General features: G+C 42.9%; 47 protein-coding genes and 1 pseudogene (2 of these 48 cut by a window edge). 27 read left to right on the top strand and 21 right to left on the bottom strand.

What is annotated here, in order from left to right; translation table 11 throughout:
• The 15 genes from LZG71_RS25680 to LZG71_RS25620 all read left to right on the top strand — a co-directional run.
• On the top strand, positions 1-539 hold the final stretch of the coding sequence (locus tag LZG71_RS25680) for an RHS repeat-associated core domain-containing protein (RefSeq protein WP_233825351.1). 616 nt of this gene lie to the left of the window's left edge; the window shows 539 of its 1155 coding nt (coding positions 617-1155); its start codon lies beyond the left edge, outside the window; the stop codon is at positions 537-539.
• A complete protein-coding gene (locus tag LZG71_RS25675) occupies positions 536-1219 on the top strand; it encodes a hypothetical protein (protein WP_233825349.1) in 684 nt (227 codons plus the stop codon). The genes LZG71_RS25680 and LZG71_RS25675 overlap by 4 nt, the downstream gene beginning before the upstream one ends.
• 261 nt (positions 1220-1480) lie before the next feature.
• Positions 1481-1615: a hypothetical protein gene (locus tag LZG71_RS30515; protein WP_255713213.1), complete on the top strand. Its 135-nt coding sequence runs from the start codon at positions 1481-1483 to the stop codon at positions 1613-1615.
• 571 nt (positions 1616-2186) lie between these two features.
• Complete coding sequence (locus LZG71_RS25670) at positions 2187-3320, top strand: sigma-54 dependent transcriptional regulator (RefSeq protein WP_233825347.1); 1134 nt, start codon at positions 2187-2189, stop codon at positions 3318-3320.
• A gap of 182 nt (positions 3321-3502) precedes the next feature.
• Entirely contained in the window at positions 3503-3781 is a 279-nt protein-coding gene (locus LZG71_RS25665; RefSeq protein WP_233825345.1) for a hypothetical protein, read from the top strand.
• Between the two features lie 110 nt (positions 3782-3891).
• On the top strand, positions 3892-3969 hold the full coding sequence (locus LZG71_RS30740) for a potassium-transporting ATPase subunit F (protein ID WP_221394980.1): 78 nt from the start codon (positions 3892-3894) through the stop codon (positions 3967-3969).
• 48 nt (positions 3970-4017) lie between these two features.
• On the top strand, positions 4018-5706 hold the full coding sequence (gene kdpA / locus LZG71_RS25660) for a potassium-transporting ATPase subunit KdpA (protein WP_233825343.1): 1689 nt from the start codon (positions 4018-4020) through the stop codon (positions 5704-5706).
• Positions 5707-5779: 73 nt separating this feature from the next.
• Positions 5780-7822 carry a potassium-transporting ATPase subunit KdpB gene (kdpB, locus tag LZG71_RS25655; protein ID WP_233825341.1) on the top strand — a complete coding sequence of 681 codons (2043 nt, stop codon included), beginning with the start codon at positions 5780-5782 and terminating at the stop codon, positions 7820-7822.
• 61 nt (positions 7823-7883) lie between these two features.
• Positions 7884-8444, top strand: coding sequence for a K(+)-transporting ATPase subunit C (locus tag LZG71_RS25650; RefSeq protein ID WP_233825339.1), 561 nt, complete (start codon positions 7884-7886; stop codon positions 8442-8444).
• A gap of 118 nt (positions 8445-8562) precedes the next feature.
• Entirely contained in the window at positions 8563-9645 is a 1083-nt protein-coding gene (locus LZG71_RS25645) for a porin (RefSeq protein ID WP_233825337.1), read from the top strand.
• Complete coding sequence (locus LZG71_RS25640) at positions 9646-10776, top strand: sensor protein KdpD (RefSeq protein WP_233825335.1); 1131 nt, start codon at positions 9646-9648, stop codon at positions 10774-10776.
• Positions 10776-12506 carry an ATP-binding protein gene (locus LZG71_RS25635; RefSeq protein ID WP_233825333.1) on the top strand — a complete coding sequence of 577 codons (1731 nt, stop codon included), beginning with the start codon at positions 10776-10778 and terminating at the stop codon, positions 12504-12506. The genes LZG71_RS25640 and LZG71_RS25635 overlap by 1 nt, the downstream gene beginning before the upstream one ends.
• A 188-nt stretch (positions 12507-12694) precedes the next feature.
• Positions 12695-13651 (top strand): hypothetical protein, encoded by a 957-nt coding sequence (locus tag LZG71_RS25630; RefSeq protein WP_233825331.1) that lies wholly within the window; start codon positions 12695-12697, stop codon positions 13649-13651.
• A 12-nt stretch (positions 13652-13663) separates the two neighbouring features.
• Positions 13664-14026, top strand: coding sequence for a hypothetical protein (locus LZG71_RS25625; protein WP_233825330.1), 363 nt, complete (start codon positions 13664-13666; stop codon positions 14024-14026).
• Between the two features lie 473 nt (positions 14027-14499).
• Positions 14500-15132: a LysE family translocator gene (locus LZG71_RS25620; RefSeq protein WP_233825329.1), complete on the top strand. Its 633-nt coding sequence runs from the start codon at positions 14500-14502 to the stop codon at positions 15130-15132.
• Positions 15133-15584: 452 nt separating this feature from the next.
• Here the strand turns inward: LZG71_RS25620 and LZG71_RS25615 are convergent, their stop codons facing one another.
• The 3 genes from LZG71_RS25615 to LZG71_RS25605 form a co-directional block, all read right to left on the bottom strand.
• A complete protein-coding gene (locus LZG71_RS25615) occupies positions 15585-16145 on the bottom strand; it encodes an AraC family transcriptional regulator (protein WP_233825328.1) in 561 nt (186 codons plus the stop codon).
• A 250-nt stretch (positions 16146-16395) separates the two neighbouring features.
• Positions 16396-16707, bottom strand: a complete 312-nt coding sequence (locus tag LZG71_RS25610) for a BON domain-containing protein (protein WP_233825327.1) — start codon at positions 16705-16707, stop codon at positions 16396-16398.
• 278 nt (positions 16708-16985) lie between these two features.
• Complete coding sequence (locus LZG71_RS25605) at positions 16986-17546, bottom strand: AraC family transcriptional regulator (RefSeq protein ID WP_233825325.1); 561 nt, start codon at positions 17544-17546, stop codon at positions 16986-16988.
• Positions 17547-17952: 406 nt separating this feature from the next.
• Here LZG71_RS25605 and LZG71_RS25600 point away from each other — a divergent pair, with 406 nt between their 5' ends.
• Positions 17953-18531: a porin family protein gene (locus LZG71_RS25600; RefSeq protein WP_233825323.1), complete on the top strand. Its 579-nt coding sequence runs from the start codon at positions 17953-17955 to the stop codon at positions 18529-18531.
• 86 nt (positions 18532-18617) lie between these two features.
• Here LZG71_RS25600 and LZG71_RS25595 read toward each other — a convergent pair whose 3' ends face one another.
• From LZG71_RS25595 to LZG71_RS25585, 3 genes are all read right to left on the bottom strand, one after another.
• A complete protein-coding gene (locus LZG71_RS25595; RefSeq protein WP_233825321.1) occupies positions 18618-19355 on the bottom strand; it encodes a YoaK family protein in 738 nt (245 codons plus the stop codon).
• Between the two features lie 23 nt (positions 19356-19378).
• Positions 19379-19537: a hypothetical protein gene (locus LZG71_RS25590; protein WP_233825319.1), complete on the bottom strand. Its 159-nt coding sequence runs from the start codon at positions 19535-19537 to the stop codon at positions 19379-19381.
• A gap of 177 nt (positions 19538-19714) precedes the next feature.
• A complete protein-coding gene (locus LZG71_RS25585; RefSeq protein ID WP_233825317.1) occupies positions 19715-19897 on the bottom strand; it encodes a histidine kinase dimerization/phospho-acceptor domain-containing protein in 183 nt (60 codons plus the stop codon).
• 228 nt (positions 19898-20125) lie between these two features.
• On the opposite strand from LZG71_RS25585, the gene LZG71_RS25580 reads away from it, so the two are divergent.
• From LZG71_RS25580 to LZG71_RS25565, 4 genes are all read left to right on the top strand, one after another.
• The gene (locus LZG71_RS25580; RefSeq protein WP_233825315.1) at positions 20126-20596 is read left to right on the top strand and encodes a hypothetical protein; all 471 of its coding nucleotides are present in this window, start codon (positions 20126-20128) and stop codon (positions 20594-20596) included.
• 383 nt (positions 20597-20979) lie between these two features.
• Positions 20980-22083 (top strand): DUF6544 family protein, encoded by a 1104-nt coding sequence (locus tag LZG71_RS25575; RefSeq protein ID WP_233825313.1) that lies wholly within the window; start codon positions 20980-20982, stop codon positions 22081-22083.
• Between the two features lie 108 nt (positions 22084-22191).
• Positions 22192-22866 carry a BON domain-containing protein gene (locus LZG71_RS25570; RefSeq protein WP_233825311.1) on the top strand — a complete coding sequence of 225 codons (675 nt, stop codon included), beginning with the start codon at positions 22192-22194 and terminating at the stop codon, positions 22864-22866.
• A gap of 60 nt (positions 22867-22926) precedes the next feature.
• Positions 22927-23439 carry a hypothetical protein gene (locus tag LZG71_RS25565; RefSeq protein ID WP_233825309.1) on the top strand — a complete coding sequence of 171 codons (513 nt, stop codon included), beginning with the start codon at positions 22927-22929 and terminating at the stop codon, positions 23437-23439.
• A gap of 11 nt (positions 23440-23450) precedes the next feature.
• Here LZG71_RS25565 and LZG71_RS25560 read toward each other — a convergent pair whose 3' ends face one another.
• From LZG71_RS25560 to LZG71_RS25540, 5 genes are all read right to left on the bottom strand, one after another.
• Entirely contained in the window at positions 23451-25976 is a 2526-nt protein-coding gene (locus tag LZG71_RS25560) for a cation-translocating P-type ATPase (protein WP_233825307.1), read from the bottom strand.
• 203 nt (positions 25977-26179) lie between these two features.
• The gene (locus tag LZG71_RS25555) at positions 26180-27013 is read right to left on the bottom strand and encodes a universal stress protein (protein WP_233825305.1); all 834 of its coding nucleotides are present in this window, start codon (positions 27011-27013) and stop codon (positions 26180-26182) included.
• Between the two features lie 97 nt (positions 27014-27110).
• Positions 27111-28145 (bottom strand): alcohol dehydrogenase AdhP, encoded by a 1035-nt coding sequence (adhP, locus tag LZG71_RS25550; RefSeq protein ID WP_233825303.1) that lies wholly within the window; start codon positions 28143-28145, stop codon positions 27111-27113.
• 32 nt (positions 28146-28177) lie between these two features.
• Positions 28178-28531 (bottom strand): cupin domain-containing protein, encoded by a 354-nt coding sequence (locus LZG71_RS25545; protein ID WP_233825301.1) that lies wholly within the window; start codon positions 28529-28531, stop codon positions 28178-28180.
• A 150-nt stretch (positions 28532-28681) separates the two neighbouring features.
• The gene (locus LZG71_RS25540; RefSeq protein WP_233825299.1) at positions 28682-31342 is read right to left on the bottom strand and encodes a cation-transporting P-type ATPase; all 2661 of its coding nucleotides are present in this window, start codon (positions 31340-31342) and stop codon (positions 28682-28684) included.
• A gap of 209 nt (positions 31343-31551) precedes the next feature.
• Between LZG71_RS25540 and LZG71_RS25535 the strand changes: the two genes are divergently transcribed.
• The 3 genes and pseudogenes from LZG71_RS25535 to LZG71_RS25525 all read left to right on the top strand — a co-directional run bounded on the left by LZG71_RS25535 (position 31552) and on the right by LZG71_RS25525 (position 33754).
• Positions 31552-32565, top strand: coding sequence for an AI-2E family transporter (locus LZG71_RS25535; RefSeq protein ID WP_233825297.1), 1014 nt, complete (start codon positions 31552-31554; stop codon positions 32563-32565).
• A 176-nt stretch (positions 32566-32741) separates the two neighbouring features.
• A pseudogene (locus tag LZG71_RS25530) lies at positions 32742-32870 on the top strand (helix-turn-helix domain-containing protein); the annotation flags it as partial.
• Between the two features lie 104 nt (positions 32871-32974).
• Positions 32975-33754, top strand: coding sequence for an NIPSNAP family protein (locus LZG71_RS25525; protein WP_233825295.1), 780 nt, complete (start codon positions 32975-32977; stop codon positions 33752-33754).
• Positions 33755-33869: 115 nt separating this feature from the next.
• Here the strand turns inward: LZG71_RS25525 and LZG71_RS25520 are convergent, their stop codons facing one another.
• The 3 genes from LZG71_RS25520 to LZG71_RS25510 form a co-directional block, all read right to left on the bottom strand.
• Positions 33870-35525 (bottom strand): hypothetical protein, encoded by a 1656-nt coding sequence (locus LZG71_RS25520; RefSeq protein WP_233825293.1) that lies wholly within the window; start codon positions 35523-35525, stop codon positions 33870-33872.
• A gap of 98 nt (positions 35526-35623) precedes the next feature.
• Complete coding sequence (locus tag LZG71_RS25515; RefSeq protein WP_233825291.1) at positions 35624-37117, bottom strand: RagB/SusD family nutrient uptake outer membrane protein; 1494 nt, start codon at positions 37115-37117, stop codon at positions 35624-35626.
• 10 nt (positions 37118-37127) lie between these two features.
• The gene (locus LZG71_RS25510; protein WP_233825289.1) at positions 37128-40169 is read right to left on the bottom strand and encodes a TonB-dependent receptor; all 3042 of its coding nucleotides are present in this window, start codon (positions 40167-40169) and stop codon (positions 37128-37130) included.
• Between the two features lie 154 nt (positions 40170-40323).
• Here LZG71_RS25510 and LZG71_RS25505 point away from each other — a divergent pair, with 154 nt between their 5' ends.
• A complete protein-coding gene (locus LZG71_RS25505; RefSeq protein ID WP_233825287.1) occupies positions 40324-41352 on the top strand; it encodes a GntR family transcriptional regulator in 1029 nt (342 codons plus the stop codon).
• A gap of 5 nt (positions 41353-41357) precedes the next feature.
• On the opposite strand, the gene LZG71_RS25500 is transcribed toward LZG71_RS25505, so the two are convergent.
• The gene (locus tag LZG71_RS25500; RefSeq protein ID WP_233825284.1) at positions 41358-42077 is read right to left on the bottom strand and encodes an NrtR DNA-binding winged helix domain-containing protein; all 720 of its coding nucleotides are present in this window, start codon (positions 42075-42077) and stop codon (positions 41358-41360) included.
• 371 nt (positions 42078-42448) lie between these two features.
• Here LZG71_RS25500 and LZG71_RS25495 point away from each other — a divergent pair, with 371 nt between their 5' ends.
• Both LZG71_RS25495 and LZG71_RS25490 read left to right on the top strand, forming a co-directional pair.
• Positions 42449-44743 (top strand): TonB-dependent receptor, encoded by a 2295-nt coding sequence (locus tag LZG71_RS25495; RefSeq protein ID WP_233825282.1) that lies wholly within the window; start codon positions 42449-42451, stop codon positions 44741-44743.
• A 316-nt stretch (positions 44744-45059) separates the two neighbouring features.
• Entirely contained in the window at positions 45060-46055 is a 996-nt protein-coding gene (locus tag LZG71_RS25490) for a GRP family sugar transporter (RefSeq protein WP_233825280.1), read from the top strand.
• Between the two features lie 446 nt (positions 46056-46501).
• Here LZG71_RS25490 and LZG71_RS25485 read toward each other — a convergent pair whose 3' ends face one another.
• The 6 genes from LZG71_RS25485 to LZG71_RS25460 form a co-directional block, all read right to left on the bottom strand.
• A complete protein-coding gene (locus LZG71_RS25485; protein ID WP_233825278.1) occupies positions 46502-46885 on the bottom strand; it encodes a LytTR family DNA-binding domain-containing protein in 384 nt (127 codons plus the stop codon).
• Positions 46886-47148: 263 nt separating this feature from the next.
• Positions 47149-47865: a DUF3823 domain-containing protein gene (locus LZG71_RS25480; RefSeq protein ID WP_233825276.1), complete on the bottom strand. Its 717-nt coding sequence runs from the start codon at positions 47863-47865 to the stop codon at positions 47149-47151.
• Between the two features lie 11 nt (positions 47866-47876).
• Positions 47877-49724, bottom strand: a complete 1848-nt coding sequence (locus LZG71_RS25475; protein ID WP_233825274.1) for a RagB/SusD family nutrient uptake outer membrane protein — start codon at positions 49722-49724, stop codon at positions 47877-47879.
• A 20-nt stretch (positions 49725-49744) separates the two neighbouring features.
• Positions 49745-53137, bottom strand: coding sequence for a SusC/RagA family TonB-linked outer membrane protein (locus LZG71_RS25470; RefSeq protein ID WP_233825272.1), 3393 nt, complete (start codon positions 53135-53137; stop codon positions 49745-49747).
• A gap of 265 nt (positions 53138-53402) precedes the next feature.
• Entirely contained in the window at positions 53403-54524 is a 1122-nt protein-coding gene (locus tag LZG71_RS25465; RefSeq protein WP_233825271.1) for a FecR family protein, read from the bottom strand.
• A gap of 111 nt (positions 54525-54635) precedes the next feature.
• On the bottom strand, positions 54636-55235 hold the full coding sequence (locus LZG71_RS25460) for an RNA polymerase sigma factor (RefSeq protein WP_233825270.1): 600 nt from the start codon (positions 55233-55235) through the stop codon (positions 54636-54638).
• A gap of 1022 nt (positions 55236-56257) precedes the next feature.
• Between LZG71_RS25460 and LZG71_RS25455 the strand changes: the two genes are divergently transcribed.
• Positions 56258-57671, top strand: partial view of a GH92 family glycosyl hydrolase gene (locus LZG71_RS25455; protein ID WP_233825269.1) — the 5' portion only. It continues 1304 nt past the right edge of the window; 1414 of the gene's 2718 nt are visible here — the first part of the coding sequence; the start codon lies at positions 56258-56260; the stop codon falls past the right edge of the window.

Genomic DNA, 57671 nt, shown 5'->3' with positions numbered 1-57671 from the left:
CTTCGGATGCCATCCTTTCAGGCGGAACACAAGCACCATATAACGATGATTATCTTTACAAGTTAAAGAACGAAAATTGGAAAGGCATGGGTCCAGGTGGAAAGATGACAACACGGCTACCCAAGGACATTACCATGGATGCGGATGGTTTTATAAGTTCTCCAACAATTAAGGATGCAATCGCAATTACAAGGCACAGCCCATGGAAAAATGGTATGTCTTCGAAGATTTTTTTTGGTAAGGCAGCATTTTCATCTGGAGAACAGTTGACTGTATCAATGGCACATGAGTTTGGGCATATCGTACATGCAAATTTGGGTTTAATGGATTGGGCGAAAGAATTAACAGGGAACCCAAGTAAATTATTAAATAATGAAGGTCATATTGCTATTCAAAAAATGACAGGTCAATTGATATTGAAAAATGGTTGGAGTCCAAAAATAATATCATCGCAGGTTTGGAATTTTAACAATGCGCAGGCGTATGATCAGCTTTACAAGCCTCTTCAATTTTTAATTAAAAAAATTGTCTTGCCATGAGAATTTCGTTGTTTTTATTTGTAATGTTTATCGCAGCACTTAGCTGTAATAAATATGATAATTTGAAAGATATATCTGTATCTCCAAGAATTTTCAAAGAGAAGGATACTTTGTTTTTAGAATGGAATTTTGTGAATAATACAAAAAATAATTTAATTATTCCTACTTTATTGACTTTTAGACGTCTGAATGGAGAAGATGATAAGAAGTATCTATTCAAGGAAGACTATGATATTATAGGGCTACCGAAAGAAAGTATTCGAACCATTAAGGTACCATATAAATATTTAAGGCAAATACCAAATATTAGTATGGATATGGATATCCATAAAAAAATACAGTATCTAGGTAAAGACACCTTGTCTGATTATTCATTAGATAGAACGTTTGATTATATTGAAAATCTAAGGCTATGCCCAGAATTTATTGTCATAAATGCTAAATCCGAAAAAAAGATTCTTTTTATGTTCCAGTCTGGAATTTATGGACAATATTCTCTGGGATTTGAAAGCAAATACGAAACTGATGCTACTTCAACAATCAGGGCGGGAGATTCTATATGGAAAAAAGGAATTCCAAGATTAAAAGATATAGTCTCAGGCCGGATCAATGGCTATAAATTTGAATACGGTGAATTTACTGTTGATTCAATAAATGTGAAGTTGGAAGGAAATTACTGATATATTTGCAGGGAAAGGAAACACTTTTCTAGTGTTAAGTTAACTATAATATGACGTATAATAGTTGTATCTTTGCAAAAAAATACTGTTTATGGTACGATATCATATTAAACTGGAGAATACGGAGCCGTTGACCACCTTAATTCGGGAATTAAGATCATGTCATTTCGGATTAAATTGACCAGTATAAATGACTGACTGATAGTTGAGTAATTCATGAAATAAAAGAATGGGTTGGTGGTCAATCTGCCACGGAATCTAGTGGTCAAGTCATCAGAATTCTCCAACCACGGCAATGCACCGGCAAATCAGAGTTATCAGTATATAGTTGCGCCCGATCGCTCCCTTGCCGATTTTCAGAATTACGCAGGTGATCATGGATTTGTAGTGAAGTAACGTCGTTGTTTTTCGTGGCTCCGCACTTAGTCTAATTTGCTAGCATGATTCAGCAGGTGATGCAACATCATTTGACGGGCGCAAACCGTTAGATACTGGATAATATTCTTTGACATCCTAACTTGCATCGAAACAGCTAAATACATATTTTTATGTACGGATTTGCAGTTCGTCAGAAAGCGGTGAGTAAATCGGGAGTAGCGTTTAGGTTGATTTGTAATTGGTTGTTTATCAGTGTGATATAAGACAAGTTCTGCACTCGTCGGGTGCACTCTGTGGAATATCAAAAACAATCAAAACCCTGCAAATCAACGATTTACAGGGTTTTTGTTTTTTTGAATAGTGCCAAAATATGCAATATTTGACATAATTCTGGTGAGTAATTCGAGAGTCAGCATCTCACAAACTAATGACTCACCAGAATCCTTGTAAGTTGCTGTATAACAGCTAGTTTCTCTCATTTACATCTTGATTTTTTCGTACTGCAAGCCTACTTTTATTCACATAAATAAGTACGCTATGCTTAGTAAAACATTTAATTTGCTCTTTTATTTAAAGAAGCCAAAGAATTATGTCGAACCCGCTGGCAGAAATCATCCTTCTGACAGCATACGGGAATATTGCAGATGGCGTGCAGGCGATGAAAAATGGGGCGATGGATTATATTGTAAAAGGGGATGACAATGACAAAATCATTCCCCTGCTTAACCGCGCCGTTGAAAAGGCCCAGCTGCAAAAGAAACTTCAAAAGCTCGAAGGTATCGTCTCAAAAAAATTCTCCTTTGATGCCATTATTGGAAAGTCCACCTCTTTTTTAAAGGCAGTTGAGCTGGCCAAAAAGGTAGCACCTACAGACACTCCAGTGCTGTTGACTGGTGAAACGGGAACCGGAAAGGAAGTATTTGCCCAGGCGATCCATTATGCAAGTGTGCGTTCTGACAAAAACCTGGTCGCGCTGAATTGCAGCACGTTCAGTCGGGAGATCCTGGAAAGCGAGCTGTTTGGATATAGGCAGGGCGCTTTCACTGGCGCAGGCAAAGATAAAAGAGGGCTTTTGGAAGAAGCCAACAACGGGACGCTGTTTCTTGATGAGATCGGTGAGCTACCCTTGGATCTCCAGGCAAAGCTGCTCAGGGTGCTGGAAACGCATGAGTTTATCAAATTAGGCGACACCAAACCAGTCAAATCCAATTTCCGACTGATCGCCGCCACCAACAGAGATTTGAAAGTAGAATCAGAGCAGAACCGGTTCCGCTCTGATCTGTATTTCCGTCTGAACGTTTTTCAGGTCCAGTTGCCGCCGCTTCGTGACAGGGTAAAAGATATCCCTGCTCTGGCCACTTATTTTGCCAGTCATTTTGCGGAGCAGACCAACAAAAAAGACCTTCAATACAGCAAGGATTTTCTTAAAAGGCTTGAATCCTATGAGTGGCGTGGAAATATCCGGGAGCTAAAAAATGTGATCGAAAGGGCTGTGATCATCAGTGATGGAGTGTTGGAGCCGGAAAACCTACCCTTCGAGGTGCAGCAATCGCTGCCTGTCAAGAGCATTCAGCTCTCGGCATTCTCGATGGAAAGTGTCGAAAAGCTTCATATCCAGAAGGTGCTTAATTACAGCAAGGGAAACAAAGCCGAGACGGCCAGACTTCTTGAGATAGGTATTGCTACGCTTTACCGGAAAATTGAAGAATATGGAATTAAATAACGGTTGACCCGGATTGTGTCACCCATCCATTTTGATAAGACCCTATCATATTGATAGGGTCTTTTTTATTGAATTCTATGTATAAAAAGTTTTAAGTTTCTGTTTATCAATGTGTTGCATATTTTGTGTTTGTCATGGTACATGTTTGGTATAGACCCTGGTACATCTAATTTACTCAAGCGATGAAAAAGGGGAATAACAACAGTATTTACAACCACATGCAGCGAATGGCTGAGCTGACTGTCACATTGGTTCTGGCAGGCAAGCTAGCCCGGGCCAAAAAGTTTATGGAGTCGGCCGAAAAGCTTTTTTTGAGTGGAAACTATCAATCCAGAACGGCAGTATCCAACGTCTATCTGTATGATGTTACTACGATTCTGGAGCTACATCATTACAATGTGCAGACGCTGCTTCCAAGCAGTCTTAAAAAAGAATACGTCAAACAGATCAATGCATTTTAATAACCACTTTAACATAAAAACTATGATGACAATCCTCTTAGTGGCAGCCGGCAGTTTGTGCTTCCTGCTTTTTTACAAAACCGTTCAATTCTTTGAAAAAATATAACACCATGGCAGCGCTATTCATTATTGCAATCGGGGTTTTTGGTTACATCTGTTACGTGCTTATCAAACCCGAAAAATTCTAATCCGAATACATTTTCGATTTATCTCAATCGAATTAAAACACTAAAGAAATGAACACTGAATTATTAGGAATCATTGCCATGTTTGCCATTACGGTTGCCCTCGCAATACCCTTTGGCAAGTACATCGCAAAAGTTTATGCAGGAGACAAGACGCTTCTTGACCCTGTTTTTAACCCCATCGAGAAATTATTCTATCGTTTGAGCGGAATTGATGCAAAGGCAGAAATGAACTGGAAGCAGCACATGTTTGCTCTGCTAACCATTAACTTTGTATGGTTTCTGTTGGGCATGTTTGTGCTGATGAACCAGGGCTGGCTACCGCTTAATCCGGATGGGAACCCTTCACAAACAGCCGATCTGGCATTTAATACCAGTATCTCTTTTGTAGTGAATTGTAATTTACAGCATTATTCCGGAGAATCCGGTGTAAGTTATCTTTCGCAGCTGTTTCTAATGTTTTTGCAATTTGTAACAGCAGGAACAGGTCTGGCCGCCGCCGCGGTTCTGTTTATTGCACTTAAAGACCGGACGACAGATAAGTTGGGTAATTTTTACAATCTTTTCCTGAAATCCTGTACACGTATATTGCTTCCCGTTTCGATAGCGATAGCTGTTATTTTAGTGTTTAACGGAACGCCAATGACTTTTGATGGCAAAGACACCATCGTCAACATGCAAGGTGATACAGTCGGCGTTTCCACCGGACCGGCAGCAGCTTTTGTTGCGATCAAACATGTGGGTACAAATGGGGGCGGATTCTTTGGAGCTAACTCAGCCCATCCGCTCGAAAACCCAAATTACCTGACCAACATGACCGAAATGTTTGCACAGATGATCATTCCCCTGGCTATGGTTTTTGCTTTTGGTTACTTTTTAAAAAGAAGGAAAATGACCTGGATGATCTTTGGCGTCATGACCATCGGGTTCTTAGTACTCACCGTACCAACAATTATCTGGGAAAATGCGGGTAATCCCGCCATTACCGCCATGGGCATTGACAACAGTTCCGGGGCCATGGAGGGTAAGGAAGTACGCTTCGGTACTACTGCATCTGCGTTCTGGAGTATAGCTACCACGGTAATTTCAACCGGATCTGTCAATTCCATGCATGATAGCACAATGCCGCTTTCTGGCATGATGCAGATGCTTTCGATGATGACCAACGCCTTTTACGGGGGCTGTGGGGTCGGAATTCTCAACTTCTTTGTATTTATTATCCTCGCTGTATTTATTAGCGGGCTGATGGTGGGAAGGACTCCTGAGTTTTTGGGTAAGAAGATTGAAGCAAGGGAAATGAAGATTGCGATGATCGTTGCGCTTTTTCACCCGCTGCTTATACTCGCAGGGACTGCACTGGCAGCAGCCTTCCCTGAAATCACCGCACCCAATTTAAATAATCCAGGCTTCCACGGATTCAGCGAGATGCTTTACGAATATACCTCGTCGTCAGCCAACAACGGTAGTGGTTTTGAGGGGCTGGGCGACAACAATCCCTGGTGGAATATTACAACGGGTTTTGTATTGATCCTTTCCCGCTTCCTTCCAATCGTCGGTCCCGTTGCTATTGCAGGTTTGATGGCAAACAAGAAATTCATCCCTGAAAGTGCAGGTACACTACGCACCGATTCGGGCACATTCGGGATTATGGTGCTCGCAGTAATTGTTATCATTACCGCGCTCTCATTCTTCCCTGCGCTGACACTAGGGCCAATTGCTGAGTATTTCTCAATGCGTTAGAATTAAAAAAATTAAGTAACAGCTACCAGCCAAAGCTAATCGCTAGCAGCTAATAGCCAATAGCTCCAAAAAAATGAAAAATCAAAATGCTTCCTTATTTCAAAAGGAACTGGTCAATGAGGCTTTAAAGCAATCATTTATCAAATTGAACCCTAAGATCATGTTTCGTAATCCGGTGATGTTCACCGTGGAGATTGGAACGTTCGTCATGCTGATCGTAAGCCTTTGGGTGCTTACCGGGGAAAAATCACAGGGCAGTTTTGCTTACAACTTTGTTGTTTTTCTTGTTCTCTTACTCACTTTGCTTTTTGCCAATTTTGCAGAAGGGATTGCGGAAGCAAGAGGTAAAGCGCAAGCCGACAGTCTTCGTAAAACCAGGGAAGAAACACCCGCCAAACTGGTGGTAAATAACAAACTGGGTTTTGGTGTGGAAACCGAAAGTGTGATGTCAGCCTCAATGAAAAAAGGGGATATGTTCATCTGCGAAGCGGGCGATAATATCCCGACGGACGGTGAAATCATTGAAGGACTTGCGACGATCGACGAAAGTGCGATCACGGGAGAATCGGCCCCGGTAATCCGGGAAGCTGGAGGTGATAAAAGCAGTGTGACGGGAGGTACCAAGGTTCTCTCGGATAAAATTAAAGTAATGGTGACAACGGCTCCGGGAGAAAGTTTCCTGGATAAAATGATCGCCTTGGTTGAAGGTGCAAGCCGTCAGAAAACGCCGAATGAAATAGCATTGACTATCCTGCTTGCAGGTTTTACACTGGTCTTTATCATTGTGTGTGTGACACTAAAACCTTTCGCAGATTTTGCCAATACGCCGATCACGATCGCTGCCTTTATTTCTCTTTTCGTTTGTCTGATCCCGACCACAATCGGCGGTCTGTTATCGGCGATCGGGATTGCAGGAATGGACAGGGCTTTACGAGCGAACGTGATCACCAAATCGGGTAAGGCGGTGGAAACAGCCGGGGATATTGATGTGCTACTTTTGGATAAAACAGGTACGATCACCATTGGTAACAGAAAGGCCACACATTTTCACGCAGCCAAAGGCGTCACAGATAACCACTTTATTAAATGCGCGGTTTTAAGCTCAATTGCTGATGAGACACCGGAAGGTAAATCGATCCTGGAATTAGCTAACCTGAACCCGTCAAGTTACAGCAATCTGAGCAACCCCACTTTTATTAAGTTTACGGCTGAAACAAGAAGTTCAGGTGTTGATTTTGATCAGACAAGGATACGTAAGGGTGCATTCGATTCAATCAAAAACCTGACTGTGAACGCTGGAAATAAATTTCCATCAGACATTGAACAAACTGTAAAGGATATTTCAAGCAATGGTGGAACACCGCTGGTGGTGACAGAGAACGAACATGTGCTGGGTGTGATCGAATTACAGGATATCATCAAAACGGGGATCAGTGAACGTTTCGAGCGGCTTCGCAAGATGGGTGTGAAAACGGTGATGGTGACGGGCGACAACCCTTTAACGGCCAAATTCATTGCTGAAAAGGCGGGTGTAGATGACTTTATCGCCGAAGCAAAACCGGAAGATAAAATGAACTACATCAAACGTGAACAGGAAAGTGGTAAACTGGTGGCGATGATGGGGGACGGTACCAACGATGCGCCAGCGCTTGCACAGGCTGATGTGGGTGTAGCCATGAACAGCGGAACACAGGCAGCTAAGGAAGCTGGTAATATGGTCGATTTGGATAATGACCCGACTAAACTGATCGAGATCGTGGAAATCGGAAAGCAGCTTTTAATGACACGTGGTACATTGACTACCTTTTCAATTGCCAATGACGTCGCCAAATACTTTGCCATCATTCCGGCCTTGTTTATCGCTGCCATTCCTGCCTTAAAAGGTTTGAACATCATGAATTTGAACAGCCCGGAAAGTGCGATCCTGTCAGCGGTGATCTTTAATGCAATTATCATCCCGATCCTGATTCCACTTGCGCTGAAAGGAGTTGCTTACAAACCGATTGGTGCGAGTGCGTTGCTGAGAAGAAACCTTTTCATCTATGGTCTCGGAGGTGTAATTGTTCCCTTTATTGGGATTAAAGTAATAGACCTGATTGTCAGTATCTGGATTTAAACTAAAAAATAAAGTGTAAAATAGCTAATAGCCAAAAGCTAACAGCTCAAAGCTAATAAAAATGAAAACGAACATATTTCCCGCGATTAAATTAACAATCATTACCCTGGTATTCTTTGCAGGGGTTTATACAGCTGTCATCTGGGGAGTAGCCCAGCTTGCTCCAAACGGAGGTAAAGGCGAAGTGGTAACAGTCGGTGGCAAAAAGTATTACACCAATATCGGTCAGACTTTCACCCAGGATAAATATTTTTACTCGCGTCCGTCAGCAGTTGATTACAATTCAGCCGGAAGTGGTGGCAGTAACAAAGGGCCATCGAACCCCGATTACCTGGCGACTGTTCAGGCCCGGATTGATACGTTTTTAGTACACAACCCAGGAGTTGAGAAAAAGGAAATTCCGGTTGAACTTGTTACAGCTAGCGGAAGCGGACTTGATCCCGATATTACTTCCAAATCTGCTTTGGTGCAGGTGAAAAGAATAGCGGCTATCAGAAAATTGTCCCCTGAAACGGTTGAGCAGCTGGTAGCCAAAAACACAGAAGGCCCTTTGCTAGGCATGTTTGGACCTGAAAAGGTGAATGTATTGAAACTCAATATCGCTCTTGATGAGCTGAAATAAGACAAAGAGGCCGGCCATCACCTGTAACGCCGCGGCGGCCGGCGATCCGGCGACCCGGCGATCCGGTGGCCGCCGATTTTAACAGCGTCGTTACATCGATTTCCCAGTACAGTAAGAAATGAAAAATTTACTTTTAAGCGCGTTCGGTTTAGCCGTTTTACAACCAGCCATTGCGCAGGACTCAACGCAGACAAAAAATCCATTGACCATCAGCGGTTATGTTGAAGCTTATTACAACCATGATTTTAACCGTCCAGATAACAACACCGTGCCGGGTTTTCTTTACAATTTCAACCGGGCGAATGAGGTGAATTTGAACCTGGCTTTCATCAAAGCAAACTATGCTACAGACCGTGTCAGGGCCAATGTCGCTTTGGCAGCAGGAACCTACATGAACGCGAATTACAGCGCAGAGCCTGGTGTTTTGAAAAACATTTATGAAGCTAATGTCGGTGTTAAGCTTTCACAAAAGACCAATCTTTGGCTGGATGCTGGTATCATGCCTTCGCACATCGGTTTTGAAAGTGCGATCGGAAAAGACAACTGGGCATTGAGCAGAAGCCTTTTGGCAGAAAATTCGCCGTACTTTGAATCCGGAGTCAAACTTGGTTTTACGACGAAAGACGATAAACTGTATCTTTCAGCCATGTATCTGAACGGCTGGCAAAGGATCCAAAGGGTAGACGGCAACTCAACACCAGCTTTCGGGACCCAGATCACTTATAAACCAACGGAATCCGTAGCATTGAATTACAGCACTTTTATCGGTAATGATAAACCCGATAGTTTAAAGCAAATGCGCTATTTTCATAATGTCTATGGTATATTTCAGCTGACCCAAAAGTTTGGCCTGACCGCAGGGGTCGACTTTGGATTTGAAAAGAAACCAGAAGGCAGCAGTGGCAGTAATACCTGGTACACGCCGATAATCATTGCCCGGTTTACACCAACAGATAAGATACACATAGGGGCCAGAGGTGAATATTACGCTGACAAAAATGGGGTGATCATCAGCACGGGTACACCCAATGGCTTTAAGACCTTTGGCTATTCCCTGAACTTTGATTACCTGCCGGTAGACAATGTCATATGGCGTGTTGAAGCAAGGAGTTTAAATAGCAAAGACGCCATTTTTACCTATGATAACAGTGCCAAAAAACAGAATTACTTTTTAATCACATCTGTTGCATTATCATTTTAGATGACTGAAAAGGAAAGCCACGTAAAACATTTTCTGGACTTGATCCAGCAGTCCCGCAGGGGCAAGTTCAAAGTCTACATCGGTATGAGCGCCGGTGTAGGCAAAACTTTCCGGATGTTGCAGGAAGCGCATACGCTGATGCGAAACGGTATCGATGTCAAGATCGGCTACATAGAAACGCACAACCGTAAAGAAACGCACGCGCTTTTGGAAGGCCTGCCGGTGATCCCGCGCCGGAAACTGTTTTACAAAGGGAAGGAATTGGAGGAGCTCGACATTCAGGCCGTAATCAGCTTACGGCCTGAAATTGTCATTATTGATGAGCTGGCACACACCAATATCGAAGGAAGCAAAAACGACAAGCGCTGGCAGGATGTAATGGAGATTCTGGATGCGGGAATCAATGTGATCAGCGCGGTCAATATCCAGCATATAGAAAGTTTGAATGAAGAAGTAAAAGATATTACCGGCGTTGAAGTCAAGGAGCGGATTCCGGACAGTGTACTGGCATCGGCAGATGAAGTGGTCAATATAGACCTGACGGCAGACGAGCTGATCACCCGTTTGAAAGAAGGCAAGATCTATGCGCCGGAAAAAGTGCCGACCGCACTGGGTAATTTTTTTACATCCAATAACATCTTGCAGCTACGTGAACTTGCATTAAAAGAGGTGGCCAGCCAGGTAGTGCGTAAGGTGGAAACCCAGATTTCGTCCCGTGGTTTGACGGCCTTGAAACCCAACCGCTTTATGGCCTGCATCAGCAGCAATGCGGTGACAGCCAAAAATGTGATCCGTAAAACAGCGCGTCTGGCGAGTTACTACAATAGTCCATGGGTGCTGCTTTATGTGCAGACACCTAAGGAAAGCACCGACAAAATAGCACTGGACAAACAGCGCCATTTGATCAACAACTTCAAACTGGCCACTGAGCTTGGTGGTGAGATCATCCGTGTTGAAAGCCCGCATGTTTCCAGGGTGATCATGGAAACGGCTGAGCAAAGACATATTACTACGATCTGTATTGGAAAGCCGCACATGAACCTGTTCAGGGTCATACTGGCTACTAATATATTTAACCAATTACTTAAAAAACTTTCCGTTTCTGAAATTGACTTGGTCATCCTATCCTGATGAAAATTAAAACCAAACTACGACTGGGCATTGGCCTTTTGTTTACGATGATCCTGGTGCTGTCGGTAGTCGGAATTAAAAACATAACAGCACTTAAAAACGATACGTCCAACATTCTGGCTGACAATTACAATTCGCTGGAATATAGCGAGAACATGATCGCTGCCCTGGATCTTTTACAGCAGAAGCAGGACGGTCTGCCTGTATTTGAAAAGAACCTGAACCTGCAAAAAAATAATATTACTGAGCCAGGTGAAGGCGAGGCAACAGGCGAGATTGTAGGACGTCTTGATAAACTAAAAGCTGACCCGTTTAACGCCAACCTGCATTTGATGATCAGGAAAGATATTTCGAGAGTTATGGAGGTCAACAGAGCTGCAATTGAACATAAAAGCAGCATTGCAAATCAGACCGCCAAAACAGCAAATACATGGATTGTGCTATCAAGCACGCTTTGCTTTCTTTTCGGTATGACACTTTTGATCAACCTGCCGGGTAATATCGCCAATCCGGTCAGGGAGCTTACTGCCAGTATCAAAGAAATTGCGGGCAAGAATTATTCCCAACGTGTACACTATCGGGGGAAAAACGAGTTTGGCGAGATGGCCGATTCTTTTAATACCATGGCCGAGAAACTGGAAGAATACAACAACAGTAATCTTTCCAAAATACTGATCGAAAAAATCAGAATTGAAACATTGATTAACAACATGCACGAGCCCGTTATTGGTCTTGATGAAAATAAGACGGTGCTCTTCATCAACAATGAGGCCCTTAAAATTTCAGGACTCAGACAGGACGATATAATCGGCAAATCTGCCCAGGACATTGCCTTAAAAAATGATCTGATCCGCTCGCTGGTCAATGATCTGCCCCAGGCTGAGAAGACAGAAATCTTGCCGCCGGCTCCTCTTAAGATTTATGCAGATAACAAGGAAAGCTATTTTGAAAAGGAAGTAGTCAATATTACCATCAAGCCAACCGGGGAGCGGGAAAAAAAGATGATCGGACATGTGATCATACTCAAAAACATTACACCGTTTAAGGAGCTTGATTTTGCCAAGACCAACTTTATAGCCACCGTTTCCCATGAGCTAAAAACACCCATCTCATCAATAAAAATGAGCCTGTTGCTACTTGAAAACCAAAACACGGGACATGTGAACCACGAGCAGCAGCAGCTGATAGAGAGCATCAAGGAAGACAGTGACCGCCTTTTAAAAATTACGGGCGAGCTTTTGAATATGTCACAGGTCGAGACCGGTAATATCCAGCTCAACATACAACAATCCAGACCGGAACTGATACTCGAGTATGCATTAGAGGCTGTGAAAGTGCAGGCCGAACAAAAGCAGATCGGACTCATGGTGGAGATGGAAGAAAACCTTCCGGACGTGAAAGCAGATACTGAAAAAACGGCTTGGGTTCTCATTAATTTTCTGACCAACGCGATCCGCTATTCACAGCAGCAGGGGCAGATTCATATCCAGATCAAACCACACGAAAATGGGATACAGTTTTCTGTAAAGGACGAAGGAAAAGGCATTGACAGCCGCTATCGGGCGAAGATCTTTAACCGGTATTTCCAGGTTCCGGGTAGTGCTAAAAGTGGTACAGGGCTCGGCCTAGCCATCAGCAAAGAATTCATTGAGGCCCAGGGCGGGCACATTGGCGTTAACAGCGAGATAGGAATGGGTAGCACCTTCTTTTTTGACCTGGCAAAGTCCTGATCTTACCACCTTCCATAATGATAACGCCTATCAATTTGATAGGCGTTTTTTTGTAAAATGGTTATCTATAAAAAGAAATATATCAGTTTAATATTTAGATAATCAGTTGGTTGTGAATTTTATTTTTGAAATACACAAGTTGGGTACAGGTTTGGAATATATCCGTTCAGACAAAAAATATTCAAACCATGATTTCTCAGTTAGAAGCAGTTCATTTAATAGAGTCTGAATTCCCGCAATTAGCGAAGTTATATAAAAGAAGCGCACTGAGCAGTGATATTTACAAATCCATCCAGCGTCTGCTCGACTTTTCCAGAGAAGCTGTTTTGGACTACAATCTGAATTTATCCCGGAAATGCTTTTCGGTCGCTAAAACGTTGCTCAATCAGGGTGATAATGCCATCAGGGCAGCCATTGAAAAGAGCTTTATTTATTCATTTTCTCCTTTTGCCAAAAGGGGTGAAAGTGAAAGAAAGCGGTTGAAGTTTTTTATGCCGGATGATTTCTACAGCATTTTCTTGCGAAAAATTGAAAAACCCGGGCCGTTCACAGGTTTAGGCATTGAAGATCTTACGCTTCGTTTGGCTACCAGGGAAGACTGGATTTTTGCCAAACAGATTACCGATGAAATGCACGACTCTGCCATCAACCGGGGAAGCGGAATTTCTAAGCGTAGCCCTTTATCTGTAATCCGGAAAATGATCGAAGGCAAAGCCATTATCGCAGTTACGCCGGACAACAAGTGGGCAGGATTTTCATACATCGAGACCTATGAAAATTATGGGTTTGTTTCCAATTCGGGTCTTATCGTAGCGCCTGCTTACCGCCAATGTGGAGTTGCCAAGGCGATCAAACAGCGAATTTTTGAATTGTCGCGTACCCTATACCCGAATGCAAAAATTTTCAGTATTACCACAGGCGCAGCTGTGATGAAAATGAATACAAAGCTGGGTTTTGAGCCAGTGACCTATAATGAACTTACAAAGGAAAAGAAATTCTGGCAGGGCTGTAAAAGCTGTGTAAACTATCAAACGCTCCTGGGCAAGGATTGTAAAAACTGCTTTTGTACCGCCATGCTGTTTACGCCAGATCAGGAGGAACCCCAGGATGACGAAAATGAATGTGAAACAGAGCATCAACATTAATCTTGAACAGCGATGAAAATTTACCAAAAGCATCTCAGAATCCTCAAGATACTGAACTTACTTTCCTTGCTAATCATTTTGATGACGATCTTTTACTCATGGTATATTCTTCGTTTACTTCCTGATGTTGTGCATGTTCCCAAAAGTCTTGTCGATACAGATTTGATGTTGGTTCATAAAAGTGTCATCTGGGGTGATATACGTCTGATGGTTACCAGTTACCTGCTTTTGTCGTTGGTCACTGTTTTTATGGAGCTTATACCTTTCCGGCAAAGTTCGGGATTTCATAAAGCGCAATTTACTGCAACTGTTAATCTGAGTATTTCCATGGTTTTTGCTTACACCATCGTAAGCTCTGTTAGCGTAGCCTCCTGATCATTGCATTTTTTAGTAAACATCACAAAATTACTAATGACATTCGGTGCAATTATTATTAGTTCTTGCCATGGTGGAGAATACGGAGTGGTTAACCACCTTAATTCGGGAATCAAGATCATGTCATTTCGGATTGAATTGACCAGTATAAATGACTGACTGGAAGTTGTGTAACTCATGAAATAAAAGAACGGGTTGGTGGTCAATCTGCCACGGAATCTAGTGGTCAAGTCAACCGAATTATCCATTGGTCGTCAACTACGCCGACAGCTTGGAATAACACAAAGCTAATGCGGACAGAACCGAGTCGACAAATGTGGTAAGCTGGATGGCGGGAGTGATCCGGCTCTACTGCGCAATGGGAGGCAGAACCTGCTAGAATGGCTGCCCAGACGTTATTGGACTGCTCTGTTCTGAAAAAGTGGACTATCACAAACAGCGGGTTTTATGTGAGCTTTGAAAAAAAACAAATCATGATACCAGTTGACAACCTTTTGATTTTCGCCTTAGCTGCCTTGGGCCTCGTGCTGAGCCCGGGCCCAAATATGATTTATCTGATATCGCGTTCTATCAGCCAGGGGCGCAGAGCTGGCTTATTGTCTCTGATAGGTGTCGTGTTAGGTTTCCTGATGCATATCATGTTGGTTTCCATTGGGTTAACTGCCGTGTTCTTGACAATTCCCATTGCTTACGAGGTGTTGCGCTGGCTTGGTGTGGGATACTTGCTGTATCTGGCCTGGGAGGGTATAAAGCCTGGTAGTGCCTCTCCATTTCAGACCCGTAACCTTTCGAATGACTCAGACTCCAAACTGGTACGCATGGGTTTTGTAACCAATGCATTGAATCCCAAGGTAGCTGTATTGTATCTGTCTTTCTTCCCTCAGTTCACCCGTCCTGAATATGGATCGCTGATAAGCCAGAATCTGATGTTAGGCTTTACGCAATTACTGATCAGCGTTTTTATAAATACCATCATTATCTTCTCGGCGGCCAGCGTAGCCAGGTGGTTTCACGCCCGGCCCACCTATGTGAGCGTGCAGAAATGGATTATGTCGGGCGTTTTGACGGGGCTGGCTGTTCGCATGGCTGCTGATAAAGGCAAATGACTTTTCGCAGAGCCCGAGTGGAATGCTGCCATCCCTGAATCTTCAAGAGTGTGGCTTATTTCCTTTAACTTGAGAGTTCTTACTGTCTAAGAAAATGATGGATGAAATAAGCCATTTTTTTTGGTTAGACGATGATTTTAGTTTTTTGTTCAGTATCTGCCCAATCACGTGGGGTATCTTCCGCTTTCTGTCGTATTCTTTTTCTATTCTGCGAACCTTTGTCTGGAGTAAATAATATTCCCATTATACGGCCTGCCGAGCTGGCCAGCAGCAGACTGCAGAATGATTTTCAGTTGTTCATTATGACTAGATTTAGATTATTTTCGGAGGTATAAGTTGGTAACTATTATGTGTAAACGTATAAATCGATCTTAATTATTTAAACCGCAGTTGTAAAGCTGCAATAGTTTTGACTACGAAGTCTTACATCTGAAATACAAGAAGTTACAGTTTTACATGTTTTCCAGATTATTCCACCTTTTTTGACTTTGATGCATGTAAGTTGATGGGGAGTAGCCTGTTACTTTCTTGAACTGGTTAGAAAGATGAGACACGCTGCTGTAGTGGAGTTTGTGGGAGATCTCTGTCAGATTCAGTTCTTTGTATTGAAGTAGTTCTTTTACTCTCTCAATTTTGTGGTTTATTATAAAATGCTGTATATCTATTCCTTTTGCTTCTGAGAAAAGATTTGACAAATAGGTATAATCATAACCAATCTTGTTGCTGATGTAGTCCGAATAGTTAGTTCTCGGGAGATCATCAGTATAATGAACGAGCTCGATGATTACATTTTTTATCCTCTCAATTAAGATACTTCGCTTATCTTCCATCAGCTCAAGTCCTGAACTGCTTAGGTTTTCTTTCAGGCATTTACGCTGTGAAGTGGTTACTTTTTTTAGCAATTGGACAACGCCCAAATCAATTCTATTATAGCCTAGTCCCAGGATCGCTAATTCTTCCTGAACCCTAAGCTTGCAGCGCTGGCTAACCATATTCTTAATGTAGAGTATCATATTTTTTAATTTGATTGATTTGCCATTAAGTCTGGTGCTGATAGCTGACATAACCAGAGCTCGCTAACTTACGGGAAAGTTAGGGGGAAAAATGTCCTTGGATAGTGATTACCGTCATGATTGGTAGTGATCGTTGTTACGATCTTAAATTTGGACAAAGGAGCTGTCCCACAATTTGGTGGTTTGCATCGCAAAAAAGGAGGCACTGATTAGTTACCTCCTTTTCAAAATATAGATGTGACAAGTCTGCTCAGGATATATTTTTTAGCTTTTGCTGAGCATACTCACTGTGATAGGTTAGGTAATTGATTACTGCGCGGATACCAAAGATATCCCGTATGCACTTTTGAGCCGAAATCCTTTCTTTAAGCAGATGAACAGTTCCTTCCAGAAAAACAAGACGGTCAGTAACGCGAACCCTTATTTTTTCACTGTTGATGAATGCATTGGTCTGAAGGGCATTGATAACTTTTTTCTCCAGATTTTTATCAGTTTCAAGTCTGGTAACATCAGAGTCATAATCTGGCTCCCAGGATTTTACAACATCTATGTCTATTTTCATGATTTATTGGATGAAGTAGGTGCTTTGCTCGGTATACTTTCAAAAGCTCATAACACATTGGTGAATTTAAGAAGGACCATCAAGCATCCGTATTAATCATTGTCAATTTTCAGATTAGCATTCAATGCCTGAATGATTTCTGCGACACATTGTTGCTTTTTTCGATTTTTGGTTGATTTCTTAAATGTGAATGCATCAAATCTTAGGTGCCTGTTTTGCAAAGATGTAATGATTTTCATATTAAAATGTTACATAAAAATCAGAAAAAGTTACATATTTTACATATTTTCCAAATTTTGATTTCTCTTCATTTTTAGCTTTTTGAAGTAGGAGGGAGTCAAACCGGTAATCTTTTTAAACTGGTTCGACAAGTGGGACACACTGCTGTAATGTAGTCTGTATGCTATTTCAGTCAGATTAAGCTCTTCGTACAACAGTAGTTCCTTTACCTTTTCAATCTTGTGAAGTATGATAAACTGCTGGATGTTAATTCCTTTCACCTCGGAAAACGTGTTTGAAAGATACGTATAATCGTAGCCTAGTTTTTCACTGATATAATCGGAGTAATTGGTTGCAGGCAAATCTTCGGCATAATGAATCATCTCTACGATTACAGCCTTTATTTTCGCGATCAGAATGCTTTTTTTGTCATCAAGTAATTCAAGACCCGATCGGAGCAGGTTCCTTTTTAATTCATCATGCTGCTGCTGTGTAATGTTTTCTAATATCTCAACAGACCCCAGATCCACCAGAACATAGTGTAGTCCTAACTTGGTCAATTCGTCTTTCACCAGCATTTTGCAACGCAGGCTGACCATGTATTTAATGTACAGTATCATATCGATTAGGAGGATAACTTGATGATGTCGAATGCTTCGCCTTTCCATAAACCTGACAAAGGTTTGTTGTGAGATGTGCAAAGCAAAAAGTGTGTTGTGAGTCTTCAACCTCTCACATTTTAGTCAGGACATTTCACCCTTCACGCATTTACAAATCTGTGATTAATGCAACTAATGAAAATTCAGGTGTAACACTTGCCAATTTTATTCCGGCAACGTTTGCAATAGAATATATCTGCCACTACAACCGTGCCAATTGTCTGATATTAAATATAATAATGTCGTTTCCGGACAGGTGCCCCAAGAGATGTTACGCTTGGGCAAGCAGGTGAAAATTTAGTTGGCAGGATCTTCGCGGCCCTTACAAGTGTGGGGTTTGAATAAAATTTAACATTAACGTTACAAGATGAAAAAGTTATTATTTTCTGCATTGCTGCTTTCTGTAAGCACCTTCTCTTTTGCGCAGTCTTTTAGTTTCGGGCCCAAGGCAGGCGTAAACGTCAGCAACTATTCCGGCGGAGACATCAATTCTGATGCAAAAATAGGGTATCACATTGGTGGCCTGCTTAATTTCGGTTTCGGTGAAATCTTCTCGATTCAACCCGAAGTGCTGTTTTCTACTCAGGGAGCCAAAGTGGAAAATGCAGGAACGAAGACGAATTACAAAATTAACTATCTGAACATACCCGTAATGGTAAAATTCAGGATAGCGAATGGTTTTTACATTGAGGGCGGCCCGCAGGCTGGTTTGAGATTGTCTGAAAACATACCCGATCAAACCATCAATGATTTTGCAAAACAACTCGATCTGTCCGCTGGCGCCGGCCTTGGATACCAGTCCGACGCCGGCTTTGGGGTGGGACTACGATACATGGCCGGGTTATCGAAAGTTGGAAGCTTTTTGGGAAGGGACATCAGCCCCGACTTCAAAAACAGCGTTATTCAGGCGAGTGTGTTCTGGGTGATTCCGATTGTTAAGAGGTAAACCAAGAGTCAGTTTTTAAATGCAGGGAGAAGATAGGACTATCCTATTTCTCCTTTTTTGTCTGTGTAATGGTGTCTGCTATTTGCCTAATTCCTTCTAAAGGCTTTTGAAGTCGTCTGATAGTACCGTTTTACATTGACCCGGAATACATCGTACAGGAGCACAAATGTCAAAATGAGAACAGGAATATAAAATGACCTGAAGCTGATGCACTTAAAAAGGTAAGCACCGGCAATTGCCCCGAACAGAAAGGAGCATATGATAAAAAGTTTAAGTTTTATTTTTAACAGAAGAATTACACGGTCTTTCAGGTTTGTCCTCAACAGTTGAGCTAATTCAATGCCCATATCCGTGAAAATACCTGTAAGGTGCGTCGTTCTCACAACGGATCCGGAAACCAGGGTAACCAGTGCATTCTGCAAACCCATGGCGAAAAGTAAACTGCCGGGAAGGGCTATTTTGTAAAGTGTTGATACATAAGTTTTTGATCCATAGATTGCAGAAGTGACGAGTATTGCGATTTCGATTACGATCGGAATGGAATAGGAGTAGCGTTGATGTGCCCCAAAAAGAGACAAACATAATCCGGACGTAAAAGCACCGGCAAGAAATAATATCATCCATAAGACAAGGACTTGTGCATTTTGCCAGTTTTGTTCCGCAATGCCCTCGGCAAGCAGTGCAGCGTGACCTGTGATGTTGGTAGTTAGTAGCGAAAAACCTAAAAGGCCCTCAGCATTCACAAGTCCGGCCGTAAAACCGAGCAGGGTTGCCAGTTTGAGATTATGGTTTGGTGTACGATGCGTACCGGAATGCCTCAACATGATTTACTTGGGTCGTGAGAATGCTAAATTAGTCCCTTTTTTGCACTGATGCCACATCCATTATTCGCTATTTGAATCACATACTTCCCGGCGATCAACAGGGTACTGCGTGCCAATTGCCCGTCCTGTGTGCGCATAGCCTCAATGGCATTTACTATAATGTTGGTAAGGGCAATTTTCATTTTTTGATGATTCAAAGTTACGGTGCAGTCGGCCGGATCGTATTCTTTCAGAGGATAATGTTTTTCAGTATGATCCGGTCCATGGCCATTCCGACGACCTCGTTGAGCAGGTGATGAACGGATTGGTTTGCAGTTTTATCAACAGTCTGATTTTTGATCATTTCACTCACCAGTAAATTAATCCTGGCCGAGCTGGATGATGTCGATATAAACCTTTAAGCCGTCGTCATTGCACTCTTCCAGAATCAGTTCCAGGGACAGGTCGATGGTGGCCAGGGGATTGCGAATTTCATGTGCCAGGATAGCTTTGAAATCGGGGGCAAGTGGTACATCGAATAGGGGATTAAAGGGATTATTCATTTGATCAGCTTGATTTGTAAATCCTGAATCAAAGGTGAAGGAAAATACGCACGAAACTTTATAGGAAATGATCAAATTGTTGCATGATTCACTGATCATTACCGCTTCCAAAGCGTGAAAGATGTAAGATTGAGAAAGAGATCCGTAACAATTGGTGCATTAAAAATATTCAGCTTTGTGTTGGTGGGGCGCAGGGAATCGGGAGCAGTATAAACCAAAAACCAAGAAATGATGAAGTTGAAAACAGCAGAAAATATACTCGTGGGCCTGTTGGCATTTCTTGGTGTGGGAGCACTATTCGGCGGTGGCGTGCTGATCGTTTCTCCAACCGGATCGCTGATCGGAATGCCCTTATCGATGCTGGTGGGATCGCCGTTTCATACATTTTTGATACCCGGTATTGTGCTATTTCTTGTACTTGGTGTGTTTCCATTCGTGCTGATTTATTCACTTCGCAGAGAAATCGAAAGTCCATTTGCTGAATCCTTGAATGTTTTCAAAGACATGCAATGGGCATGGAGCTTCTCCATTTATCAGGCCTTTACGCTGATTATCTGGATCCAGCTTGAAATGGTTTTCCTGCATGCTGTGCATTGGCTGCACACATTTTATATGTTTTATGCAGTTGGGATCTTATTCGTCGCCTTGTTGCCACCTGTCAGAAATCGGTACAAAAAGTATCCTGAGACGAAGATTTGAAAGAGTCGAAACAATTATTAAATGATGAGAAAAAATAGCTGGATTTACCCCGCTGGAATTGGTGTCCCGTCTGGGCAAGGAGCAATTTTATAGGTCAACAGGTGAGTCTATAAAACAAAAATATAGTGGCAATTAGCGTAGAAAGCAGGTCAACCCAAGCGTCTCGGTAGACATCCATAACATCTACCCACGTTCAAAAGAGTCAAATGTTAGCGTTTCCGTTTTATGGGTCTGCTCATAGGGACAAGAAATTGCCGGTGGATGACAGCTTCGCGCTGGGGATGTTAGGTTTAACGATATCAGATAACCTACACGAGATTACGAACCTTTACAAACCGCCATGATTATTTCAAAAAGCAAACTCAACACGTTATCAAATCCTTATGATCAAGAGATATTATTTTCCTGTACTGATACTGATCCATGGAATGCTTCATTTGACCGGATTCCTTAGTGAGTTTGAGCTTGTGGATGTGATGCAGTTCCGGCAGACTTTTCCCAAGCCATTTAATAATCTCTGGTTGATTGCGGGTTTGCTTTTTGCCTTTACGGCCTTTTTGCTGGCCTTCCGGAATAGACGATGGTGGCTCTGCGGTATTGTCGCAGTGGCATTTTCGCAAGTTCTTGTTATCGTGTTTTGGCAGGAGGCGAAATTTGCTACTATACCCAATGTGGTTATTCTGGTCGCAGCCCTCACAGCCGCGGCTGCCTGTTTCTTTAAACGAAAATTCGACAGGGATGTAAAAACAGGATTGCAGCAAAAGGCGTATTTCGGTGATTCCCTACTTACCGAAACTGACATCAGCCAACTTCCTGACCCGGTGAAAAAATACATTCGTTTTGCCGGGTGCATGGGCAAGGCAAAGGTGAACAACTTTAGAGTGGAATTTACCGGGAAACTCAGGAAGGACGAGCAGTCGGCGTGGATGCCGTTTACCTCGGAGCAATACAATTTTATGCACACGCCAACGAGGTTATTTTTTATGAAAGCTTGGATGAAAAATCTACCTGTCGCGGGTTACCACTGTTTTCTGGATGGTCGTGCATCAATGGACATCCGTCTGTTTTCGTTGTTCAAGGTGCAGTATCAGGACGGCCCCGAAATGGATCTGTCCGAGACGGTAACTTTTTTCAATGATATGTGCTGTCTGGCACCGGCAACGCTCATTGATAAACGCATCACATGGCTCGAAGTTCTGGATGGCAATGTAAGGGCTTCTTTTACAAACAACCACCTCACCGTTTCGGCCTGGCTGCATTTCAACGAAGCGGGCGCTCTGGTCAATTTCATTTCTCTGGACCGCTATGCCGCTGATACCGGAACACAGCTGCCCTGGGCAACACCACTGAAAGACTATCAGGAAATAAACGGATTTAACCTGATGCGCGATGCAGAAACGATTTATTCGTATCCGGACAGGGATTTGTGTTACGGTACTTTCAGGCTCGACGGGGTGAAGTACAATTGTATTATAAAAGACCTTTGAAAAACAGTGATTGATGCAACTCTTAGCTCGGACAATGTAACTTAATGGGGGCTGGTTTTTTGACCTTTACCCTGGCAATGATTTTGTTGCCAACAAAATATCGGGATTATGACAACCAATGAAGAGTTGCAGAAAGATGTTCAGGAAGCACTCAGATGGGAGCCTTTGCTGAGAGATGCCGAAATAGGGGTTACTGCGAAAGACGGCATTGTGACGCTGTCGGGTACAGTGGATAGCTACGCAAAAAAGATGGAAGCGGAAAATGCGGCTAAAAAGGTGGCTGGTGTAAAAGTGGTAGTGGAGCAGATTGAAGTTAAAACTTTCAGCGCCCTGAATCATCGGGATGATCATGATCTTGCCAATGAAGTGCTGAATGCCTGTAAATGGCATTGGGAAATTCCGGAGGACAAAATCAGGGTTAAAGTTGAAAACGGATGGATCACACTCGAGGGCGAAGTTCAGTGGAATTACCAAAAGGAAGATACGGCAAAGTTTATCGGTCAGCTTGCGGGTATCAGAGGGGTGTCCAACAAGATCACAATTAAATCTGAATCACTGGACCGGATCGAGAAAATTGCCATTGAAAGTGCATTGGCCCGGAACTGGTCTATCAAGGAAAAGGATATTCATGTACACGTGGCACACAACAAAGTGATCCTGACCGGTACGGTGGGTTCGTGGTATGAAAAGGATGAAGCCGGGCGGCAAGCCTGGAAGGCGCCTGGTGTTGAGATTGTCGACAATGATATTGTTGTGGAGTATGAGCATTCCATCGCCGACTGAGGTTTTAAACCCGACCAAAAATTACACATTCCCATTTACTTCCTGCAAAATCCTTTGATCATGGATCATTTTCTAATAAATCCGTATTTTTTGGTCGGTGTTTACGTGGCTTCCAATGTACTGGCGCTGTTGTCAATATTTGCGAGCGTCAAAAAGCCCCAGCTTGCAAGGTTGTTTTTCCTTCTGCTTTTCGGATGGGCGTGCTGGATCAATTCATCCACGGCGTTGGACGCACCCTGGGTATATCAGGACTATGCAGACAGCTCCATACCCGTTTACAAAAGATTTATTTTAGGCGCATTTGAAGCGATTGCGACACCAATGGTTTTATCAATCGCTGCCGCACAGGGTTTGATAGCCCTGTCCATGATTCTGAAAGGTAACTTGTTCCGATTTGGTTGTTGGGGCGGAATTGTATTTTGTATTGCCATATCGCCAATAGGTTCTTACGCTGCCTTTCCGGCAACGCTGTTTATGGCGGTTTCTTTGTATTTGCTGCAGAGAAAACAAGGTGATTTGTTTATTTGGGGAAGAGAGGGGAAAGTTCAAAAAGTGAAACTTGCGCATTTCTAGCTTCTGGCCAATCACTTATGAGTTGACTTGTTCTTCGGATTCTGCCTGGAAACTTTCTTTTTGCCATATTTTACCGCCTCGTACCAAACCGTAAACACAAATCCTACACCAATGCTAATCAGTAATTGCATCAAATTCACAGGTTCAAGACTAAAAAAACCTCTGACCGGTGGAATGGTAAAGATGAGAGCGGAAAGCAGAATGGTGACACCAATGATCATTGGAACCAGGTTGTTTTTGTACTTCAATGTGGCTAGCATCGAATATGTGAACGACCTGTTCACCAATGTAAGGAAAACGTTGGAAGACAGTAATCCAATGAAAACCATGGATCTGGTAAGCGCCTCGTCGTATCGTTGCATCACTGCGTACCGATAAAGCAAAAGCATTCCGATGGTGATGACGATACCTTGCAAAATACTGACAGACAATTCTTTCAAACTAAAAAATGTGGATGTGAACGGCCTTGGTTTTTGCAAAAGCAGATCCTTTTCCATCGGCTCGTTTTCATAGATGATCGAACACGTAGGGCCCATGATCAGCTCGAAGAATATGATATGGACTGGTGTGAAAATATTGGGATATATCCAACCCAGGGCCAAAGGAATGAACACAGTAAGGATGATTGGGATGTGGATGGAAATAATATAGCGAATCGCGTTTTTCAGACTGATGTAAATTTTGCGGCCCATCGCCACAGCATCAACCATTCTGGCCAGATCGTCATCTACCAAAATCAGCGAGGAAGCCTGTTTGGCGATTTCTGTCCCTTTTTTACCCATCGCGATTCCGATATGTGCGGCTTTCAGTGCCGGACCGTCGTTAACCCCGTCGCCGGTCATGGCCACAATCTGTCCCTGAGCTTTAAGTGCATTGACGACCTTTAACTTAGCTTCCGGAAACATTCTTGCGAAAATGCCGGTCTGCATTACTTTTTGTCGTAATGTCGCCTCGTCCATCGCCACCAGCTCTTCGCCCAGCAAAATGTTTTCGGCTCCTTTAAAGCCTATTTGTCTGGCAATGTTTTGTGTCGTTGCCGCATTATCTCCTGTAATGATCTTCACCTGAATGCCGGCCACGTAAAAAGATTCAAAAACAGAGCGGATGTTTGCTTTCGGCGGATCGTAAAACGCAACCAAACCGAGGAAATGAAACGACAGCTCCTGTTGTTTTTCGGGAAATGAATCACCTGAAAAATCGCTTTCACCTACGCCCAAAACCCGATATCCTTTTGCGGCAAGTTCATTAATTGCTTGGAGTATCTGGGTTTTCTGAGCTTCTGATAATCCTGAAAGTGCCATAATTGCTTCCGGAGCTCCTTTGGCTGCAATTACGCGTTCACCATTGTCATTTGCAAACACGTGCGTCATCATGGGCGGTTTCCCTTCCAGCGGATATTCATGAACCAGCCTGAAATCGTGTCGGTTGTCGGTCGTTGAAAGTTTTCCGTATGCTTCGTGCAGAGCCGTTTCCATAGGATCGAAAGGCTTGGGCTCACTCGACCACATCGCCATTTCCAGCAGTTGTTGACCATCTTCGTTTAATGTGCTCTCAGGTGATTGTAGAGAATTTGTTGCCAGTACGTACAACCCGGCCAGCTCCATTTTATTTTCAGTAATCGTTCCGGTTTTGTCGGTGCAAATTACGGTGGCGCTGCCCAATGTTTCGATGGTCTGGGTTCGCTTGACAATGATCCCCATTTTCATCAATCGCCACGCACCCAAAGCCATAAACGTAGTAAATGCCACCGGGATTTCCTCAGGCAAAATACTCATCGCAAGTGTCAGTGCTTTCAACAGACTTTCTAAAAACTGACCTGTGCGTATAAAATTGATACCCCAGACGATCAGGAAAACAATCCCGCCGATGATTGCCATTTTCTTGACAAAGTTGGTGATCTGAATCTGGAGTGGGGTAGGTTCCTGCTCAATGGATTCCAGGCTTATCCCGATCAGCCCCAGTTTTGTTTTGTCACCAATCGATGTGATTTCTGCAAGTGCCCTTCCGCTGGTTACGAGGGTTCCCTGGAAAATCTCGACTCCGGATTCATTTTTGGTAACTGCGAGCGATTCCCCCGTCAGAATAGATTCATTTACGGAGAAATCATGAGCTTCCAGAATCGAAGCGTCTGCCGGAATTTTGTTGCCTTCTTCCAATATCAGGTAATCACCTATCACCAGTTCCTCCCTCAATATCTCCACTTCATCGCCATTCCGGACGACCTTGCATTTCGGTTGTGTCAGTGATTTCAGCTCAGCAAGCGCATTCCGGCTTTTGGTATCCTGGTAAATAGAAATGGCTGAAATAACCAAAATTGCGCCAAGCATAAACAATCCTTCGCCTACAGAACCGGTTATAAAGTAAATAGCCGCCGCCACGATCAGCAGAATCAGCATCGGTTCTCTGACCAGGCCCAAAGCTGCCATTAAAAGGCTGTTTTTGCTTTTGTCTTCTACTTTGTTCTCGCCGTGGGTATGACGGGATTGGAGGACCTGGCTGGTGGTTAGGCCTTGGTGAAGATGGGCGGGGGAGGACATAGGAATGAGAATATTTCAGGTCAAACTATTCAGGCACTGTTATGTACGTTTGTATTGGAAATAGTCAGAACTTTCTCGCGGAAAGGACCAGATTTATGAAAGGTGCCGAACGGACCTTTGAAGTTATGCAAAAAAGCCGGCAGAAATCAGGTAGCCAGGGCCGAATTACTCCATTATGCCTTTAAGTGTCCGTTATTTCAATGCTACATCTTATTAAAAACCAGCAAGGGAACCGTAGGATGGTATGAATACTCAGCCGACTTACTGGCTAAGAATATTTTTTCAAACAGGTTTCTATGATGCTCTGTAAACATGATGAGCATGGAGGGTTTGGTCCTTGTGATGGCGGCTTCAATGTGAGAAACCAGACTTTCAGCAGGTTCAAAAAGTTTGACGTCTAGCTTGATCTTCAGACTGTCGGATTTTTTCGTTGCCTGCTCTATTTTTTTGGGATCGATATGGGTATTTAGAAAAGTACTGAAATGTAGCAGTTGCACTTCTGCTTGGATAGGTTTGGCAAAGTCGGCTACAATTTCCAATTCTTTATCCAGATTGGCCAGATCGGACGCATACAGTATACTGGTGATCTTTTCCGATTTGTACAAATACGGCACTGCTATCACCGGCACATCTGAATTGTTGATCAGGTTGGCGGTGTTGGTACCCAGAAGCTGTTGCAACCGGCCAGCACCGCGAGTGCTGATACAGATGAAATCATAATGATGCTCGGCAGCGTAATCCATGATATTGCTCTGTGCAAATACAGAGCTTTTGATCATACACTGGATGTGTTCAGGTTTGATTCCAAACTCGTGATATATTTCTTCGACAAACTGGTCAAGCTTCTGCTGAATCTTGGCGGCTTCTGATTTTTCATAATCCATAATCCTCTCTGCCGGCCAGGCTGTCGGGGCCATGACGTTGTAGGAATGAAAGAAAGTGAGTGCAAAATTATTTTGTGAAGCCAATTGTATTGCAAACCGCAGGCCTGCTTTTGAGTCTTCGGAAAAGTCGGTGGTAACGAGTATTTTTTTCATGGCTGCTCTTGCGGATAAATGGTGGGTGCGTCATAGCACCATGTTTGGAATACGCTTCCTTTGAGGGTTTATTGTATTACGATCATGAAGAAGTGATTTAGTCCGTTCCAATTTCCATCACCACCCGTCCTTCAATCTTTCCGGCTCTCATTTGATCGAAAACAGAATTGATATTTTCCAGTTTGTCGGTGTGTACGGTTGCTTTCACTTTGCCTTCCAGTGCAAACTGGATCGATTCGGCAAGATCTTTCCGGGTTCCGACAATGGATCCTCTCACGGTATACCGATTCAGCACAGTTTCAAAAATGGGCAGATCAAAACTTCCGGGCGGCAAGCCATTCAATGCAATGGTGCCCTTTCTACGCAAAGCTGAAATTCCCTGCTTAAAGGCAATGGGCGAGACAGCCGTGACCAGTACACCATGCATTCCGCCGGTTTGTTTTTTCAAAAATTCACCCGGGTCTTCTTCAAGGGCATTCACGACAAGGTCCGCACCCAGGCTTTTGGCCAGGTCGAGCTTGTCTTTACTGATGTCGATTGCGGCCACGTGCATGCCCATTGCTTTTGCATATTGGACAGCCAGATGTCCAAGGCCACCTATTCCGGAAATGGCAACCCATTCACCCGCTTTGGTCTCCGTTTCTTTAAGCCCTTTGTATACAGTGACTCCTGCACATAATATAGGGGCCATTTCGATCATATTGGTATGGTCGGGCAAATGCGCGACATACCTGGCATCGGCAATCACATATTCTGCAAAGCTGCCGTCGACGCTGTATCCGCCATTTTGCTGGGTTTCACACAAAGTTTCCCATCCTGTGATGCAAAATTCGCAACCACCACAGGCACTGTATAACCAGGGCACTCCAACGATATCTCCTTCCTTTACACCAGTTACATCCGGGCCAAGCGCTACCACATAGCCGATTCCCTCGTGGCCGGGAATTAGAGGCATTTTGGGTTTTACGGGCCAGTCGCCATCGGTAGCATGTAAGTCGGTATGGCATACACCGCTGGCGATGACTTTGACCAGGATTTGATTTTTGCCGGGTTCCTTCACCGGCATTTCTTCGATTTGAAGCGGTTGTCCAAAGGCACGGACAACCGCCGCCTTCATTTTTTTTGGTATCATGTTGTTCGGATTAGTGGGTCAGCAAGCAACAATTATTCGTACCCGCTTTTAATCACTGTCGAGATCATTTTAAATTGCTCTTTGGCACAAAACGAATTTCTTGTATGAGCCGGAATGATAATTCCCTGCCCCAATTCGAGTTTGTGTTTTATATCGTCAATCACAATTTCAGCAGATCCGTCGATGATCTGGATGTAGGTATCAAAGGCAGATGACTTCTCTGGAAGCTCTTCGCCTGTATCAAAAGAAGAGACGGTTATGTTGCCGGTCGTCTTCCGGATGATAGTCCTGCTTAACACGGCGTTTGGGACATATTCTATGATTTCAACAATGATATGCGCTTTTGATTTCTCCATTTCGGTATCATTTTCTTGCCTGTCCATCATGAGAGATCTGTGATTATGGATTGCGGGTCATTATTTTAAGTAATGATGATCCTATTAATCCGTTATCATAAAGGTGGGACTATTTCCAGCGGCATTTGTTACAGATGTGCTGCTACAAGTTGCATCAATCACTGATTGGGGAAGGTTCTGTTATTTGATCGGAAAAAATAAACGAACTGTCTGTATCACCAGAACGGGAGCGAATCCGGCGGCTAATATCAATTCCAGAGACCTCAGGTCCAGCATTTCAAGCGACAGTATTTGCCTTAAGAAGGGAATGTAATTGATAGCGAACATGATCAATATACATAGAACCAAAGCCATCCAGATAAACTTGTTTCCGGTGATTTCGTTTTTGAAAAGACGCCGCTTTCCTGAGTACATATTGAATACATGCAGTAATTGGGCGAGGGAAAGCGCATAAAATGTGATGGTGTTTCCTTCCTGTGGGCTCATGCGTAATTCGTCGATTGCATACCAGTAAACACCCAGGACAGAAGCAGTCATCACCAGGGCGTAAAATACAATTCCTGACCAATCTGATTTTTTCAGAATGGGCTGCTTGGGGTCTCTCGGTGGGGATTTCATCAGTTTTTTATTGTCTTTTCCCACACCCAGGGCAAGTGCCGGAAAGACGTCGGTGATGATATTGATGAAGAGGATCTGCAGGGGTAGGAGCGGACTGCCCACATTCAGAAAACCTGCAAAGGTGACTACGAAAATTTCACTCATATTGCAGGACAGTAGAAAGACGATAAACTTTCTGATGTTTTCAAAAATCACTCTTCCCTGTTCAATAGCGTGAACAATAGATGCGAATGAATCATCCTTCAAAACCATATCAGCAGCTTCGGCGGCAACAGCAGTTCCGCGCAGGCCCATAGCGATACCAATATCAGATTTTTTCAGAGCAGGGGCGTCATTCACTCCGTCGCCGGTCATGCCCACAATGTCTCCATGCTTTTGATAGAAATCAATCATATCCAGCTTCTGAGCAGGATTTACCCGGGCGAATACGCGGCATTCCATCATTTTTTTCTGATCCGGCGCTGAGTTAAAGTCAAAAGATTCGAGGTTTTTTCCGGTGAGGACCAGCTGTTCGTCTGCTTCAACAAGATTGACCTGCTTGGCAATTTTCAGCGAGGTAGCGGGGTGGTCTCCGGTAACCATAATAACTTTTATTCCGGCTTGCTGACACGCAATTAAGGACTTTACCACTTCTTTACGCGGCGGATCCAGAAATCCGATCAAACCTGCATAGGTCAGTTTTTCATCATGAGTAAAATCATCTCCGGGTTTTTGACTGGTCTGTCGGTAGGCGAAAGCAAGGGTTCGCAGCCCGTCTGCCGCCATGAGCTCCGATATTTCAAGTTCCTTGTCCCGCTCTTCCGGGTTCTTCCAGCTGCAAAGAGCCAAAACTTCTTCCACCGCACCTTTTACACCAATAAAATACTCCGTTCCTACCTGATCCATGGTTGCCATCATCCTGGTGTCGGAACTGAATGGCTGTTCGGCTTGCCGCTTATGGTCGCGATGTAATTTGTGCAGATCGATGCCAGCTGCCCGCGCATAGGAAAGCAGGGCGACTTCGACCGGATCACCCAGTTCTTTCCGGTCTGATTTCTTTGAGTCCAGCTGTGCATTATTAACCAATGCGCCTACAAGAGAGAGCATTTCAACTTCTGGTGAATGAAAAAGCTGTTGATCACCTTTTACAACTTCAAGTGTTTGAACACCTTCTGTGTTTGCATTCAAACGAACCGTAAAATCATTTCCAGCTACCCGCAATGCCTGCACTTCAATTTTATTTTCAGTAAGTGTTCCGGTTTTGTCTGTAAAAATGACGTTGGTACCACCCAGTGTTTCGACGGCAGATAGCCGTTTTACAATCACTTTCTTTTCAGCCAGACGGAGCATACCATAGGCCAGTGCCACGGTCGCCACTACCGACATGCCTTCCGGAATGGCTGCAATGGCCAATGCAACAGCCGTTTCTATAAGTTGTTTGATCTCCTGACCTCTTGTAAAGCCAACGATCAAAAATAGCGTAGCCATCCCAAGTGTAACCCAGATCAGCACTTTTCCCAGGGCGTCAAGTTTGGTTTCCAAAGGTGTGGCGGTGCGTTTGGCGTCGCTGACCAGCGTGGCGATTTTGCCCAGCTCCGTTGTCTGTCCTATTCCGGTCACCATCGCTTTGGCATTTCCATTGGTTATCGCTGTTCCTTTGAAAAGCCTGTCGTGCCTGTCACCCAACGGTGCATCTTCGTCGGAGGCAGTTGTGCTTTTTTGAGAAGGTACAGATTCGCCCGTTAGTGCGGATTCATCCACAGTTAACTGATTGACTTCTAAAATAAGAGCATCTGCGGGTATCAGGTCGCCGGCTTCCAAAATTAATATATCGCCTATGGTTACCTGATCGGATGGAATCTCTTTTATTTTTCCGTCACGTAATACTCTGGCTGGTGTCGTGTCCAGCTTTCTCAGCGCCTCCATGGATTGCCTGGCGTTGTATTCGAGCACGAACCCTGTGACGGCATTGATTACGATAACCGCAATCACTGCAAAGCCTTCAAGGTTGTCGCCGAGAAAGAAGGAAACGATGGCCGCTGCCGCAAGGATCCAGACGATGATACTATTTACCTGCCTCAACAGTATGGACCAGACACTTTCAGGTTTTACCTGTTCCAGTTCATTCAGGCCAAATTGCTGAATTCTCAGGCTCGCTTCCTGACTTAGTAATCCGGTTTTAATATCTGTTATATCAAGTTTGTCTGGTTTCTGAGACAAATTTTGACCTGGTGTTTCTGACATATTCTTATTGTGAAATTTCGAAGGTTTTGGTTTCAATGGGAATAATGAAGCAGATGCACAGGCTTTAAATATAACACGCTTGTGGTATACAAAAATGATCGAAAGAAAATATAAATACTTGTATTTCATTATTTTAATTTGGCGTCCGGTTTAAAGTGACGTTCTTTGATCAAAGGCCGTTACTGCTTTGAACACCCAACATTCATTCAATGCCAACCTTTAATAACCAGATCAGACAAATTGGATTGCTGATAATCCTCACAGGTCTGGCTCTATTGCTTCTCTTTGAACTGAATGGTTTCCTTCCGGGCTTTTTAGGGGCACTTACCTTATACATTTTAAGCCGGGAGTGGTACTTTTCCTTAACCATCCGCAAGAATTGGAATAAAACCGGAACAGCGCTGTTATTCTTACTTGCGTTTCTTATTGGTATTGGTTTGCCAGCATCCTTTGCAATTCATCTGATTTCCTCCAAGGTCAGTGTACTTCTTAATAATTCAGATCAGGTAATAGTGGTTTTCAGATCGGCTTCGGCTCAAATCCAGCAATGGACCGGTTTTGACATTCTGACCGACCAGAGCCTGAGCGAAATCCAAAGGCTCATCACAAATTTCATTCCATCTTTTCTCAACAGTTCTGCTTCGGTTGCCGGCAATCTGCTCATGATCCTCTTTCTTTTCTTCTTTATGCTTACACATGGAACTGAAATGGAAAGGAAAATTTCGGGCATAATCCCTTTAAAAGAGGAAAATATTGCTGTCTTGGCCGTTGAGACCAAAAACATGATCCGGGCAAATGCTTTGGGTATTCCATTAATTTCCATAATCCAAGGGGTGTTTGCCATCGTTGGCTATTGGATTTTCGGTATTAAGGATTATTTGCTGTGGGGGTTTATCACGGCCATTTTTGCATTTTTTCCGGTTGTTGGTACTTCCTTTATCTGGATACCTTTGATTATCTATTTGTATGCGTCCGGAGAAAGTGGAAATGCCATCGGGCTTTCTATTTACAGTGTTGTCGTTACAGGCAATGTTGATTATCTGGCGCGGGTAACTTTGCTTCAGAAAATTGGCAACGTGCACCCGGTTATCGCAGTACTTGGGTTAATTGTGGGACTAAAGTTGTTTGGTTTCTGGGGCTTTATTTTTGGTCCCCTCATGATTAGCTATTTTCTTTTATTAGCCCGAATTTATGCCAGTGAGTTTGGTTCGTTGAATAGGTAATGTGGAGAATACGGAGTGGTCAATCACCTCAATTCGGGAATTAAGATCATGTCATTCCGTATTGAATTGACCGGTATAAATGACTGACTGGTAGTTGTGTAACTCATGAAATAAAAGAATGGGTTGGTGGTCAATCTGCCACGGAATCGAGCGGTCAAGTCACCCGAATTATCCAATCCACTACCAACTTTTCCAACAGCGAAATTGCCTATGAGCTGGGCTTTGAGCATCCATAATCATTCAGTAAACTCTTTAAAATCAAAACATCACAATCGCCTTTGGAATTCAGAGCGTCGTTCAATTGAGATTGACCTAAAATAGAAATTCATTCCACATTCTGGTGGTTTGTTAAATCCCGCGCTTGAAGTTACATTTATGTCGAGACGCTTACACATAAACAAAAATCAAGATGAAACGCAGGAAATTTCTTCAATCTTCGATTGCCGTTACCGCAAGCACAGCGGCAACCATTACGCCACTCATCGCCGACAGCAAACATTTGGTACAAAAGGAAGTGTACGAATGGCGGGAGTATGAAATGCAGTTCGGTTCTGACAGTGGGCAACTTGAAACTTACTTTAAGACGGCACTCATTCCGGCTTTGAATAAACATGGTGTAAAAACAGTTGGTGTCTTCAAAGAGTGGAGACCATCCGAACCCGCAAAGTTTTACCTGCTAACGCCATATTCTTCTCTTGATAGTTATTTCTCCATCAATGCGAAAGTAAAATCCGATGCTGATTACATAAAAAATAGTGCGGCATACAACAGCGTACCTGCATCCAAACCACTGTACAGCCGTTTTAATTCTTGTTTGATAGCTGCTTTCGACGGCTTTCCGGCAATTGTTGTTCCGTCGGGATCTCGCATGTTCGAATTGAGGACTTACGAGGGTTACAGCGAAGACGCGGTAAGACGAAAAGTCAAGATGTTCAATGATGGTGAGTTTCCTATTTTCAGCAGAGCAAAGTTGAATCCGGTTTTCGGTGGAGAAGTGATTTCGGGCGATAGACAACCCCGCCTCACTTACATGATCACTTGCCCAAATATGGAAGAGCGTGACAAAGGTTGGGTTGCTTTCCTGGCTGATCCGGAATGGAAAAAACTGGTAGGGGATTCCCAGTACGCCAACACGATTTCTAAAATCAGCAGTGCGTTTCTCGTTCCTACATCGTATTCGCAGGTGTAGTTGGGGAGTAATAGGAAACTATCCGACCGACGGCTAGTTTCCTATTACATTTGGTTCTTACCTGGTGCTGGTTGTAGCTTGTTTGCGATTATTGAACCGTGTTACAAACTTAAAATCACTGGAAGATTTCCGGATACTTGCGAATAAAATATACCGGAGTACAGCTCCATGCGTGACAGTAGCTATTGATTGGGAAAAAGTGATAAGGCGATAAGTATTCATCATTCGGATTGTAGACTTCCCAAAATGTATCCGCTCCCTTTGCCACCATGCCTCCCCAGTAAGTTGTGAGTGCCTGCCTTGCCTCTGCCTTCAAACCACTTTCTATCAATGCTGAGATAAAAAAGTGGTACAAGTAAGGCGCACCGGGAATTACGGCATCCTTGTGATTCGTAATATTTTTCAGAGCCAGTTGCGCTTCTGCGGGTGTAGTGACGTTAGCTAAAACCATCCATATCTGTGACGCATACGATATTTGCTTTTTATCGCCACTTGTAAACAGGCCAGATTTTTTATCATATAGATTGGCTTTTGATGCGCTGCTCATTTTTTTGATTAAATCCGGAATCTCTTTCAGCTCATCTTCTTTTTTTAGAAGTTTGGCCAATTCATAAGTCTGTTTCAGCGTGTAAATGGTGAGGCCTTGTAATGCTGTTTGCCTGTCAAGTGCTTCGTTCCAGTCAAAAAATAACCACCAGTCTTTCTTCGCTTTTTCAAAATCCATCATTCCGTTTGGCAGTACGTAACTCTGCGCAATCTCAATTTGCTTTTTGGCAACCGGCCACAAACTTTTTGCTGTTTCATAATCATTTGTTGCGGTTAGGTACTCCTTCAAAGTAACATTGTAAAGAAAGGAATAGTCGAGCAAATGCTGGCCGCTTTGCGGATGAGGTTCGGGAGTTTCAAAAACAGTACCCACCAAATAGCCGTTCTGATCACTCAGACCTGCCAGTAAATACAGGCATCTTTTTGTCAGATCGTGATTTTTGAAAGAATAACTGTTAGCCAGCGATTCCAGGTAAAGATCTCCAATCCAAAGCCTGCGATCTCTTTTCGGCCCATCTTCATAAACGGTCTGCATGCATTCTTTCAAGGTATTTAACCCAATGCTGTCGATTTTTTTTATCATCACATCCGTGCTGCTATTCAGGGCTGTGGGTGTAGAATTGGCCGAGGTAACAGCGGTACACTGCGCCTGTTCTATTTTGAAATCATAATATTGCGAGCTTCCCAACAGCTCTATTTTCACATAGCGAAACGCCATTCTGCGTGAAATATTCACCGTCGATGGAACATCCATTACTGTAATGATTTCATCCTGAAGCCATGCACGGCTAAGGTCACCTTTGTATGGATCAAATGGGGTTGCTATTTCTGATGGCACTTCCCCGAAGATCAATTTAAACTTTAATGGTGCATCCGGAGTACCTCTTAATGGAGTTACTTTAAAAGAAAAATAACCTGTCAGATGTTTTCCGAAGTCCAGAATGACGGTTTTCTTTTCTTTGAAAGATTTTTCGTAAAGATCGGTTAATGGTTCTCCCGAAACTGTTTTCCATCCCTGAAAGGAAGATTTGTCTTCTACAAGACTTACTATACGTTGTGGCGTTTCGACAGTTTTTGTAAGGTTGGGTTTTAATTCTTCGGCAATGGAGAGCCACTGTTTACGCGAGGATCCGTACACATCCTGGCAGATCGCCTTTGTAGAATAAAACGATGCGAGTATTGTGAAAAAGATGGCAATGGAATTTTTTAAATAATTGGTTTTCATTTCTAATAATCAGGAAGTGAAATGCTTTGTTAAATTGGTTTGCCTATTAAATTAAAAAAGCCACTGAATTGGTCATTCCAATTCAGTGACCTTGGGAATTAGTATCCCGGGTTTTGTTCTATATCAGGATTCAGCCTCAATTCCCTTTGAGGAATGGGAAACAACAATTTGGATTCGGTAACGGTGTAAGAACCTGACACCGGTGATATGCCTTTGGGATAATAATATGCTTCCGGGTTTGCTCTGATCTTTGCTCCCTGAGCATTCATTATCGCAACGGCTTTACCGGATCTTACCAGGTCGAGCCACCTTTTGTTTTCAAATGCAAGTTCAATCTGGCGTTCTTTCAGGATCAGCTCACGGAGCTCCGCCTGTCCCGTGCTTGCGATCGGAGCCAGCCCTGTTCGGCTATGCGCGTGAACCGCATTGAGATTTGCCAGCGCCGTTGCTTTACCCTGTTCATTTTGGGCTTCGGCGAGCATCAGCAGCACTTCCGCATAACGATATACCGGCCAGTTGTCATTGGTATTCGGGGCAATTTTAGCTCCGTGGGTAAATTTCTTGATATACGGCCTGTTGGTGTAACCTTCTCCGTTGTAAAATCCAATGGAGGCTGCTTTTCTTTTATCAGATTGGTCATAGATATTTATCAGATCGGGTGTGGGCGTATTCCATCCGGCGTATGAGTTGGTGTTACCCGAAGGGAAACCCGGGATTACGCCCGGATCTGCCAGAATGGGCAGGAAATTGTAGGCAAAATTACTTGCCGAACCCGCCGTTGGCTCATCCAGATATTGTACCTCAAATATCGACTCCACATTGTTTTTGTTGTTAGGATCAAACACAGCTGCATAGTCAGACATTAAAGAATATCCCTGCACTTTTGTTAGAGCATTTTCTGCCTCTGTCCACTGTTTTAGCACCAGATGTACATTGCCCAATAGCGCATATGCAGCTCCGTTAGCCACGTAACCCTTTATTTGTTTGGATGGATCGGGTAACAGAGATGCGGCCAATGTTGCATCAGCGATGATCTGCTTGTATACATCCGCTTTTGGTGACCGAGGCAGGGAAGTTTGCTCAAAACTTGTGGGCGGGATGAGCGCCAACGGAACATCACCATAATACTGAACCAGATCAAAGTAGCAGAATGCCCTCAGGAAAAGTGCCTGCCCCTTGAAGTTGTTCTTCTGGGTTTCATCAAATGCTGCCGCGTCGATGGTCCGTAACACCTGATTGGCTCTTCCAATGATGATGTAATTGTTGTTGTATTTGTTTGAAGTAGCGCCACTATTGGCATCATCGGTGAAAAGGTCAACGTATTCTCTGTCGGCGTAACCTCTATTGCCGGCGTTGAAACTGAAAGTGGTGTTGTCAGATCGCATTTCTCCCATCGACCACGCACCTGCGTCTGCCAGTCCGGTGCCGTACAAAGTTCTGAGTGGGTTATAAAGCCCTACAATGGCTTGTTGGAAATCGGACTCCGTTTTGTAAAAATCTGCTGCGGATACCACTGTTTCAGGCACCTTGGTAAGGAAATCGTCTGAGCAGGACGAAAGAAGAGCGCCGAGTATAAAAAGTTTGAATTTCATGATCCCGATGTTAAAGATTAAAGTTAATACCAAGCGTAAATGTGCGCGGAACAGGGTAGGTGGTGTAATCACTTCCTGAGAACAGTCCGCCCGCGGCTGAAACTTCCGGATTGCCGCCTGGATATTTGGTGAAAACAAATGCATGTTGAATGCTGGTGTACACGCGTAGTCCGTGGATGTATTTGTTTTCTTTCAGCCCAACCTGGTAACCCAGCGTGATATTCTTGATGGTGAAATAATTGGCGTTGTAAATGAATTTGGAGCTGGACCAGTCGCGTTCGTAGCCGGTGGTATTCGCTTTTGATTTTCCATAAATTCCAGCACCCGGATCTTCTTCGGATCGCCATCTTTGTGATACACCTTTCAGGACGTTAAATGTACCGTCCAGGTTGGTGGTGAATCTTTCGCTTACGTTTATGATTTTATTTCCGAAAGCACCTGCACCGACAATGGAAAGATCAAAGTTCTTGTAAGTGAAGGAGTTGGTGATACCGAATATGGCTTTCGGCGCACTATTGCCGACTACGGTTTTGTCGCGGTCATCGTTTGTTACAATCCCGTCACCATTCACATCTTTGAATTTTACAGTTCCAACTTCCGCCCCTGCATACCTGGGTGAGCTGTCGAAATCTGCCTGGTCTTTGTAAACACCAAGCCATTCCAATGCATACAATTGCCCAAGAGGTTTGCCAACTTCGGTGATGGTATTGTCTCCGAAAATGGCCGCATTTGCAGTACCCAAAGCCAATGCTTTATTTTTATTAAATGAAATGTTGAAATCTGTGTTCCAGGTTAAATTCCCTCTCAGATTTTGCGAGCTCAGCGTAAATTCATGCCCCCAGAATGCGAGCTTGCCGATGTTGGTAGCAAAGTTGAAAAAACCGGAAGAGATTGGAATGTCGACTGTATACAACAATGCATCTGTTGTTTTGTGATAATAGTCGTATCCGAAATTGATCCGGTTATTAAGAAAGTTAATATCCACACCCAAATCCAGCTCTTTGGTGTTTTCCCAGCCTAGTGCAGTATTGTTCAGGCCGGCGATACTTTTACCGCTCACATACTGGTTTCCGACAGGGTTGTTGGTAGCAACCACACTTGCGTATTGTGTGTAATTACCCACGTTGTTGTTGCCTATTACACCATAACTAGCTCTCAATTTCAGGAAAGAAACCGCCTTGATGTTTGACATAAATGCCTCGTCTGAGATGATCCAGCCCGCCGATACCGAAGGGAAATTTCCCCATCTTTTGTCAACCCCGAATTTCGAGGATCCGTCTCTTCTGATTGCTGCAGATAAAATGTACTTCTGCTTAAAATTGTAGTTGACACGACCAACATAAGACAACAGCGTCCAATCCTGAATGTCCGTACCGCCTGTGATGGTTTTTGCTGCATTGAAGGTTTGCACCTTATTGTCCGGAAATCCGGTTGCCGAGAAAGATCCTGTTTCTGAGTGTGCGGTTTGAGAGGTATATCCACCGAGAATATCAAACTGATGTTCACCTATGCTTTTCTGGTAAGAAAGGGTATTTTCCCAAAGCCATGAGTAACCCAGCGAATTTCCATGTGACGCATTAATTCGGGAAACATCTGATTCATTGGGTGCATTGAATACGTTTCCTGCCGTGGACGGATAGAAGTAATCAGATACTGAATTTCCCAAATCAATATTAATACTCGATTTGTAGGTAAGTCCGTTTATTGGTTCTATTTCAATGAATCCGTTGGCAAGAAGCCCACTGTTTCTGGCCTTATTTTTAACTACCTGCACCTGATTATACCAGTTTGGTCCGTCCGCAGTTCCATAACCATTGGTATTTAGCGGAATTGATCCGTCAGCATTTTTGTATGGCGCCAGAGGCGAAGTCAATAGAGACGACTGAACAATACTTGGAGAATTGTACCAGATACCGTCACTTTGAGGAGTGTGATTCGAAGAGAATGTCGGAGCAGCATTGAAACCTACCTTCACTTTGTCATTAAACTTGTAATCGGTGTTGATACGAAGCGAGTACCTGCTGTAATCCGAATTCAGAAGTACACCATTTTGCTTGAAATAACCTGCAACCACAGAAGTACTAAACTTGTCTTTACTGCTATTGAAAGAAACAGAATAGTTCTGAATGGAAGCTGAGCGCGTTACTGCATCGTACCAGTTTGTCCCTTCTCCGTACTGCTCCGGATTTTGAAATATATCCGGAACTGTTTGCCCATTTTCGATCGCAACTTCTTTTTTAAATTGTGCAAATTCGGTTGCATTCATCATATCAGGTCTTCCTTTTTGAGGAATTTGCTGAATACCGGTGTAAGCACTCACACTGATCGTCGAAGTTCCCGCCTTTGCTCTTTTGGTGGTTACAATAACAACACCATTTGCCGCCCTGGATCCATAAAGAGAAGTAGAAGAAGCGTCCTTTAAGACAGAGATTGTTTCAATTTCATCCGGATTGATGTTGGCAATATTTCCTGTAATTGGAAAGCCATCCACAACATAAAGCGGCTCAGAACCCGCCGATATGGAAGCCTGTCCGCGTATTCTGACAGACATACCTTGTCCGGGTATCCCGGTGGTCTGGTTTATCTGAACGCCGGCAAGTTTCCCCTGTAATTTTTGAGTGAGCTGAGAAGCCGGTATGTCTTTTAACTCCTTCTGATTTACTGTCTGTACGGCACCTGTTACATTGTGTTTGCTTTGCGATCCGTATGCTACAATAACAACGTCATCGAGATTTTGGGACTGAGCATCCAGCTCAACATTGATCACTGACCTGCCAGCAACTGCAACCTCTTGTACTTTGTAGCCAATAAATGAAAATGAAAGTATTGCATTGGCATCAGAGGATATCGCGTATTTCCCGTTTACATCTGTTGTTACACCCGTGGTTGTACCTTTCACCGTTACCGTTGCACCCGGCATTGGTATCTTCTTATCATCCGTAACCGTACCCGATATATTGGTTTGCGCTAAAAGCTGTACGCAGCTGAAAAGGACTATGACCAGGGCTTGCGACAGAAACCGGATGGAAATACTGTAGACATTTGTTTTCATAGAAGCTTTTTTGGGTTAAGTGACATGGTTTTTTCTTTAATGATTCATAAAATTTATTTCCTTTGTATCAAAGTGATACAAATGTAGATTATTGGTTTTTATCAACCGTCCCTAACTGTCCTGATTTAGTTTCTAATTTCATTTATATTTTTCCATGAAAAATTACCTGTCCATTCTCTCGGTTGACGTTTTCAGTGTAACCCCCAAATATGTTCAGGTGATGAACGGATTTATTGCAGGTATTGAAAGGGGCGAAATTTCGAAAGGCGACATGCTGCCGTCGATCAATTGCTTAAGCTATGATCTGGAAGTTTCAAGAAATACGATTGAGCGCGTGTACTATGAACTTAAAAAGATGGGAATTGCAGCATCGATTCCGGGCAAGGGCGTATACATCACAAACACCGATTTCAAAAGACCGTTGAAAGTTCTTTTGTTGTTCAATAAACTGAGCAGTCACAAAAAGATCATATATGACAGTCTGGTGATGCATTTAGGAGAATGTGCAACGATTGACTTTTACGTTTACAACAATGATTTCAACCTGTTTAAAAGAATAATAACTGAAAAAATAGATAGCGACTATTCTAAATTTATCATTGTTCCTCATTTTATGGAACATGCCGATAAGGCCCATGAAGTGGTGAATCTTATACCAAAAGACAAGCTGATTTTGGTAGATAAGCTTATGGATGATGTCACAGGAAGTTTTGCAGCTGTTTATGAAAACTTTGAGAAAGATATCTATGAGGCTCTTTTGCAATTACTTGACCGGCTCAGTCAGTATCACACCCTAAAACTCGTTTTCCCGGTCACGACGTATCATCCAAAGGATATTATTGAAGGATTCAGCGCTTTTTGCAACGATTATAACTTTGGTTGTGAGCTCATTGGGAATATAGAAAATGAGGTAGTTGTTCCGGGTACGGTTTACATTAATCTCATGGAAGATGATCTGGTTACGCTAATCGAAAAAATAATGGATGTGAAAATGAGAATAGGAGTGGATGTAGGCCTGATCTCGTACAATGAAACGTCGATCAAAAAATTGATTTTGAATGGCCTCACTACGATTTCAACCGATTTTGGATTTATAGGAAAAAGAACTGCTTATGCTGCGTTAAACAATAAAACAGAGCACGTACCAGCTCCGTTCACAGTAAATGTCCGCAATTCATTGTAGCAAAGTCAGGTGTTCTTAAATCGGTACATGAAAGGAGCTTTGTGCGCATATTTGACAGAATCCTCGGCACGTTCCAGAATATCCAGACTGAGAATTTTACGTTGAAAATTAGAACGTAGCAGCGGCTCACCCAGAATGGTTTCGTATAGATTTTTCAAGGTTGCCATGGTGAACGTTTCAGGCAATAAATTGAAGCCAATTTTTTTGTCAAGATTTTCACGCAGCACGCTCAGAGCCTTATCAACAATTGATTTATGGTCCAGTATTAAGGGTGGTAAATCATGGATGTCATACCAGGTACAGCTGTCAGAAAGGGCGTCAGTAGTTGGAATGGCTTTGGTGAAATCCACAAGCGCATAGTATCCAACAGAAAAAAAACGCCCCAAAATCCAATGCTCGGGGTCGGGTGCAATACCCTGGCCTTGCATGATGATTTTAATGGTGTCAATATTGTTTCGATTGTAGTCGCCAAAGACATGGAATTGTTCCAGAAAGATGTCCGAAAGGCCTGTTTTGGAAGCCAGTATTCTTTTGGCAGCATCGTTCAGGTCTTCTTTTTCATAAATATAGCCACCTGGTAATGCAAAGAGATTCGTGTCTCCATGCTCGATGATCAAGATCTTCAATTGGTCGTTGTTGAAACCAAAAATTACAGCATCAATGGCAAGGCCTTTAACGAAACCTTCACCATACTTACTGATTTCACCAGGAACTGTCTGACGCATTAAATTTGAGTTTGAGGAATACTATGAATGACAAATTTAGGTATAAAGCGCGGTTGTTCGACTTATTTAATGGTGTGGGGAGCGTCTAAAAAATTCGTAATGCAGATATAAATTCCATTCTTACGCATTCAAAATTCCGTATTTTTTCGTCAGCATTAATCCTGTTTTTGGCTGGTTCATTTTGTGTTTTTATTCTTAAAAGGATTGAACGCTGGTTATCTCAGAAGCAGATGATCCCAGGACATGTCAATTACAACTCTGATTTTGCTCCTACTTCCCTGAGTTATTAAAATGCTAATGCCTTGCGTATATGAATAAAAGATTTGTAGATTTGTTTTTATTTATAACAAGTCCAAATAAAAACAAATACAATGCTTAAATTTTTAACACTCATTTTGTCCATTCTTTCATTGCAGGGTTTGGCTCAGCACGGCACCATTAAGGGCACTGTGACCACATCCGACGGCCAACCTGCTGAATTTGTAAATATTGTTCTCGAAAAAACGACTAAGGGGACTGTCGTCAATGAAGCTGGCCATTATGTAATCAATAAAGTTCCTGCCGGAACATATACGCTTACGGCAAGTTTTACCGGACTTGTTACGCAAAAGAGTACCTTAACCGTGACAGCCGGAGAAACCAGCTCCGTAAATTTCACTCTGGCGGAGGACAACCAACAATTGCAGGAGGTTGTTGTAAGTGGTGATAGCCGGCTGGTGAATAAAGAAACTGACTATGTGGCACGGATGCCTTTGAAAAATCTAGAAAATCCCCAGGTCTATCAAGTGGTGGGTAAGGATCTGATGAAAGAGCAAATGATGACTGATGTGAAGGATGTCTTTCGGGCCGCGGCCGGTGTTGCGCCTACAGAATATGTTACCGGAAGTTTCGCCGTTGTGTTCAGAGGTTTTACGAACTTCGACTACGCAAGAAACGGTATGGCGACCTCGGTTTACCGCACCGGAACGGAAATCGCAAATCTTGAACGGATCGAAATGATCAAAGGCCCGTCAGGTACGTTGTTTGGCTCGCAGGTTTCCACTTTTGGCGGGGCTATGAATTTGGTTACCAAGAAACCCTATGCCGCTTTTGGTGGCGAAGTGGGTTACAGCATGGGAAGTTTTGATTTAAGCAGAGCAACGGTTGATATAAATACCCCGCTGAATGAAGAAAAAACAGTACTACTCAGATTCAACGCCGTTAACCATCAGCAGAACAGTTCAAATGAATACGGAAAAAATAAAAGATTTGTAATCAGTCCAAGCCTTTCTTACCAGGCCAGCGATCGCCTTTCGTTCCTGTTTGATTTTGAATATTTCAAAAGTAACGCCACCCGCCTGTCCTACACACTGCTTTTTGCGGATCAGGTTCCTTTCAAATCCACAAAAGATATTCCGCTGGGTTTTAAAAAATCTTTCTTTCATAATGACTTGCTCAGCGATGCGCAGGCCACAAAATATTTTGGGCAGGCCAAATATCAGATCAGTAAAAACTGGACATCAACCACAGGCATGTCGCATGTAAACGAATTTTTGAATCATAGTTATCAGCCCTATGTGAACTGGATCAGTGCCGATACAGCCGTTACCAGTATCAGACATTTTGGGCCAAGAGAAAGAACGTATGCCAATGTCCAGCAGAATTTTAACGGCAGCTTCAATACCGGCCGTTTTCAGCACAACCTGTTGATAGGAGCAAGTTATGAATACAACGATGAAACAGTTACTTACAGCATTATTCCTCTTGACAAGATCAATATCAACGACTCCTTTGAAAGATCAGGCCTGAGCAGAGTGAACAGTATTTTGGCAGACCCTTCCACAACTGCATTGCACGACGCATACGGTGGAAATGCTCTGGGCATATATGTTTCTGATGTGATCAACTGGACAGATCGTTTATCAACGATGCTGAGCCTTCGTTATAATCGATTTGAGCAAACTTATGAAGGAGGTTTTGTGCAGCCGTCGCTTTCTCCTAAACTGGGAATTGTTTATCAGATAGTAAAAGATCAGGTATCGCTGTTTGGAAATTTTATGAACGGGTTTCAAAACCAGGGACCTGTTGAGCAGCCTAATGGCAGTCTGTTTAAGCCAAAGCCGGTTTTTGCGAATCAGTTGGAGGCTGGTATAAAAGCCGAACTGCCAGGAAATAAACTGGGTGGCAGTATCAGTTATTATCATATTGGGGTTGACAATGCTTTGCGTACCGATGATGCACTATACAGTTTTCAAGACGGCGAGCAGGTAAGCAAAGGCGTTGAGGTTGAACTTACGGCCAACCCTGTATCGGGCCTGAATATCATTGCCGGATATGGGTTTAATGAAAACAAATTTACCAAAGCTGATGTATATGAGGGGAAATTCCAGACACAAGCACCACAACATATCGTCAACTACTGGTTTAGCTACCGTTTGCCTTTCCAGAATCTTAAAGGTGTTGGATTGGGTTTCGGAGGAAATTATGTGAGCGATTCGTTCGTTAATTCTAGCAACACGTATACGATTCCATCATATCAGACCATTAATGCGACCGCTTTTTATCAAAAAGACAAATGGAAGCTTGGTTTTAAACTAAACAATATATCCAATGAGAAATATTGGGATTCGGTAGGAAATGCGCAATTTACCAGAAACTTTGTGACCAGCTTTTCATTTAAATTTTGAAAAATATTCGGGCTGCAAAATAATTTCAGGCCGAAATTTTCTTAGGATTTGAAATCATGCTTACATTCACTTAATGAAAAAACAAAATTTAGTTTCTTCGACTTCCTTCTGGTGGCACAATATCCAATTCTGGTATTGTGAACGCTGGCTTTCCTGGTAATATTTCTTTCGATTTATATACAAGGCTCTCTGTTCACAGAGGGCCTTTTTTTGCTCTTATGATTCGACTTTTTGTGCATGAACGCACCTTTGAGACACTAAAATGGATATCGCCATTCGTGACCGGGTTATTGTAACATTTTAACAATTAAATCTTATGTTCGTTATTGACAGTTACTCTACCGAAGTATTTTTTTGTTTAATTACGATGATTTCATGGGGTTCAAGCTCAAACACCCAAAAACTCGTTAGTCCTGATTGGAGAGTTGAACTTTTTTGTTGGGACTATGCCTTCGGAATACTAGTAATGTCACTAATCTTCGCGTTAACGATGGGTAGTTATGGAATTGAAGGGCGGAGCTTTATTGCTGATATTCAACAAGCCAGAATTGAAAGCATTGCTAATGCGCTGCTGGGAGGCATTATTTTTAACGCCGCCAACATTTTATTTTTAACAGCTGTATCAATTGCCGGCATCTCCGTTGCCTTTTCTGTTGGTTCTGGCTTGTCTCTGGTAATTGAAGTCATTGTCAATTACTTAACTTCACCTATTGGAAATGCTAGCCTTCTTTTTTCAGGCGTGTTACTTATTGTTATTGCTATTCTATTAAACACAACAGCCTATACACGAATGTCAACAGCTGCCAGATCCATTTCTATAAAGGGGCTGTTGATCTCAATCATTAGCGGAATTTTGATGGGTCTTTTCTTTAAATATGTTACCAACTCAATGTTCCTGGACTTCAAAGTACCGCTTGAAGGGAAACTTAGCCCTTACTCTGCTGTATTCATATTCGCCGTAGGTTTTTTGATCAGTAATATTGTTTTAAATACATTCATCATGTTTAAACCCATTGTTGGTATTCCTGTTAAGTATTCCGACTATTTTAAAGGCACTTTCAAAAACCATCTTTTAGGTTTTATTGGTGGAGCGATATGGTGTATTGGAATGTCTTTTAGTATCATAGCTTCTGACAAAGCAGGAACAGCTATTTCTTATGGATTGGCATCTGGGGCAATTGTTGTAGCATCCATCTGGGGTATTTATTTTTGGAAGGAATTCAAAAACGCACCAAAAGGTACTAATTACATTCTAAACACCATGTTAGTTTCATTTCTGATAGGGTTAATACTTATTGTCATTTCAAGATAGCTCCTGGTTGTATGAGAAAACAGTGGGTATTTTTGACATTATCACACTTGCTCTGTTCCAAAGGGTTGAACAACGACAAGAGCTCGGCAGCATTCAAATTCCAAATCAGAAACTGATACATATATGTAACCCTCTATTGAATGTGAAGCAGCAAAAGTACCGCCGCCGGTGTATCTGGCTTGTACTTTCTCAGCAGTTTGGTATGTTGGGCCATAACATCCACAGTCTTCGTCATCATTTGAACATGATTATACAAGAAAGAACAGTACGCTAAAGTAAAATGGACCCCTGGAGAAAGTATACATAATAGAACGTTTCCTGGTAATTACATAAAGATACAATCTTGGAGAAAAAGTTGTGATAGTGGGCAAATTAGAAACTACACTAGATCAAGCGAATGAACGACTTACACCAGAAGGACGTGTATACGTTTGGATAAGATGCCACTAACTTTGTAATAACTGTTTTATCTCTTCCCTTTTACCTCTGGATATAGGTATCTCCGATCCATCTATGAGTAACAAAAAATCGCCAAATTCTCTCTTCCAGCTTTTGATTGACTCTTTATTTACCAGATGAGATTGATGACAGCGAACAAAGCCATAATTCCTCAATAATTCATCATAAAAGAACATTGGCTTGCAAATAAGCAGCCTCTCGCCGCCTACAAGATAAAATGTGGTGTAATTGTTAGCAGATTCGCACCGGATAATCCCACTTGTTTTTACAAAACGCGTCTCTCTGGTAGTTGTTAAGGCAATGCGTTGTTCGGCACGTTTATTATTATCCTTCAAAAAATGCATTAGGTTGCTGAGCAATTGATTTTCCATTTTTAACGAATGCTGCTGGTACGCTCGCTGGACAGCAGCTTGTAGTTCTTCAATTGAAACGGGTTTCAACAAGTAGTCTGAGAAATCAATATGCTAAGCGCCCCCATTGACAAGAATTTTATCGCCAGCTTCCGTAATCAAAAAGCCATGGCCGGATTTCGTTTCATCCGGCCATGGCTTTGACACATTACAAGGCTTTTGTATTACCAAAATTCAAAACTTCCTGGTGTTATGGATTCGATGAAACATTTCAGGATAACTTGTCATAACTTCTGTGTTGGTGAATATATCAAGTCCGTCACATTTCTGGTCTTAACACCTACACGGGCAAACAGTAATCCTGTTTTTTTTAGATTTAACTTTTGACCAGAGGTTAAGGTTTTCAAATTAACGGTAATGGTATTGATACCCGGCACCAATGTAGTGAATGATTGTTCATAGGTTTTTGAGGTGTTATCCACGATGGCGGTTGTGCCGAGTTGCAGCACAACCCTTTCCAACTCTGCAGATGCCACCACCTTTTCAAGATTGAACCTGGCTGTCAAAACCGAATCGGTGTAAGTGCTTGAATAATCGGAGATCCAGAAGTACGGAGTTACATCAAAATTGAGGTTCTCAGCTTGCCCGTTTAGGGAAAAGCGGAGAGTATCGTTATTGGGTTGCCATGGCCCGCGGCCCGGTGTCAGGTTCAGATAGTAATCTCCGTCAAATGTGTTCACAGTAAAGCTACCATCTTGTTTTGTGAATACTTTTACAAAGCCCTGTACCCAGCCATCGCCCGTCTGGTGCAATTGAAGCATATTGGACCCCGTTGCATCGGAAGCAGTGGCCATCAGTTGCATCGGCTGACCTTTGTACAAAAACTGTCCTGAAACCGTGGAGGTGGGGTAGTCCCAGTTATCAATCTCGGTGCTGCACCCGGATAAGAAACCGGCGGTAATGGATAAAATGAATAGTCGGAATATTGATCGTATAGTCATAAGATAAATGCTTATTGTAATGGATTGTTTACCAGCTTAGGGTTATTTGCACGCCAACCGGGCTGAATCGCAGTGTAGTAATTCATCAATGGGAAATTCCTTGGGTTGGGAGCCATCTTGAATGACAACTGTTTGGTAAAGACCCATTTGCCATCATTTGCATCACCCGAGGCTACAACTTTATAAGGATAAAGCGAATACATTTGTGCATTCGGATCGTTGGGAATTCCATTCCAAATTGTGTGCGCCAGCCTCCATCGTTTCAAATCCCAGAACCGGTGATCTTCAAATGCAAATTCGACACGGTATTCGTTGACGATGTGATTAAAGGTTATGGTTGATGCCGACAACGGCTGGATGCCCCCACGTTTGCGGGTCGCATTGATGTGTGTCACAGCCTTGGTTTTATCACCCAGTTCGAAAGAAGCTTCCGCCGCGATCAGGTATGCTTCGGCGATTCTGAAACGAGGCCACCACATTTCGCTGAATCCCGGATTCAGACCTGCATTCGGGGATTCGTCCAAAAATTTGCGAACCAAAAAGCCGGTTTTATTTACAAAATTGTCAGAGTTAGACGCAGGACCGTTAAGTGAAGTAATAAGGTTTCCTTGAGCGTCTTTTCCGTTTACGACAGAAGTTCTCAGTACATAGCCATCACCGGATTTATTGAGCTGACCAGCCTGGAGAACTACTGGTGTCTGACGGTATAGTGCATTAGGATATATTACGGTACCCCATAAACGTGCATCCTTTTTGGTAAAAGGGTCTTCAACTGAGTTATAAAAGACGTAGCTACCATTCGTTGTAGTCGTTTTGACAGCAGGATCGCTACCATCCTTGTTCTCAAATGCTTCCACCAGATTCAATACAGCTCCCAGCGCATTTCCCTCCGTGAAGTCACGGTTAGAATAGGGCATTGTAAAGTTGGTAAATTGTGTGACCACATTGGGACGCAGCCGGTCCATGGCCCAGATTACCTCCGTGTTTCCGGCCTTGACGCTGGTTGCTTTATAGAATGACTCGCCCGGATTAGCGGCATCAATCTGTAATACATATGGGCTCTGCGTTATCACTTGCTCGGCAGTCTCTTGTGCCAGTTTATAGTATTTCTCTGACTGATCTGATGGTATTCCGGCTTCCCAGTTGGGTGTGCGGACTGTTGGTGTAAGCTTAGTGCCATAGTTGGCAATGGAGCCGGCATAAACGGCGGCTCTTGCTTTCAGCATCATCGCTGCCCATTTGTTTGCGATCCCTCCGTTTGTTGTTTTTGATGCCGTCAGACCTGTTGCAGCCAGATCACATTGAGCAATAACATAATCATAAATTCCGGCTTCGGTAGAACGGGGTACCTGGAAACGTTCAGGATCAACACCGGACTCGTAAGTAAAAACAGTATCTCCCAAAATTGGCATTCCGCCAAAACTGCGCGCCATACAGAAATGATACCACGCCCGCAGGAAAATACATTGCGCTTCCAGTTCCCGGCGGTCGGCTTCCAGCAGGGCTGCTCGTGCGGGAGCGGAACGAATACCTGCCAGAAATTGATTCATCCTGCGGACAAGTTCGTAATCATATGTCTGAAAGAAATCGCGTGGGATCACCTTTTCGGCATCGGTTGTTGTTGCCGGGCCATATGAAAGATTAGCTTCATCCAACAGGTGATAATTGGCATGATTACCGTTATTCTGGCCGTAATTAACAGAGTTGTAAAAGTTGGCTAACACGGACTGAGCAAGTACTTTGTCTGTAAACACACCTGACTCCGGCAAAATATTAGTCGGCTCTGTATCCAGTTGCGTTATACAACCTCCCATGGATAGCAAGAAAGCCATTATGAATAAGCGAAAGGAAATTTTCATGATTGTTGTATCTAAAAGAATTAAAGTTTTAACACAAAACCGGCGTTAACCAGCCTCGGATTGGGATAAGCAATTCCTCCGTTATGACCCATTTCAGGATCCAGCCCTCCTGGCATGTTAGTCAAAGTCAAAATGTTTTGAGCTGTAACATATACCCGCAGACCGCTCAACCTGGCTTTTTTGATAACGTGGTCGGGCAAATTGTAACCTAGCTCAATATTCCGGAGTTTCAGGTAAGTGACATTGGTTTGCCAATTGCTATTAGGCCAATGTGTGTTCATCCAGTTATTGACGCCCTTGGTAAGCAGGGGATAACGACCTATCTCGAAACCGCTGTTCTTATCCCATATGTCATTATACCATGTTGAATTATCAGCCAGATATTGAGACACGTTCGTGTTTCCATCAAAGTAGCGCATTACCCACTGTTGTTCATATGTGAACTTGGAACCACCGACAAATTCGGCTCTGAAATCAAACCCTTTCCAGCTTACTCCGGCGTTAAAAGCAAAATTGAGCCACGGGGTACCGCTGTTGACGCGGTAGGTTACGTTATTCATGTCCAGATCAGTAATGTAGCCATCGTTATTAGTATCCTGGTAGATGTAATCTCCCGGTCGAATGGTGGTATTACCAGAGTGGTCTTGGTCAATAGGGTGGTTTGCAATTTGTTCCCAGCTTTGAAACTGTCCATTGGCTACAAGTTGAAAACTACCATCCCGGAAGCGTCCCTCTGTATTACCTAAGTCACGGAACCGGTCGTAAGAATTGGCCCATCTAGGTTTGTATCGGGTACCTGTTATCCAGCGGGAAAAGGTAAAATTGCCTCCCAGGAAATAGCTAAAATCGCGAACCTGGTCTTTCCAGCCCAGATTCATCTCAATACCTTTCGTATGGTCACTGTTCAGGTTTTCCGCCGGCAGGCGGAAGCCGATTTCATTGGGGAGCAGCACGTCATAACGACTGGCTAATTCGCCTGTCTGGTGACGGTCAAACCAATCAAAACCTCCTGTTAATCGGTTGCGAAACATACCAATATCAATACCCAGATCAAGCACGTACACGCGTCCCCAGGTGATGTTATCAGTAGCCAGGCCAGTGATACGGCTGGATACAACATCTTTTCCATCTAAAATAGCCGAGCCCTGATTAAAGTTGTAACCGGTTATGTAGGTTAGCGCACCTCCTAATTCCTTACCTAAAACACCATAGGAACCGCGTAATTTTACTTCGTCGATGGTCTTGCTCAAAAAAGAGTTGTTCTTCCAGAAATCTTCCTGGGAAATCCGGTAAGCAGCTGATGCGGATGGAAAAAATCCAAAACGCTTTCCTTTTTTGTAGTAGTAAGATCCGTCATAGCGGCCCGACATTTCGAGTATATACTTGTTATCATAGTCGTAATTAAATCTTCCCAGTACACCTAACCGGTTTTGGTTGAAAGGAATTTCATCTCTAACATTAGCCGTCGATTTGGTTGTCAGAAAAGGAATTCCGTTTGCTTCCTGATTTCCCCAGATATAAACGCCGGGATAGTTAGCTGTTTTGGTCTCCATACCGGTGATCAGCTGTACATGATGCTTCTGGAAAGTCTTTTCATAGTCAAGCTGCACATTACTGGTCATTTCTTCTGAATTCTGTACATATCTTTCCAAATATCTCGCATTCCCCTGGTAGGCAATGTTGTATGTGCTCGCCGCATTATCATAACGATACAGCAGCGGAGATTTTTCTTGTAAATCGGTGCGGTAATTTTTATACCAGTAACTGACAAGTGCTCTGGCTTTCAATGAATTGGTTATCTTGTACTCCGCAGTACCGTTCAGTTGCATAATGCGTACCTGTGACTGGTAAATACCTGACATGTCTTCATTGATCCAGCCATAACTATATTGAGGATCGATAGCAGAAATACCTGGGTAACGTGAATCGTCGTTTACAAAAGGGCGTTTGGTGGGCAGATTCCTGAATGCAGCCTGTAAAGCAAAATCATAGTCATCGCCAGGAAGGCCCGGCTGCCGGTTACGTTCGAGACGTCCGTTAATGTTCATCCCAACCTTCAACTTTTTGGTAAGGTTGATATTGATGTTACTTTGAAAGTTGGTTCGGTCAAATCCATGGAAATTGCGAAGCATACTTTTCTGCTCAATTCTGTTAAAGCTGATGTAATAGTCGGTGTTGTCACTCCCTCCCGATACATTCACACTTCCATATACCTGAGGTCTGGTTTGCCAGATGTGGTTATACCAGTCAAATGATTGATAACCAGGCTCGGTTCCTGCCACCCATTTAGCATATTCTTCCCGGGTGATGGTTCTGGCCGATTCGGGCACGTTATTGTATGTCTCATCCTGAATGATTGCTTTCATGTAGGTGGCGGCATCGGCGGGCTTGTTATAACCGCCGGGCTTTTGAAGCCCATAATAACCTTGCATCGTAATGACTGGCTTTTGGTTTCGTTTTCCCTGTTTGGTAGTTACAACCAACACACCATTAGCTGCCTGCATACCGTAGATGGAGGCAGAAGCGTCTTTGAGGACTGATATATTTTCAATGTCGTTAAAATCAAGCTGGGCAAAGCTGCCATAATCTTTCTGAATTCCATCAATAATAACCAGCGGCGTTCCATAGTTACGGATCTGAAGTGTTGGCGCGCTGCCGGGAACACCGGAGGTCTGCCGGAATGTAACTCCTGGCATTTTTCCTACCAAAGCACCAGCAGAAGTAACCGTACTGGCATGTGACAGTTCATCAGCACTTACAGTCGAAATGGCACCGGAAACAGTTTCCTTTTTGTTTTTTAGACCAAAGCCCACTACAACAACTTCTTCGAGCGACTTATCGTCAAATTGCATCTGCACGTCGATAATGGTATTATTTCCTATTTCTCTTTCCAGCGTTTGGTATCCCAGAAAACTGTAAACAAGAATACCGGAATTGTCAGGGATATCCAGACTGTATTTCCCTTCGGTATCGGTAGTGGTACCTGAGAGGGTTCCTTTCAAAACGATATTAACCCCGGGTAGCCCATCTCCTTTCTCATCGGTTACTTTTCCCGTCACATTTATTTTAACAGGAAGACTGCTTCCTGATCTTGGAAGAGGCTGTAAATTTTGCCGGTTTTGAGAGTTGTCCAGGTTTAGAATGATGGTGCGCTTGTTAACTTCATAAGTCAATTTCAACGGATTCAGAAATTGGCTCAAAACCTGATCCAGCCGCTCATTGATCACATTCAGATTTACTTTCCTGTGTGACTGAATCATTTCAGGGCTGTACATGAATTTTACTTTGGCAGCATCCTCAATTTTGGACAACACGGTCTTGATTTCACTGTTATCCAGTTTTAAGGTGACCCTTTGCTGTAAAATTTCCTGTGCGTGGGAATCATGCGCACAGACGAGATCTGTGAATAGCACAAGCAAACAGAATTGAATCAACGTCACTCTCATAAAAAGCACTAGGAAGCGTTGGAAGACTAGATTTACATTCATACATTTGATTTGTTTTGTATCAATTAGTGAGATTTTTGGGCAAAGCAATTCCCGTTGGTTTTCTGATAAAAAACCATATTTGTCTAGGCAAAAAAGGGGAAGTAGCAGACCGGTAGTGGCGCAAACACTACTGGTCTGTTCTGTAGGTAGCTATGGAGTCATATCGGCTTAATGTTTATGTGATGGAAATTTATTGAAGAGAATTTCTGCAGCTCTTTATATTTATCACGATTTGTCCGTCGATGACCTCGTAAGATCCATTCATGGTTCTGCAAATCAGATTTAACTTTTCTAACAGCGGTTCATCGGCGAGAGATGCTGTCAGCGAGCATCCATAAATTTGCTGTTCGTCAAAAATGATAGGTATACCATAAGCTTTATCAAGCTTGCTGAAAATCGTACTTAGAGGAGTTTCATTGAAGACGAAATCATTTTCTGAAATCGTCTTGTCTACAATCTGTGTGCGGGAGGCAACACTTCTTTCAAAATAGCCCTGAGCCTTTTTATAAAAGACTTCCTGATTGGCCGTAAGCATGATCGCAGAAGAGGATAAATCAGTGTGATTTTGCGGAGGACTTGTCTCCCGATTAGCTGATACAGAAACCTTACCGGTTTTCACAGTAACTCTGCTGCCTTCTTCTTTTCCATAAGAGCGGATATTGAAGCTGGTGCCCAAAACCCTGACAGTTAAATCGTTGAAGTATACCAGGAAAGGTCTGTCTGGATTTTTGACCACATCAAAAAAAGCTTCTCCTTCAAGTTGAACATTCCTTTCTGCACCATCAAATGCCTCGTGGTAAGTGATGGTGCTGTTGGGTTGTAACGTGATCTTACTTCCATCTTTCAATACAACAAGTTCGGGGCTTTTTGTTCGGTTAACTCTGCTGGTGAGCTTTTGCTCTGGCGCAGCCCACGAGATGCTATCCGTATTTACAGACTGCTTCTGGGAATATGTATAGTAAAACCAGCCAATGCCGAAACTCATAATGATTGCAGCTGCCATATAAAACAGGCGGCTTGATACTTCATACCAGCGCCGGGAAGACAATTTGATGGACGGCGATAACTTTCTATGATTTTCGAGAATACGCTCTGAAAAACGTTCAATATATAAATCTGAAACGGGTATGGTTTTATCCTCTATATTTTTTAAAAACAACCTGGCAATCTCCATTTCTTTGCCCACGGAATGACTCTGTGAAGCGATGTACTCCCAATCTATATCGCTTTGCTGTTTAAAGCCATATACCCAGGCACGAAATGCGGGATCAGCAATAAAATCGCCAGACTTGAAATCATTATAATTATTCATGAAATTGAATTATGTCTCTCCTATACGATTAGAAAAATCAGGAGGGTTTATACTCAAAATCAGGATATTTTTTCAAAATAAAGTTCAACTTAAAAGTTAAACAGCTGATAACTAGTCAGTGAATGATAGAAAATAAATCAGGATATGTACCCAGTTCTCTTTCAGAATTGCAATACTCCTGACCAGCAGGTTGGAGACAGATTGTTTGTTGATACCCATAATCTGGGCAATTTCATCATTTGACAAATCCTGATAATACCTGAGAAAAAGACATTCACGTTGACGCGATGTCAACAGGGAAAAATAATTACTCATCTTCACGCTGAGCTCAGCGGAATCGTCAAGAGCAATGAGAAACATTTCCATGTTTTCGGACTCAACAGCCAGATCCTGATCTTCAACCAGGTCAAGTTCCTCACCCCGTGATTTCAGAGCTCTGATCAAATTATTGCGCAGGCACTTAAAAAGATAATTTTTTACGGATACAGGATCTCCCAGCCGGTCCCTTTTCTCAAGAAATTCCAGAAAAAGATCCTGAATAACATCCTCGACTAAAAAGCGGTCTTTGGTGAATTTACTACCATAGTGAAGCATCGGACGGAAATGCCGCGAGAGCAGAATACTCAGGGACTTGTCATCCCCTTTTTTAAACATGTCCCAGACTCCATTGTCTGATATTGGCTCCTGGTGATTTTCGAACATCTCATTCATATTTGCTGTCCAATAAGTTTGGCACCGCAATATTATAGCTGTGAAGGGAAGCAAAAATGCCCTTAAGCGATTTGACAAATATTGTAATTATTTCAAATATTACAATTTATTCAAAAAAAATTTAAATATGTAACCAGGCATTAAAATGATGTGTAAACTGAATCCGTACCAGTAATGTCACGGCCCAGGTATAATGAGCTATTGCCTCTTAAATGAATTCAGTTAGTAAATCGGATACGCCAGCCTGTCGGGCATACTTCTATTTTATTCAAAGAAGATAATTGCTCCCAGGGACCTTATTCTTCTATTGATCCCCGCAAACTTCAAGAGCGCCAATTCAAGTATAATACATGCTATTTTCTTGGTTTCGCACCATTGCTTAAATTAAATGAATGGCACCGCTATTAGGAATACCGGCCCAGCGGAAAAGCTGTCACGGCCTCGGTGTACGGTTACCATATGTTTGGGATGTTTAACCGTAAAACGGGATCCCGCATTTGATTACCTACTGGCTTTGAAGAGAGGTTTATTGATCCAAAATGATAAAATGGAACAGAATTACCCTGCTTCATACTGGATTATTCCAGATGTATATCGTGATCAATGCTCCACCGGTTTTGCTGTGCAAAACTCGTAGTGTTTTTGTACTTCTCTCAATTTAATCCAATATTATAATATCAGATCAATGGTATTTAAGTCCTTATTGGAGAATTCGGAGCCGCTGACCACTGCAATTTGGAAATTAGGTACGTGTCGTTTCGGTAGAAATTGACCGGCTTAAATAAATGATAGATAATTATTTAACTCCTGCGCAGTAATAGTCAGTAAGTGGTCAATCAGCCACGGAATCAGATGGTCCAAACGTCCCAATTCTGCATTATAACAAGCAGACAGCCCTAATTAGTTAACTAACTCTTTAATATTTTATATTTAAACACAAAATATTTTTGTTTAGTGAATATTTTCTTACTTTTGATATGTTCATACATATGAACATTATAAATCCCGAACCCTTACTGTTTATGACTTCCCTTAAATCATTTTCTGTTCTTGCTTTTCTCTGTATTGCGGTAGTAGGCTTTGTAAAGGCTTCACCGTTTAATATCGCACCTCAGGCCAAAATCACAGCTTCCAGTCATTTGAATCATCAAACGTCATCTGGAAATGTGGCTGATGGGATCATTTCGGTTGACGGCAAAGGTGAATGGGCCAGCGAGGGCGATACCACCGACTGGGGTTATGTCCGGTTTCCCTGGATACAGCTGGAATGGGAAATTCCCATGAAGGTGAATCGGGTTATTCTCTACGACAGACCAAATCTTAAAGATCACATAGCAAGCGGGAAATTGCTTTTTAGCGATGGATCTATGTTGTGGGTCAATGAAATCCCAAACGACGGCCTTGCGAAAGAGATAAGATTTGATGCCAAAAACGTGAAGTGGATTAAATTTGTAACTACGGACGGCAAGGGCAGGGACATCGGCTTTTCGGAGATTGAAATATTCAGTACTGAAAATTCGGATTTTGTATCATGGGTTGATCCTTATATTGAAACCAATCGGGGGCGCTATATCTTTTTTATTCCAGGACAACGGCCATTTGGAATGGCCAGCTCTGCTCCGCTGACGAGAAATAAAAATCAAAACGGGGGTGGCTATAATTACAATGATACTGAGGTACTGGGTTTTGAGCAGATCCATCATTGGATGGTGGGAGGCCTTGAGATTATGCCAGGAACGGATCAAACGGAAAGACTGAAAGGGCAACAAGGCTGGAAGGCTAAATTTTCTCATGCTAGTGAAATTGTTCACCCGGGATATCACCGGCTTTTTCTTGAAGAAAATAAAATCTGGGTGGAGAATACAGCAACGGATCGGGTTAGTCTGTACCGGTTTACTTATGCGAAATCCGCAACCGCCAATATACTGACTAATCTGAGTGGTTATGTATCCAATAGTACAATGGCAGATGCAGAGGTGAAAAAGGTTAATCAGCAGGAATTCGAAGGTTCGTTTAGCACCATAAAACGGTACTGGGGTGGACCAAATGATGTGAAAATCTTTTTCGTTACTCAGTTTGACAAACCTTTCTCTTCACTTGATGGGTGGCAGGATGGGAAGCTGGTTAAAGATGTCAGTGGAGTAAACGGAGACCATGCGGGGATTTCGGCTGCGTTTAACATGAAAGCCGGGGAGCAAATCAATATGAAAATCGGTATCTCTTTTACCAGTATTGAAAATGCAAGAAAAAATCTCAGTCAGGAATGCAAAGGATGGGATTTTGACAAAGTGAAAGATGAAAGTTTAAAAATTTGGGATAACAATCTTTCCAAAATAAAAGTAAGCGGAGGGCCGAAAGATCAGAAAACCAAGTTCTATACTGATTTATGGCACGTTTTATTGGGACGTCAGAAGATTACAGACGCATCTGGTGATT

The sequence above is a fragment of the Dyadobacter sp. CY312 genome (assembly GCF_021390535.1).
Taxonomy (GTDB): domain Bacteria; phylum Bacteroidota; class Bacteroidia; order Cytophagales; family Spirosomataceae; genus Dyadobacter.
This window is presented reverse-complemented; position numbering and strand designations above follow the sequence as displayed.

Coding starts and splice junctions, on each gene's coding strand:
- LZG71_RS25675 (WP_233825349.1), top strand. CDS start 536: ATGAGAATTTCGTTGTTTTTATTTGTAATGTTTATCGCAGCACTTAGC.
- LZG71_RS25670 (WP_233825347.1), top strand. CDS start 2,187: ATGTCGAACCCGCTGGCAGAAATCATCCTTCTGACAGCATACGGGAAT.
- LZG71_RS25665 (WP_233825345.1), top strand. CDS start 3,503: ATGAAAAAGGGGAATAACAACAGTATTTACAACCACATGCAGCGAATG.
- LZG71_RS30740 (WP_221394980.1), top strand. CDS start 3,892: ATGGCAGCGCTATTCATTATTGCAATCGGGGTTTTTGGTTACATCTGT.
- kdpA (WP_233825343.1), top strand. CDS start 4,018: ATGAACACTGAATTATTAGGAATCATTGCCATGTTTGCCATTACGGTT.
- kdpB (WP_233825341.1), top strand. CDS start 5,780: ATGAAAAATCAAAATGCTTCCTTATTTCAAAAGGAACTGGTCAATGAG.
- LZG71_RS25650 (WP_233825339.1), top strand. CDS start 7,884: ATGAAAACGAACATATTTCCCGCGATTAAATTAACAATCATTACCCTG.
- LZG71_RS25645 (WP_233825337.1), top strand. CDS start 8,563: ATGAAAAATTTACTTTTAAGCGCGTTCGGTTTAGCCGTTTTACAACCA.
- LZG71_RS25640 (WP_233825335.1), top strand. CDS start 9,646: ATGACTGAAAAGGAAAGCCACGTAAAACATTTTCTGGACTTGATCCAG.
- LZG71_RS25635 (WP_233825333.1), top strand. CDS start 10,776: ATGAAAATTAAAACCAAACTACGACTGGGCATTGGCCTTTTGTTTACG.
- LZG71_RS25630 (WP_233825331.1), top strand. CDS start 12,695: ATGATTTCTCAGTTAGAAGCAGTTCATTTAATAGAGTCTGAATTCCCG.
- LZG71_RS25625 (WP_233825330.1), top strand. CDS start 13,664: ATGAAAATTTACCAAAAGCATCTCAGAATCCTCAAGATACTGAACTTA.
- LZG71_RS25620 (WP_233825329.1), top strand. CDS start 14,500: ATGATACCAGTTGACAACCTTTTGATTTTCGCCTTAGCTGCCTTGGGC.
- LZG71_RS25615 (WP_233825328.1), bottom strand. CDS start 16,145: ATGATACTCTACATTAAGAATATGGTTAGCCAGCGCTGCAAGCTTAGG.
- LZG71_RS25610 (WP_233825327.1), bottom strand. CDS start 16,707: ATGAAAATAGACATAGATGTTGTAAAATCCTGGGAGCCAGATTATGAC.
- LZG71_RS25605 (WP_233825325.1), bottom strand. CDS start 17,546: ATGATACTGTACATTAAATACATGGTCAGCCTGCGTTGCAAAATGCTG.
- LZG71_RS25600 (WP_233825323.1), top strand. CDS start 17,953: ATGAAAAAGTTATTATTTTCTGCATTGCTGCTTTCTGTAAGCACCTTC.
- LZG71_RS25595 (WP_233825321.1), bottom strand. CDS start 19,355: ATGTTGAGGCATTCCGGTACGCATCGTACACCAAACCATAATCTCAAA.
- LZG71_RS25590 (WP_233825319.1), bottom strand. CDS start 19,537: ATGAAAATTGCCCTTACCAACATTATAGTAAATGCCATTGAGGCTATG.
- LZG71_RS25585 (WP_233825317.1), bottom strand. CDS start 19,897: ATGAATAATCCCTTTAATCCCCTATTCGATGTACCACTTGCCCCCGAT.
- LZG71_RS25580 (WP_233825315.1), top strand. CDS start 20,126: ATGATGAAGTTGAAAACAGCAGAAAATATACTCGTGGGCCTGTTGGCA.
- LZG71_RS25575 (WP_233825313.1), top strand. CDS start 20,980: ATGATCAAGAGATATTATTTTCCTGTACTGATACTGATCCATGGAATG.
- LZG71_RS25570 (WP_233825311.1), top strand. CDS start 22,192: ATGACAACCAATGAAGAGTTGCAGAAAGATGTTCAGGAAGCACTCAGA.
- LZG71_RS25565 (WP_233825309.1), top strand. CDS start 22,927: ATGGATCATTTTCTAATAAATCCGTATTTTTTGGTCGGTGTTTACGTG.
- LZG71_RS25560 (WP_233825307.1), bottom strand. CDS start 25,976: ATGTCCTCCCCCGCCCATCTTCACCAAGGCCTAACCACCAGCCAGGTC.
- LZG71_RS25555 (WP_233825305.1), bottom strand. CDS start 27,013: ATGAAAAAAATACTCGTTACCACCGACTTTTCCGAAGACTCAAAAGCA.
- adhP (WP_233825303.1), bottom strand. CDS start 28,145: ATGATACCAAAAAAAATGAAGGCGGCGGTTGTCCGTGCCTTTGGACAA.
- LZG71_RS25545 (WP_233825301.1), bottom strand. CDS start 28,531: ATGATGGACAGGCAAGAAAATGATACCGAAATGGAGAAATCAAAAGCG.
- LZG71_RS25540 (WP_233825299.1), bottom strand. CDS start 31,342: ATGTCAGAAACACCAGGTCAAAATTTGTCTCAGAAACCAGACAAACTT.
- LZG71_RS25535 (WP_233825297.1), top strand. CDS start 31,552: ATGCCAACCTTTAATAACCAGATCAGACAAATTGGATTGCTGATAATC.
- LZG71_RS25525 (WP_233825295.1), top strand. CDS start 32,975: ATGAAACGCAGGAAATTTCTTCAATCTTCGATTGCCGTTACCGCAAGC.
- LZG71_RS25520 (WP_233825293.1), bottom strand. CDS start 35,525: ATGAAAACCAATTATTTAAAAAATTCCATTGCCATCTTTTTCACAATA.
- LZG71_RS25515 (WP_233825291.1), bottom strand. CDS start 37,117: ATGAAATTCAAACTTTTTATACTCGGCGCTCTTCTTTCGTCCTGCTCA.
- LZG71_RS25510 (WP_233825289.1), bottom strand. CDS start 40,169: ATGAAAACAAATGTCTACAGTATTTCCATCCGGTTTCTGTCGCAAGCC.
- LZG71_RS25505 (WP_233825287.1), top strand. CDS start 40,324: ATGAAAAATTACCTGTCCATTCTCTCGGTTGACGTTTTCAGTGTAACC.
- LZG71_RS25500 (WP_233825284.1), bottom strand. CDS start 42,077: ATGCGTCAGACAGTTCCTGGTGAAATCAGTAAGTATGGTGAAGGTTTC.
- LZG71_RS25495 (WP_233825282.1), top strand. CDS start 42,449: ATGCTTAAATTTTTAACACTCATTTTGTCCATTCTTTCATTGCAGGGT.
- LZG71_RS25490 (WP_233825280.1), top strand. CDS start 45,060: ATGTTCGTTATTGACAGTTACTCTACCGAAGTATTTTTTTGTTTAATT.
- LZG71_RS25485 (WP_233825278.1), bottom strand. CDS start 46,885: ATGGAAAATCAATTGCTCAGCAACCTAATGCATTTTTTGAAGGATAAT.
- LZG71_RS25480 (WP_233825276.1), bottom strand. CDS start 47,865: ATGACTATACGATCAATATTCCGACTATTCATTTTATCCATTACCGCC.
- LZG71_RS25475 (WP_233825274.1), bottom strand. CDS start 49,724: ATGAAAATTTCCTTTCGCTTATTCATAATGGCTTTCTTGCTATCCATG.
- LZG71_RS25465 (WP_233825271.1), bottom strand. CDS start 54,524: ATGAATAATTATAATGATTTCAAGTCTGGCGATTTTATTGCTGATCCC.
- LZG71_RS25460 (WP_233825270.1), bottom strand. CDS start 55,235: ATGAATGAGATGTTCGAAAATCACCAGGAGCCAATATCAGACAATGGA.